Source organism: Brotonthovivens ammoniilytica (genome assembly GCF_025566885.1).
Taxonomy (GTDB): domain Bacteria; phylum Bacillota; class Clostridia; order Lachnospirales; family Lachnospiraceae; genus Brotonthovivens; species Brotonthovivens ammoniilytica.
Genome location: NZ_JAOQJQ010000002.1, coordinates 1 through 57,671, shown reverse-complemented (window position 1 = coordinate 57,671; position 57,671 = coordinate 1). Strand labels below are relative to the sequence as shown.

General features: G+C 41.6%; 53 protein-coding genes, 2 tRNA genes and 1 rRNA gene (1 of these 56 running past the window's edge). 12 read left to right on the top strand and 44 right to left on the bottom strand.

Annotated elements, in window-relative coordinates; translation table 11 throughout:
* The 34 genes from OCV88_RS04700 to OCV88_RS04535 form a co-directional block, all read right to left on the bottom strand.
* On the bottom strand, positions 1-288 hold the 5' end (the start) of the coding sequence (locus OCV88_RS04700) for a DNA-methyltransferase (protein WP_008816796.1). The gene continues 513 nt to the left of window position 1, outside the view; only the first 288 of its 801 coding nucleotides appear in the window; it begins with the start codon at positions 286-288; its stop codon lies off the left edge, out of view.
* A gap of 5 nt (positions 289-293) precedes the next feature.
* The gene (locus tag OCV88_RS04695) at positions 294-2,627 is read right to left on the bottom strand and encodes a VirB4-like conjugal transfer ATPase, CD1110 family (protein ID WP_008816797.1); all 2,334 of its coding nucleotides are present in this window, start codon (positions 2,625-2,627) and stop codon (positions 294-296) included.
* Positions 2,624-3,064 (bottom strand): PrgI family protein, encoded by a 441-nt coding sequence (locus OCV88_RS04690; protein ID WP_008816798.1) that lies wholly within the window; start codon positions 3,062-3,064, stop codon positions 2,624-2,626. Before OCV88_RS04690 ends, OCV88_RS04695 begins: the two co-directional genes overlap by 4 nt.
* A 13-nt stretch (positions 3,065-3,077) precedes the next feature.
* Positions 3,078-3,914, bottom strand: coding sequence for a VirB6/TrbL-like conjugal transfer protein, CD1112 family (locus OCV88_RS04685; protein ID WP_044947526.1), 837 nt, complete (start codon positions 3,912-3,914; stop codon positions 3,078-3,080).
* Positions 3,907-4,479: an MT-A70 family methyltransferase gene (locus OCV88_RS04680; protein ID WP_044947645.1), complete on the bottom strand. Its 573-nt coding sequence runs from the start codon at positions 4,477-4,479 to the stop codon at positions 3,907-3,909. Before OCV88_RS04680 ends, OCV88_RS04685 begins: the two co-directional genes overlap by 8 nt.
* A 100-nt stretch (positions 4,480-4,579) precedes the next feature.
* Positions 4,580-4,933, bottom strand: a complete 354-nt coding sequence (locus OCV88_RS04675) for a glutamyl-tRNA amidotransferase subunit A (protein WP_008816800.1) — start codon at positions 4,931-4,933, stop codon at positions 4,580-4,582.
* A 14-nt stretch (positions 4,934-4,947) separates the two neighbouring features.
* Positions 4,948-6,741: a VirD4-like conjugal transfer protein, CD1115 family gene (locus OCV88_RS04670; RefSeq protein ID WP_044947529.1), complete on the bottom strand. Its 1,794-nt coding sequence runs from the start codon at positions 6,739-6,741 to the stop codon at positions 4,948-4,950.
* Positions 6,728-6,925 carry a hypothetical protein gene (locus OCV88_RS04665; protein ID WP_008727088.1) on the bottom strand — a complete coding sequence of 66 codons (198 nt, stop codon included), beginning with the start codon at positions 6,923-6,925 and terminating at the stop codon, positions 6,728-6,730. Before OCV88_RS04665 ends, OCV88_RS04670 begins: the two co-directional genes overlap by 14 nt.
* Positions 6,926-6,940: 15 nt before the next feature.
* A complete protein-coding gene (locus tag OCV88_RS04660; protein WP_008816802.1) occupies positions 6,941-7,804 on the bottom strand; it encodes a hypothetical protein in 864 nt (287 codons plus the stop codon).
* 6 nt (positions 7,805-7,810) lie between these two features.
* On the bottom strand, positions 7,811-8,626 hold the full coding sequence (locus OCV88_RS04655) for a PcfB family protein (protein ID WP_158424444.1): 816 nt from the start codon (positions 8,624-8,626) through the stop codon (positions 7,811-7,813).
* Positions 8,568-9,977 carry a relaxase/mobilization nuclease domain-containing protein gene (locus OCV88_RS04650; protein ID WP_008816804.1) on the bottom strand — a complete coding sequence of 470 codons (1,410 nt, stop codon included), beginning with the start codon at positions 9,975-9,977 and terminating at the stop codon, positions 8,568-8,570. The genes OCV88_RS04655 and OCV88_RS04650 overlap by 59 nt, the downstream gene beginning before the upstream one ends.
* The gene (locus OCV88_RS04645) at positions 9,977-10,309 is read right to left on the bottom strand and encodes a plasmid mobilization protein (protein ID WP_008816805.1); all 333 of its coding nucleotides are present in this window, start codon (positions 10,307-10,309) and stop codon (positions 9,977-9,979) included. The genes OCV88_RS04650 and OCV88_RS04645 overlap by 1 nt, the downstream gene beginning before the upstream one ends.
* A complete protein-coding gene (locus OCV88_RS04640) occupies positions 10,269-10,409 on the bottom strand; it encodes a DUF3789 domain-containing protein (RefSeq protein ID WP_008816806.1) in 141 nt (46 codons plus the stop codon). Before OCV88_RS04640 ends, OCV88_RS04645 begins: the two co-directional genes overlap by 41 nt.
* Before the next feature lie 105 nt (positions 10,410-10,514).
* Complete coding sequence (locus OCV88_RS04635; protein WP_002607879.1) at positions 10,515-10,808, bottom strand: hypothetical protein; 294 nt, start codon at positions 10,806-10,808, stop codon at positions 10,515-10,517.
* A gap of 73 nt (positions 10,809-10,881) precedes the next feature.
* On the bottom strand, positions 10,882-11,865 hold the full coding sequence (locus OCV88_RS04630; RefSeq protein ID WP_008816807.1) for a DUF3991 and TOPRIM domain-containing protein: 984 nt from the start codon (positions 11,863-11,865) through the stop codon (positions 10,882-10,884).
* Positions 11,866-12,013: 148 nt separating this feature from the next.
* Positions 12,014-12,439 (bottom strand): hypothetical protein, encoded by a 426-nt coding sequence (locus OCV88_RS04625; protein ID WP_008816808.1) that lies wholly within the window; start codon positions 12,437-12,439, stop codon positions 12,014-12,016.
* A 112-nt stretch (positions 12,440-12,551) separates the two neighbouring features.
* On the bottom strand, positions 12,552-12,881 hold the full coding sequence (locus tag OCV88_RS04620; RefSeq protein WP_262359015.1) for a DUF6664 family protein: 330 nt from the start codon (positions 12,879-12,881) through the stop codon (positions 12,552-12,554).
* A gap of 80 nt (positions 12,882-12,961) precedes the next feature.
* The gene (locus tag OCV88_RS04615) at positions 12,962-19,108 is read right to left on the bottom strand and encodes an LPD25 domain-containing protein (protein WP_262590977.1); all 6,147 of its coding nucleotides are present in this window, start codon (positions 19,106-19,108) and stop codon (positions 12,962-12,964) included.
* 992 nt (positions 19,109-20,100) lie between these two features.
* Positions 20,101-20,454 carry a TnpV protein gene (locus OCV88_RS16065; RefSeq protein ID WP_262590728.1) on the bottom strand — a complete coding sequence of 118 codons (354 nt, stop codon included), beginning with the start codon at positions 20,452-20,454 and terminating at the stop codon, positions 20,101-20,103.
* Between the two features lie 853 nt (positions 20,455-21,307).
* A complete protein-coding gene (locus OCV88_RS04605) occupies positions 21,308-21,532 on the bottom strand; it encodes a hypothetical protein (protein WP_003433202.1) in 225 nt (74 codons plus the stop codon).
* A 12-nt stretch (positions 21,533-21,544) separates the two neighbouring features.
* A complete protein-coding gene (locus OCV88_RS04600; RefSeq protein WP_008816811.1) occupies positions 21,545-22,150 on the bottom strand; it encodes a hypothetical protein in 606 nt (201 codons plus the stop codon).
* A complete protein-coding gene (locus OCV88_RS04595) occupies positions 22,143-22,298 on the bottom strand; it encodes a hypothetical protein (RefSeq protein ID WP_176835240.1) in 156 nt (51 codons plus the stop codon). Before OCV88_RS04595 ends, OCV88_RS04600 begins: the two co-directional genes overlap by 8 nt.
* Positions 22,282-22,557: a hypothetical protein gene (locus OCV88_RS04590; protein ID WP_008816812.1), complete on the bottom strand. Its 276-nt coding sequence runs from the start codon at positions 22,555-22,557 to the stop codon at positions 22,282-22,284. The genes OCV88_RS04595 and OCV88_RS04590 overlap by 17 nt, the downstream gene beginning before the upstream one ends.
* 9 nt (positions 22,558-22,566) lie before the next feature.
* Positions 22,567-22,872 (bottom strand): hypothetical protein, encoded by a 306-nt coding sequence (locus OCV88_RS04585; RefSeq protein WP_008816813.1) that lies wholly within the window; start codon positions 22,870-22,872, stop codon positions 22,567-22,569.
* A 147-nt stretch (positions 22,873-23,019) separates the two neighbouring features.
* Positions 23,020-27,165: a SpaA isopeptide-forming pilin-related protein gene (locus OCV88_RS04580; RefSeq protein WP_008816815.1), complete on the bottom strand. Its 4,146-nt coding sequence runs from the start codon at positions 27,163-27,165 to the stop codon at positions 23,020-23,022.
* A gap of 181 nt (positions 27,166-27,346) precedes the next feature.
* Complete coding sequence (locus OCV88_RS04575) at positions 27,347-28,294, bottom strand: ParB/RepB/Spo0J family partition protein (protein WP_008816816.1); 948 nt, start codon at positions 28,292-28,294, stop codon at positions 27,347-27,349.
* Positions 28,248-29,075 carry a ParA family protein gene (locus tag OCV88_RS04570; RefSeq protein ID WP_008816817.1) on the bottom strand — a complete coding sequence of 276 codons (828 nt, stop codon included), beginning with the start codon at positions 29,073-29,075 and terminating at the stop codon, positions 28,248-28,250. The genes OCV88_RS04575 and OCV88_RS04570 overlap by 47 nt, the downstream gene beginning before the upstream one ends.
* A gap of 149 nt (positions 29,076-29,224) precedes the next feature.
* Complete coding sequence (locus OCV88_RS04565; RefSeq protein ID WP_008727165.1) at positions 29,225-29,644, bottom strand: nuclear transport factor 2 family protein; 420 nt, start codon at positions 29,642-29,644, stop codon at positions 29,225-29,227.
* A gap of 58 nt (positions 29,645-29,702) precedes the next feature.
* A complete protein-coding gene (locus OCV88_RS04560; protein WP_008727167.1) occupies positions 29,703-29,876 on the bottom strand; it encodes a hypothetical protein in 174 nt (57 codons plus the stop codon).
* Between the two features lie 371 nt (positions 29,877-30,247).
* Positions 30,248-30,324, bottom strand: a tRNA-Arg gene (locus OCV88_RS04555).
* A 225-nt stretch (positions 30,325-30,549) separates the two neighbouring features.
* Positions 30,550-31,434: a DUF3881 family protein gene (locus tag OCV88_RS04550; protein ID WP_317258595.1), complete on the bottom strand. Its 885-nt coding sequence runs from the start codon at positions 31,432-31,434 to the stop codon at positions 30,550-30,552.
* 92 nt (positions 31,435-31,526) lie between these two features.
* Entirely contained in the window at positions 31,527-32,036 is a 510-nt protein-coding gene (locus OCV88_RS04545; protein ID WP_158424443.1) for a DUF4446 family protein, read from the bottom strand.
* 30 nt (positions 32,037-32,066) lie between these two features.
* A complete protein-coding gene (locus OCV88_RS04540; RefSeq protein WP_158424442.1) occupies positions 32,067-32,969 on the bottom strand; it encodes a ParB/RepB/Spo0J family partition protein in 903 nt (300 codons plus the stop codon).
* A complete protein-coding gene (locus tag OCV88_RS04535; protein ID WP_158424441.1) occupies positions 32,970-33,740 on the bottom strand; it encodes a ParA family protein in 771 nt (256 codons plus the stop codon).
* Between the two features lie 502 nt (positions 33,741-34,242).
* Here OCV88_RS04535 and OCV88_RS04530 point away from each other — a divergent pair.
* Positions 34,243-35,193 carry an alpha/beta fold hydrolase gene (locus OCV88_RS04530; RefSeq protein ID WP_158424440.1) on the top strand — a complete coding sequence of 317 codons (951 nt, stop codon included), beginning with the start codon at positions 34,243-34,245 and terminating at the stop codon, positions 35,191-35,193.
* Between the two features lie 92 nt (positions 35,194-35,285).
* On the opposite strand, the gene ltrA is transcribed toward OCV88_RS04530, so the two are convergent.
* The 9 genes from ltrA to rpmH form a co-directional block, all read right to left on the bottom strand.
* Positions 35,286-36,569 carry a group II intron reverse transcriptase/maturase gene (ltrA, locus tag OCV88_RS04525; RefSeq protein ID WP_158424439.1) on the bottom strand — a complete coding sequence of 428 codons (1,284 nt, stop codon included), beginning with the start codon at positions 36,567-36,569 and terminating at the stop codon, positions 35,286-35,288.
* A 516-nt stretch (positions 36,570-37,085) separates the two neighbouring features.
* Complete coding sequence (gene rsmG / locus OCV88_RS04520; protein ID WP_158424438.1) at positions 37,086-37,811, bottom strand: 16S rRNA (guanine(527)-N(7))-methyltransferase RsmG; 726 nt, start codon at positions 37,809-37,811, stop codon at positions 37,086-37,088.
* A 3-nt stretch (positions 37,812-37,814) separates the two neighbouring features.
* On the bottom strand, positions 37,815-39,722 hold the full coding sequence (gene mnmG / locus OCV88_RS04515) for a tRNA uridine-5-carboxymethylaminomethyl(34) synthesis enzyme MnmG (protein WP_158424974.1): 1,908 nt from the start codon (positions 39,720-39,722) through the stop codon (positions 37,815-37,817).
* Positions 39,723-39,742: 20 nt separating this feature from the next.
* The gene (gene mnmE / locus OCV88_RS04510; protein ID WP_158424437.1) at positions 39,743-41,119 is read right to left on the bottom strand and encodes a tRNA uridine-5-carboxymethylaminomethyl(34) synthesis GTPase MnmE; all 1,377 of its coding nucleotides are present in this window, start codon (positions 41,117-41,119) and stop codon (positions 39,743-39,745) included.
* A gap of 98 nt (positions 41,120-41,217) precedes the next feature.
* On the bottom strand, positions 41,218-41,841 hold the full coding sequence (gene jag / locus OCV88_RS04505) for an RNA-binding cell elongation regulator Jag/EloR (RefSeq protein ID WP_158424436.1): 624 nt from the start codon (positions 41,839-41,841) through the stop codon (positions 41,218-41,220).
* A gap of 11 nt (positions 41,842-41,852) precedes the next feature.
* Complete coding sequence (locus OCV88_RS04500) at positions 41,853-43,166, bottom strand: membrane protein insertase YidC (RefSeq protein ID WP_262590723.1); 1,314 nt, start codon at positions 43,164-43,166, stop codon at positions 41,853-41,855.
* A gap of 17 nt (positions 43,167-43,183) precedes the next feature.
* Positions 43,184-43,393 carry a membrane protein insertion efficiency factor YidD gene (gene yidD / locus OCV88_RS04495; protein ID WP_158424435.1) on the bottom strand — a complete coding sequence of 70 codons (210 nt, stop codon included), beginning with the start codon at positions 43,391-43,393 and terminating at the stop codon, positions 43,184-43,186.
* The gene (gene rnpA, locus OCV88_RS04490; protein ID WP_158424434.1) at positions 43,394-43,762 is read right to left on the bottom strand and encodes a ribonuclease P protein component; all 369 of its coding nucleotides are present in this window, start codon (positions 43,760-43,762) and stop codon (positions 43,394-43,396) included.
* A 63-nt stretch (positions 43,763-43,825) separates the two neighbouring features.
* Positions 43,826-43,960 (bottom strand): 50S ribosomal protein L34, encoded by a 135-nt coding sequence (gene rpmH, locus OCV88_RS04485; RefSeq protein ID WP_158424433.1) that lies wholly within the window; start codon positions 43,958-43,960, stop codon positions 43,826-43,828.
* Positions 43,961-44,339: 379 nt separating this feature from the next.
* Here rpmH and dnaA point away from each other — a divergent pair, with 379 nt between their 5' ends.
* From dnaA to OCV88_RS04445, 8 genes are all read left to right on the top strand, one after another.
* Complete coding sequence (gene dnaA, locus OCV88_RS04480) at positions 44,340-45,689, top strand: chromosomal replication initiator protein DnaA (protein ID WP_158424432.1); 1,350 nt, start codon at positions 44,340-44,342, stop codon at positions 45,687-45,689.
* A 371-nt stretch (positions 45,690-46,060) separates the two neighbouring features.
* Entirely contained in the window at positions 46,061-47,173 is a 1,113-nt protein-coding gene (gene dnaN / locus OCV88_RS04475; RefSeq protein WP_158424431.1) for a DNA polymerase III subunit beta, read from the top strand.
* Between the two features lie 20 nt (positions 47,174-47,193).
* On the top strand, positions 47,194-47,400 hold the full coding sequence (locus OCV88_RS04470; RefSeq protein ID WP_158424430.1) for an RNA-binding S4 domain-containing protein: 207 nt from the start codon (positions 47,194-47,196) through the stop codon (positions 47,398-47,400).
* Positions 47,400-48,491: a DNA replication/repair protein RecF gene (gene recF, locus OCV88_RS04465; protein WP_158424429.1), complete on the top strand. Its 1,092-nt coding sequence runs from the start codon at positions 47,400-47,402 to the stop codon at positions 48,489-48,491. Before OCV88_RS04470 ends, recF begins: the two co-directional genes overlap by 1 nt.
* 26 nt (positions 48,492-48,517) lie before the next feature.
* Complete coding sequence (gene gyrB / locus OCV88_RS04460; RefSeq protein WP_158424428.1) at positions 48,518-50,434, top strand: DNA topoisomerase (ATP-hydrolyzing) subunit B; 1,917 nt, start codon at positions 48,518-48,520, stop codon at positions 50,432-50,434.
* A 15-nt stretch (positions 50,435-50,449) separates the two neighbouring features.
* Positions 50,450-52,963: a DNA gyrase subunit A gene (gene gyrA / locus OCV88_RS04455; protein ID WP_158424427.1), complete on the top strand. Its 2,514-nt coding sequence runs from the start codon at positions 50,450-50,452 to the stop codon at positions 52,961-52,963.
* A gap of 87 nt (positions 52,964-53,050) precedes the next feature.
* Entirely contained in the window at positions 53,051-53,896 is an 846-nt protein-coding gene (locus OCV88_RS04450) for a fumarate hydratase (protein WP_158424426.1), read from the top strand.
* 56 nt (positions 53,897-53,952) lie between these two features.
* Positions 53,953-54,504: a Fe-S-containing hydro-lyase gene (locus OCV88_RS04445; protein ID WP_158424425.1), complete on the top strand. Its 552-nt coding sequence runs from the start codon at positions 53,953-53,955 to the stop codon at positions 54,502-54,504.
* 88 nt (positions 54,505-54,592) lie between these two features.
* On the opposite strand, the gene OCV88_RS04440 is transcribed toward OCV88_RS04445, so the two are convergent.
* A complete protein-coding gene (locus tag OCV88_RS04440) occupies positions 54,593-55,474 on the bottom strand; it encodes a LysR family transcriptional regulator (protein ID WP_158424424.1) in 882 nt (293 codons plus the stop codon).
* Between the two features lie 133 nt (positions 55,475-55,607).
* Here OCV88_RS04440 and OCV88_RS04435 point away from each other — a divergent pair, with 133 nt between their 5' ends.
* From OCV88_RS04435 to OCV88_RS04425, 3 genes are all read left to right on the top strand, one after another.
* Entirely contained in the window at positions 55,608-56,312 is a 705-nt protein-coding gene (locus OCV88_RS04435) for a YczE/YyaS/YitT family protein (RefSeq protein ID WP_262590719.1), read from the top strand.
* Positions 56,313-56,827: 515 nt separating this feature from the next.
* Positions 56,828-56,915, top strand: a tRNA-Ser gene (locus OCV88_RS04430).
* A 661-nt stretch (positions 56,916-57,576) separates the two neighbouring features.
* Positions 57,577-57,671: ribosomal RNA gene (locus tag OCV88_RS04425) — 16S ribosomal RNA — on the top strand; the annotation flags it as partial.

The following is a 57,671-nucleotide window of genomic DNA, read 5'->3' as shown; positions in this document are numbered from 1 at the left end:
ACAGTCGTAATGAAAAGAATAGCAGTCAAACCGGGTAAAAAAATAAGCGTGGGAATTGTCCCGCAAAATGCGGTAACTTTCCCACGCAAAGCGTTCATAATCAATCCCGTGATCCCCATCCAATATTTCATGGGGCTGTCTGGCAAAATGGTTCTGGTATGCGATGCCATAGGGCGGATCGGTCAGGATCAGTGACACAAAGTTATCCGGGATATGCGCCATCAGCTCCATACAATCCATACAGTAAATTTGATTGCGCAGATCTAAACACTCTGTCTCCTCTCTCACTTTCCTTATACCTCTCCAAACTTGGTCGTCATCAGTTTATACAGTTCGGTGTTATGCGGGAATTTATTGACAAATGGCACAAGGGAACTGCCTACCTTCAAAAGTCCCTGTCCTGCACCGACATTGGTGATATAGCCCATCTGAAGGTCAGAGATGTTCAAAAGCTTGGCAAGCTCAATCCTGTCCGTAGACGCCTGATTGAGCATGATGATAAATTCAGAGTTGGCAAGCATTGTCCTTGCGGTATGGCTCTGCAAAAGGTCGTCTACATTCTGTGTGATACCGGTACAGTACGCACCATATTTACGCACACGCTTCCAAAGGGTAAAGAGGAAGTTTGCCGAGTATTCATGCTGGAACAGGAGATAGATTTCATCAATGAAAATGAACGTGTTCCTGCCCTTGGCTCTGTTCTGCGTAATGCGGTTTAAGATACTGTCAAGGACAACCAGCATACCAATCGGCTGTAACTGTTTGCCCAGATCCAGAATGTCATAACAGATCAGACGGCTGTGGGTATCCACATTGGTGTTCTTGGCAAAGGTGTTCAGGCTGCCATCGGTAAACAGCTCAATGGCAAGGGCGATTTCCTGCGCCTCCGGCTCATTCTGTTTGAGCAGTTCTTCACGGAAGTCCTGCAAAGTGGGCGGGACACCCTGATAATTACCCTGCTGATAGTGGCGGTAAACACTGGCCGTACAACGGTCAATAATGGATTTCTGTTTTGCTCCCAAACTTGTACCGCCAATGAGCTGTTCACAGAGAGACAAAATAAACTCCGATTTCAGAATGACCGGGTTTGCGCCGTCACCGTAATCGGAGTTCATATCCATTGCATTGATGTGGTTTTCACTGGTCGCAGAAATGTGGATGACTTCGCCCTGCATGGCCTTGACCAGCGGGGAATATTCCCGTTCAGGATCGATAATAATGACATCCGCATTGGGATCTGTGAGGATGATATTGGTCATTTCTTCTTTTGCCGTAAAGGATTTACCGGCACCAGACACACCGAGAATAAAGGAGTTGCCATTGAGCAGATGGCGGCGGTTGGCAATAATCATGTTCTTGCTGATCACATTCTGCCCGTAATATATACCGTCCTTGTGGTAAATCTCCTGTACCCGGAACGGAATAAATACGGCAAGGCTTTCCGTGGTCAGCGTGCGCAGGGCATCGATCTTACGCACACCAAACGGCAGCGCCGTGTTCAGTCCGTCCATCTGCTGATATTTCAGCACCGCAAACTGACACAAATGCTTTCTGGCTGTGGTCAGCAGGGCTTCCGTATCGCTGTCCAGCTGTTCTTTGGTTTCTGCGGTATGCACCAGTGTCAGCACCGCAAACATCATTCGCTGGTCACGGGTTGTCAGGTCGTCCAGAAATTCCTTGCTTTCCTTGCGCTGCTGCTCAAGGTCATAAGGGACAACTGCCGAGAAGTTATTGTTCTGATTCTGTTTTCTCTGCCAGTTCGTGATATTGGTTTCGACACCGAGCAGCCTGTTTTCCACTTCCCGCACCGCTTCATCTGTGGGAACCGGGACAACATCAATGGACAGCATCATGTTGCGGTTCAGCTCACAAAGCTCCGCTACCATGCTGTCTTTGATATAGGCAGCGTATTCTCTCAGGAAGATCACACGCCCGTATCGATCTCCCATACGGAAGCAGTCCTTTTCAAACTCAAAGGTGTCCGGGCAGATAAAGTCTTTGAAATCATGGCCTTTGCGCATACTCTGTACCATATCGAAGGTAAAAGCGGTTTCTTCGCCGGTACGGTAGAAGTCGTGGAAGATACGGAGTTTTTCTTCCGCTTCCAGTTCCACGCATCGTGCGCCCAGGCGGGAAAAATGAGTGACAAGGTCGGCACCCACACGGGCAAAATAGTTCCGTGCTTCTTCGATATTCTTTTTGCACACAGAAATAGTCACATATTTGTCCTGCACGATAGAGTTTGCTCCGGTTGCCTTATCCAGCAGCATCTTGTTGTACTCCTTACGGTACTTATCCAGACCGTCCTCCGCCATAGGGATCAGGATGGTCTGCTCAAAATCCACCCGGTTCAGACGGCGGTTATTGATGGTGAGCTTTGTGGTAGCGCCGCTGTCAAAAGCATTGAGCAGTTCAGAGTATTCCAGAAACATGGCTTCCTTGTCCTCACGGCTGGCCACGGCATAATTGATGTCCTCAAATTTAAAGGTCTTTGCGTATTTATTCCTGCCCACAAGGAAAATGCCATCTTCCCAGATGGTATAAATGGGAATGACATTCTGTACCGACTTTGGCACCACAAATTTTTCCTTATCCTGCTTGAACAGGGTTCTCAGTGTTTTAATCATGCTGCGCCTCCTTTATTCTTTTTCGTTTTCTTCTTATCCTGTTTTTTCTCCTTTCGCTCTTTTCGTCTCTGTTTCTTGGGAACGACAGGAAGTCCTTTTTCTCTTGCTTCGATGTTGGACTTCATGGCTTCGTAATAAAGATTGTCTGGCCGGAACATCAGTTTCTTTGGCATCAGAAATTCGGATTTAAACCATGCCCAGACAAACTGTTCTGCGGTCATGCCGTTATATTTGATAAAGCCCATGGCCGCAAAGGGGAAGGCCCCTAAAATACATACCCAGCTAAGGGTTTCCATGCCAAAGTATGGACGGAGAAGGAAATACAAGCCTACCGCAACACCGCAGGCAAGGACAGAAAAAATGAACTGCCTTAATGACAGTCCAAAAAACATGCTTTCCGTATAGTTACGGATTTCTTTATTGATCTTTACTTCCAAATGGATACCTCCTTTATAAGCCCATCATTTCCCGTACAACACGGTCAGCCATTTTGACCGCACCGACTAAGACGAGCATATTGAATACCAGTTCCCCGATGTAGCTCCATACCATAGATACCGCTGCCGCATCCGGGTTGACTGCCGGTGGAGCCGCTGCAAACAGGGAAAAGATGATGCAGGCAAGCACTATGATCGCACCTTCCAGGCAGACAGCGGCATAGCTTTTGATAAAGCTCTTGCCAACACTCTGACTCGGTTCCCCTGCAAAAGTGGAAAGAGGGATAGGCGCAATCGCCGTATAGAGATACAGTTTAAAAAATCTGCCATAGACAGACATAATCATAATGAACGACAGTATCGTAATAAACAGACCGCCGATCAATGTGACTGCCCAGAGGGGGATGCTCTCAAAAAAGCCACAGTCCTCAACGGCTGTGACGATTTCCTGCGGCAGTACCGTTTGTGTGGCAGAGCCAAATCCAGCGGCATTCATAATCGTGGAAACCACACCCTGAACGATGTTAAAGAGAGCCATCATCAGCTCTAAGCCATAGGTGACGACTCCTTTTGCAAGGGCGAAACGGATAAACAGCTTCAAAGCATGTTCCGGCTTTTTGACTTCTGCAAAATTGCCGCAGGTACGCATGACACCAACGACAAAGAACAGCACCAGCAGGGCAAGCCCGATTGCCTGCAGTGCGCCGTGGATATTCAGGATAACAGACCATATCGTACCGCCTTTGAACTGCTCCGGTGACTGGGTAATAAGCTGCCATATCTCGGCTAACTTTTCATTCCATGTGTTCAGGGCATTTTCAAGATTCTGTACGACCCAGTTATCAGACACATAAACCACCTCCTGTTTTCTCTGCATAACTGCTGATTTCAACATCACTTACAACCTCGTTGCCCCACACATCCCAACCATCTGTTTTTTGGCGGGCAAACAATTCCAATCGCGGCAGGTCGCCCATCAGCGCAACGATTTTCTCTCGGACTTCATCCGGTTTCTGACTATGCTCACGCAAAGGGCTGATAATAAACTGATGGATACGGTTTGATTGTCTGCGAGGTTTTCCTTTTGTGGCGAGCAGGCAGATTTCCGCATTTCCTCTTGTCCAAAATCCAAGACCGAAGAACCATCCTTTTCCACTTTTGTTCTGTTTTAGCCAAACAAATGCAACTGTTTTATATTGAAAGCCCCATGCTTTGATTACCTTTAAGGCTTCGGGTAATTGAGGAAATGTCGCCCATAAAAACAGGACACAATGTTGATCGGCTACTTCTGCCACTTTCAGCTTACAGATTTCTTCGATGCTCATGGTGCGGTAATGATGTTCTGCTGCTCCAGAAAGATTTTTTTGGTTGTAGTGCCACGGTGGATCGGCGTAAATGATGCCATATTTTTTTATATTCTCGATAGATTCAACCACCTTTCTTGTCATAAAACAGACAGTGGGAGCATTTCTGCCGCAGCAGATCTGCTCCCACTGCCTTGTTTCGCCCGTTATCTTAGCCTGTAATCAGGGTAAGGATCTCCTTTGCAAAGGTAATGACTACGCCGCCCGCAAGCGTCAGAAATCCATTCGCTCTCTGGGACGGATCATGGGATTTCAGGGAAAGACCGATCTGCACGATACCAAAGCCGAGCATGATCATACCCACAGCCCTTACCAGTCCGAAAATGAAGTCAGAGAGGTTGTTGACTACGGTAATGGGATCGTTGGCGGCAAATGCCGTCGTGGTAAAACAGGTCATACAAAGCACAGCCCCTGCATACGCCACCAAGGCTCTTTTGGTCTTTCTGCTCATCGGCAGTTTCACGGTTTCTTTCTTCTTAGTATCCTTCTTGCTAAAAAATTTCATAGATAAATCCTCCTTTAGATGTTAAACATTTCTTCCAAATCCTCATCGGACAGAAGTTCATAGGTTGTGTTGACAGATGCAATGCTTACGGCATTCTCTGGAATTTCACTGTCAAACACGAGCGTAGCGACAGCCTGTGTCGGCTCTCCGTGGATATACGGCGGCTGGCCGCCATCCACTGTCAGCTTCACATTCGGGTGCTTCAGGATGTCGTACTTCAGATCCATAACCGGACGTTCCCCACGGATAAACAGCAGTGCATAGCGGTTGTCCAGCATACGCACCTCATCCGGTGTCATCAGTTCACGTCCTGAAATCTGATAGTTGGTCGAATAGTTTCCGCTGCGCCCGGAGCTTTTTCCATAGGTGTTCGTATCAATGGTTTCCTTTCCTAAAAGCTCGGACACATATTTGTGGGTACTCTGTTCGTTGCCACCCAGATACAGAAATTCATCGCAGTTGCCCACAATGCTTTCCCACTGCTTTTCAAAGAGTGCTTTCAGCTGCGCCAGATTCTGGAGAATGATGCTGACGGATACGCCACGGGAGCGCATCACAGAAAGAATCTTGTCAAAATCATCCGGCAGACTCACGTTGGCAAACTCGTCCATGATGAAATGGCAGTGGACAGGCAGGCTGCCTCCGTACTTGTGGTCGGCAAGATAAAAGAGCTGCTGGAAAAGCTGCGTATAAAGGATACTGACAAGAAAGTTAAAACTCGTATCGTTGTCTGGTATCAGAGCGAACAAAGCAACTTTCTTTTCGCCTAAAGAGGGCAGATCAAGCTCATCCGTAGCTGTCAAACCGGCAAGGCTCTCCAGATTGAATTTTTCAAGCCTTGCGGCAAGGGTGATCTGGATGCTCTTTAAGGTCTTAGCCGAACCGGAGTGATAATCCCTGTAATACTTCAGGGCGATATGCTCCGGGTTATCCAATTCCAACCGGTCAAACAGTTCATCCAGAGGACTGACATAGCTATCATCATCCTCCCGAACTTCACCAGCCCGTAAAAGCTCCATGACCATTGGGAAGTTCTGTTCATCAGGCGGCGCTTCGTATTTCAGATAAAACACCAGTGCCAGAAGCAGCATACTGGCCGCTGTATCCCAGAAGGGATCTTGCGACTGTGCGCCTTTGGGCGTGGTTGCCTTAAAAAGATTGGTCACCAGCCTTTGCACATCGTTGTCATTCCTAAGATAAACAAAGGGATTGTAACAATGGCTTCGGTGCATATTGATCAGATCAAGGACTCGCACTTCATAGCCTTTCTTTTCAAGCAGACCGCCAATGTCACGGACAATTTCTCCTTTCGGATCGAGGATCACGAAAGAGGTATTGCACTGCATGGCATTGGGCTTACAGAAAAACCTTGTTTTTCCTGCGCCGGAACCGCCGCATACTAAAATGTTCAGATTTCTGCGGTGTTTTCTGCCATCCAGACCAATACGGACATTCTGCGTCAGCAGCTTATTTGCGGACGGATCTTTATCCCGGTACTTTTTATTCAAAGTCCCGGTGTTGCCCCATTTTGCCGAGCCATGCTCCTCCCGCCTGCGGTAGTTCCTGCGGGTAGAGAAATAAATGCCGATCCCCATTGCATAAGCGAGCAAAAAAAGAAGGACAGTTTTTAAGCTGTCCTCACACATCCTGATTGCAAAAGGGTGGCGCATCGCCACGGGTAATCCGTTGACGATCTCTACCATGCCTCCACTGACATAGGGCGCTGTCAGCAGGGCAAACCATACGACAGGAACAATCCCGCAGACAGAAAGGATAATGCTCGTTTTCTGGTCGTTATCGTTCCTCATGACACTTACAGGGAAGCACCCTGACTTTCTTTGTCGGGGCATTGGCTACCTTGTCGATCAGCTCATCCACAGGCTCGGTGGGGCGTTCCTCCTGTATCTGCCGTGTCCGCAAGGTATTTAAGGCATTGATCACGATATTCCTGTCGTACCTATCCAGTGCGATATGGTATCGTTCTTCTTTCATAGGCTCTACCTCCGATTAGCGTTCCTGCTCCTTATTCTTAGGCGGTCTGCTCTTTTCCAGGCTCTTAAACATGTCGCTCTGGATTTCTCCCAGAACATCACGCATGGAGTTAAGCTCGCCTTTGAACACCTGCGTATCCATTTCCGAAAATTCACCCGGAAGCCGGTCAAAACTGAACCCTCTGGTATCTACGCCATAGCGTTCACTGACCATATAGGCGACACAGAAGGATTTGAAATCGGAAACATCACGGCTTTCATTGTGTTTAAAGTCAAAGACCGCTGCAGAAACTTCCTTTGCCATGCTCACAAAAAGCTGTTCTTCGGAAAGACCGGTCTTAATAAAAATCGTCTGCTGCTTACTATCGTAGTAGGCAGGCATTTCCAGATCGTCAACCGGAACAAAGGGAACCGGGCTTGCATCAATCAGGGCGGAAACAAGCTCCCGCATGGTTTTCGTCTCCGGTGCCTGTACTTTTCCTGCCGCAGAGGTTTCAGAAATGTCATAGACAATCTTTGCATTATAGCCGACTGCCTTTGAGCCGTCCTCACGGATATATTCCTTACCCGGTTCAAGAATGACGATCTTGTGTGCATCCTTGTTGACATAGATCCGATTCTGCTTCCATGCGCTGTAATCTTTCAGCTGCACTGCATCGGGTTTCTGGGCAGATACCAAAATGGCATTGGCAACTGAATAACGGTCAAAACGGCTCTGCACATCCAGATACTGCTGGAAACAATTTCCGCTGGTCATCATTTTGGTACAGGTACTGTCGATCAGCTCATAAGCTTCCTTTCGCTGTTCCTGCTTCTGGGCAGCCCACTGTGCTTTATCAAACGGTTTACTGCCGCCGCTAAATACATCATAAATACTCATTATCGTTTACCTCGTTTCTTTGGATTTGGGTTTCTTTTTCCGCCTTGGCGGCTGTTTATGCTCTGTTTTTCCTGCTGGCGGTTTCTTGGCTCTGTCAGAAGCAGAGCTTCTGTCCAGGGAAGGGGAAGCCTCCGCTTCCTGCTCTTTACGGCTCTCTTTGATTTTCCGCAGTTCCTCTCTGACAGAAGGTTTTTCCTTAGTCATAGTAGCCCCCTCTGCGGACTTCTTTGGCTGCTCTAAGATAGGCTCGGACTGAGGGGATTTTTCGGTCTTTGCCACTGAGGGGTTTTCCGGGGCATGTTCCTCCTTCTGAACCGGCGCACCCATCAGAGCGTCAAGAAGTTTATCTTTCTCTGCCTTTTCCTGTACTCCGATGTCTGGCTCCGGCTGGCCGTCCTTCGTATCTTTGGACTTTTCTGTTTCCGTCACAATAGACGCCGTGCTTTCCGATGCCAGTTTGAAGCGCTCCGCAATACGGCTGATCTTAGACGCATCCTCCGCACGGGCGATCACATCCACCTCGGCATTGGGATCTTTGTTTTTTCGGTCAGCAAGCACACAGTAGAGGACACCGTATTTCTTGGCTTCCTGTGTGAACTTCTTTAAATCACCATTCTTGACGGTAAAGACTTTCAGTTCCTTTCCAGAGCGCAGCATGTTGGTGAGTCTTGCCTTGCCTTTGGTTTTCTTTTCTTCTTTGAGAATGGAATACAAGAGAATGGCAATGTTTTTCGCACCAGCACCGGTAATCCTGGCGGCGACTTCAAATCCCTCCAAGCTCATTCGGACGATCTGTTCTGCCGCTTCGCCGCTTGTGTTCATTCGTCATCAGCTCCTTTCTTTGCTGTTCTTCATCTGCCCGTATGGTTTTCAGCTTTTCCTTGAGGGTATCGTTACGGGCCTCGATCCCCTCGCACAGTTTCACCTCCTTTCGGATTTCTCGCAATCGTTTGGAAAGATCGGAAAGCTGTGACCGTATCGCTTCCTTTTCTTCACCGCCCATCTTGCGGGATTGGGAATAAAGTCCCTTGCGCTTTTGAAGCAGGTCAGCCATTTCCGTTTCCAAAGATTCCTTATAGGAACAAAGCTGCTCTACCGTATCAATGCGATTCCGGCAAAGCAGCCTTGTTTCCTGCGATATGGCTTCCATCTTCATCAGGTCATCCTTCAAAAGATAATGAAGCCTTGCATAATTTTGTTTTCTGTTTTTCGGAAGAATACCGAGCCTGTAGCAGTAATGCAGATACAGCCCCCGCAGCCCGCCGATTTTCCTTACTCCATTCAGAGTGCCTTTCAGGCGGTACACCGGGATTGGTTTTTGCGGCCCGGCAAACCGGGAAAACTTCACCGCATAGGAATTTTCCCGGATGCGCTCCATGATCCTCTCGTTGGTATAATCATCTCCCAGCTTGTAAAGCCGCTTGGGGCGCTTCCAGCCTTTGCCCATGATCGTCCAGTATTTCCGGTTCGGGTCAAATCGGACATGGTATCCCATTTCCGCCATCTGACGGTCAAAGTCTTTCAGGGTAAAGGACTTGCTGATCGCTTCATCCACTGCCTGCCTTGCCACGTTGTCCCGTGTGGGCATTCCATTCTTTTCCGCCTGATAAAGCGCATAGGGTTTCTTTCTGCCGCTTGGACGTTCTATGACCGAAAGGGCATATTCCCGACACAGCTCATCGGAGCGCTGGCGAAGCAATCGAAGATTGGCTTTGTTGTCGTGGTAATGTTTCCCGTCCATAAAAGAAACCGAGTTCACAACAAAGTGATTGTGCAGGCAGTCCGTATTCAGATGGGTAGCAACGATTACCTGAAACCTGTCGCCCCACATCCGCTGTGCAAGTCTGACGCCGATTTCGTGTGCCTGTTTGGGCGTGACCTCTCCAGATTTAAAACTCTGGAACCCGTGATAGCAGATGATCTCACTTTCATCGTTCCACTGTGCTTTAGCGATCATCATTTCCTCTCTGGCAGAGGCAGGGTCACAGTTGACACCCGTGACAAAAAAACGCTGCTCCGTCTTATCCTGATTGGTCGCATATTCCATCACATCCACCAAAGCCTGAAGGTCTGTTTCCGAGTAATTGGGATTGGCAGTCTTTTCCGGGTTTTCGGCATAGTCAATCGGGTGGTCAAGCCTGCCCCGTACATCCCAGATTTCACAGACTGCCATTATCCCGATGGCCTTTGGGGAAGCAGATATTTTTTTCGGACATCCACCTGAAACTCATGCCACTTCTTTGCTTCCTGTGCAAGCATGGGAGCGTCCACAAATCCAAGAGCGTTGGCTTTCGCAGCAAGCTGGTTGATACGGTTGCCGATGGCAGACAGTTCCCGCATGATCTTATAAAATTCAGGATCGGGCTTTTCACAAAGTCGGTAGCCCTTGACCATTTCCCGTAGGAACGCTTCTTTGGAGTGGCCCGATCTTTTTACAAGCTCATAGAGATGCTGTGCTTCTTCCTCATTCAGACGAAACAGGATCTGTACGCTTCGGTTTCTCATTTCCCACATCCTTTCTGGCGGAGAGCCGGTTGATCTGCAGGCAGCACATCAGTACAACACCGAAAATTCCGCCAAGGGTAAACGCAATAAATTCACTCATTCTTAAACTCCTTTTCTTCACTGGGGTATTAGGGGATGCCCCCTAACAAGCGAATTTGGCATCCAGAAGATTTCTGGATAACCAAATTCAGTGCTTGGTAAGACATCACTCCTCGCACTCGTCCTCATACACACATTCTCCGCAAACGGAACAGAAGTACGGGCAGCCCGAACAGCAGTCGTCCTCATCCGTTTCTTCTTCGACGGATTCTTCAAGACCGTCCTCCCGGTCTACGGTGACGACAGCTTCACCGCCAATGAAATCCTCATCAGAAAAGTCGATCAGGTCAGTGTCAAACAGGATGGTTTCTGTCTTTTCTTTTACCTGTTCCGGGGTTTCCGCATATACGGAAATGGTCTTTTGATAGTGTCCAGTCAGAGTAACCTTAAATTTTTTCAATGAATTTTCCTCACTTTCTTTGTTCAATTTAATTTCAATGCCGTGGTGTTTCCTTCTAAAAATCAGTGGACAATCAACGGGCATCCCTCCTTTCATGGTTCCGATTCGGCCTTGCAATTCCTAAATAGGACAATAAAAAATCGTTGAAATCCTTACCGACAGGCGGTGGATCATCAACGATCTGATAGTCTTTCTGCAACAATTCTTTTAAGGCGGCAGTACAGAGTCTGCCTGTTTTGTCATTGTCCAGATGCAGAAAAATGGTCTTTACTTGTGGATTTCCCTTCAAAAAGGTGGAAAGGGCAATGGGGATTTTGCTGTCCTTTATCTCTTTCTTTGGCTGATACACGCCCGAAAGAGAAAGCAGATTTTCTTTTTTGTAGTCCTTACCTTCACATTTAAGCAGGGTAGCATAGGAGAGTAAATCAATGGCGGCTTCAAACAGATGCACCGACTGGCATGGCTCTCTTGCCAGAAGGCGGAAGGAATACCGCTTGTCGCTTCCCGATGCATCGCCCTTAAAGGAGCTGGCCATCGTACCACGATAGGCAGCATACTTAGGGGTTCCGTTTTCATCCTTGCCGATAAAAACAACATTGTGATACCTGGCACTTTCATAAATCGTACCGTCTGCAATGCACTCCTGAATAATTTGAAAGTCAATGCCACGTCCGAAAAGATACTGGATCACCCGGTCACAGTCTTTATTTCTGGGTGGTAGAAGAAGCACCTTGGGTTCCTCTTTGGGTGCAGAAACAGGCGGCGGACTCCAACTTGCGGTAATACCTGCCAGAGCTTCCACAGCTTCTACAAAGCTGTATTCCTTGACTTTGATCAGATAGTCGAGAGCTGAAACACCGCCAAAACCTCTTGACCACCAGTACCATTTGCCATTGGAAATCTTCAGACTGTCGTGTTCTCTGGTACAGTAAACATTCCTCGCCACATGCTTCAGATTGTCTGGTTCATACCTCTGCAAGTAGGAAAGCAAGTCCATCTGCCGTGCCTGCTCAATCACGGCAGGGTCAAGCTGTACATAGGGTCTGTTACTTCTCATTCAATAAAATCACCTCCTGAAATAGAAAAAGCCGAGGGATTTTCGTAATGAAAACCTCTCGGCTATGTAAAATCATATTTAATTGTAACTACAAACTGAGATTTGTCTATTCCGTTTGGCTCCTCGACAGATGGAACTGTTATAAAGTTTAATCTTTATAGTAATTTAGTATATGTTCATAAATGTTTCTAGTTTGTTCTTCATCCCCCCATGATAGAGGATCATCAGCATAAGACAATGTCCAAAACGGTTCTATGTCTTGAATATTTCCAGGAAGGTTTTCCCATAAACTATACATCCGCTCTGCGAAATATTTTATATCCGAACATTTTACATAGACATCTTTTAATTTACTCATCAAAATTCTGCCAAACTGCTCAAGATCAAAATGATTGTAATTAATATGAGTTCGTATATAGATAATGGCTTTCTTTATATTTGTCTCGCCCTCTAAATAGAGCAAATCATCATTTTCGGGGGCGCTGAGAAACATTTCATCAAGTAGTTCATTGTACTCGGCTTCTGTTACTAATTCCTCGCAAAATAAAAGCGCATAGACTAACAATTCTTCCATGATAGCCTCCGTAAATTTCAAATTATGATATTATATCATAATTCTGCAATTTTTTCTATCCCACACCTATGTAAAAGCGGCATCAGCTTCACGCCAATGCCGCCTTTGTCGGTTATAAAATTCCTGCTTTTTTCAGATACCCAACGCCATCATAACAGCCACGGAAGTAAACCGTCTGCATTTCAATATCTGTCAGATTGTTTCTAAGCTCCATAACCTTGATCAGAGCCGCACATTCCTGCTGGGATAATTCCGTTGCAGTTTCGGTATCAACAGCCTCTAGCACTTTGGGATATTGTTGAAATATCGTTTCCATCTGTTCCTGAATGGCACGGTAGTCCTCATTGCTTTCCGGCAGTTTCGCAATCACGGAGCTTAGATATTCACGAAAGATATTGCTGTGGGCATCTACAAAGGTTTCAAATCTGAACTCGTCAGACACCGCTCTCACCTCCGATAGTTTCAATTCTACACTTATTATACTGCCCATATTTATGCAATACAAATGTGCAAAAAGGGAATTTATCTCTCCCGGCTTGCGCATTTTCTTTCGGGCGGTTCCTCACTTTGCTCCGGCTCTGCATCAAGCACAGCGGGATCTTTCTGATCTAAATTCAGCTCGATGTTGAGGGCATTGAGCCGTTCTGATTTCTCTTTCAGTTCATCTTCAAAGGCAAACGGCTTTTCCACCTCAATCTTAGCAGTTTCAAGCTGCTCCATCGTTTCTGCTTTTTTGGTTTTTGCGGCTTCCAGTTTTGCAGGAATTTTCGCAAGCTCATTTTCAATTCGGGTCAGATTACCCAGTGGATCAGTACCTAAATCTACCTTGTGCTTTGCCTTTCCGCAAAGATATAAACAGTAATGGGCATTGAAGGTATCATAGAAAACTTCCAGTTTGAACCCACGATAGCTTCCGATTTCCGCAGGCTCGGCCATCGGATATTCTTTACAGACCGCAAGAAGCATCTCGCCTGCGGCTGCTTTTTCCGTATAAGTGATTCCTTTTAAGGTCATCGGACAGAACTTTTCTTCGCCCTGCGGCTGATGCTGCCGGGCAAGGGAAGCATCGGCTTCATAGCAGACAATCCGCTGTTCACACTCCTTAATGGTCTGCGGGAAATATTTCAGTATCCTGTCCTCAAGGTCGTAATGCTCGGATAGATAGCTCTGTTTCAGCACTTTGAGCTTGGAAACCTGAATGTCTAAGTCCATTTTTTCCTTGAAACGCTCGTCTCCTGTGGCAAGCATTTTGACTTCTGCAAAGGAAAGGGCCACTTCATCCACATCTTCCGCAGAGCGGACAGGACTTTTGCTGGTCATGATCTGGGAGATAAATTTCTGCTTCGATTCCACCAGCTGATAGAGATAAGCATCAAAGGTCTGCTCCGTCACATAACGGTAAACCTGAACTTCCGGGAACCTGTTTCCCTGGCGCTCAATACGTCCCTGGCGCTGTTCCAGATCGGATGGACGCCACGGGCAATCCAGATTATGAATGGCAATGAGTCTGTCCTGTACGTTGGTACCTGCACCCATCTTAGGGGTTGAACCAAGCAGGACACGGACTTCGCCGCTTCGCACTTTTGCAAACAGTTCCTTTTTCTGTGCGTCACTGGTAGCTTCATGGATAAACCGTATCTGTTCGGCAGGGATACCACGGGCCATCAGCTTTTCCCGGATGTCATCATAGACATTAAAAGTCCCGTCATTTTTCGGGGTAGACAGGTCGCAGAACACCAGCTGGGTTGCTTTCGTATCCGCATATTCTTCCCAGATACGATACACGTTGTCCACACAGGCATTCACCTTGCTGTTGGGATCATCCGGCAGCATGGGGTCGATCATCCTCTGGTCAAGGGCAAGTTTTCGACCATCGTTGGTAATCTTGAGCATGTTGTCCACATTCGGCTCCACAAGCCTTGCACGGACTTTTTCTGCTCGTTTGGCAAGGGAAGCGACCAGTTCCGTCTGGATTTCACTTGGCCTGGTCTTGATGTTGTGGTACTTGACCGCCGGAACAGGGAGCTTCAGCATATCGGCGGTCTGAATATCCGCCACCTCCCGGAACATCAGCATCAGCTCCGGCAGGTTGAAAAACTTGGCAAAGCGGGTTTTCGCCCGGTAATTGGTTCCCTCCGGAGCCAGCTCCAGAGCGGTGACTGTCTCACCAAAGGTGGATGCCCAGCTGTCAAAATGCTGCAAACCATTCCGTAAAAGCGCATCATACTGCAAGTAGCGCTGTACCGAATACAGCTCGACCATGGAGTTGCTGATCGGGGTTCCCGTGGCAAAGATCGTTCCCCGGTTGCCTGTGATTTCATCCAGATAGCGGCACTTCATAAAAAGGTCGCTGGATTTCTGGGCTTCCGTCTGGGCGATCCCGCCTACATTTCGCATCTTGGTATAAAGATACAGGTTCTTATAAAAATGGCTCTCATCAATAAAGAGCCTGTCGATACCGAGCTGTTCAAAATCAATGACGGTATCCTTTCGCTTGGTGTCATTGAGCTTATCCAGTTTTGCCTGAATCGCCTTTCTGGTTTTCATCAGCTGCTTGACCGTGAACTGTTCGCCTTTGCTTGCCTTCACATCATCAATCCCACGCTCAATATCATCAATCTGACGTTGAAGCTGTTCTCTCTGACGCTCAATGCTCATTGGGATTTTCTCAAACTGGCTATGCCCGATAATGACCGCATCGTAATCGCCGGTGGCAATGCGGGAACAGAACTTTTTCCGGTTGCCCGTCTCAAAGTCCTGCCTGCGGGTTACAAGGATATTGGCACTTGGGTACAGCCTGAGATACTCGGAAGCCCATTGCCCCACAAGATGATTGGGAACAACGAACATCGACTTATTGCATAATCCAAGGCGCTTGCTTTCCTGTGCCGCAGCAACCATTTCAAAGGTCTTTCCTGCGCCCACCTTATGGGCAAGGAGTGTGTTGCCGCCGTACAGGATATGGGCAATAGCATTGACCTGGTGAGGTCGGAGAGTAATCTCTGGGCTGATACCGCCAAATACAATATGGCTTCCGTCATACTCACGAGGGCGGACGGAATTGAATGTGTCGTTGTAATACCGCACCAGTCGGCTCCTTCGTGCCGGATCTTTCCAGATCCAATCCTGAAATGCCTGTTTGATAGCTTCCTGCTTTGCCTGCGCTGCCGTGGTTTCTTTGGCATTGAATACGGCTCTTTTATTGCCGTTTTCATCATACACATAATCAAAAATACGGGTATCACGCAGGTTTAAGGTGTCCTCAATAATACGATAGGCGGAAGCCCTTTTTGTACCATAGGTGCTGTCCGCCTTGACATTTCCGAAATCGGAACTCTTATTTTCAATAAACCAGTCGCCATTCATTGGAGTATAGCGCACTCGGATTCTTCCTGCTGCATAGCTGGAAGGGGTAAGAAGCTCCATGACAAACCGCTGAATATCCTCCTGCGGTATCCAGGTGGTACCCAGACGGACGGAGATTTCTGCCGCTGACAAGTCTTTGGGGATCACCTGCTTTAAGGCTTCTACATTGATTTCATACGCCGGATCTTCCTTTGCCGCAGCCTGTGCGCTTAGAAGTTTTGTTCGCACATTGCCGGACAGATATTCGTCAGCAGTCACATATTTTGCCGGTTCCGAAGCGGGGATACGGAAGATCACGCCCTGCAATTCCTGTACCAGTTCCTCCTGGAGTTTGCCTGTAAGCTGTTCCATATAAGGCAGGTCAACAAGTGCTTTTTCCCCAATCGAAAGGGCAAGGGCTTCACTGGCCGTTTCCACAGAAGTAACTTCTCGGTGGGGCTTGATCGTCCGCTTCGTAAACATATCTGCTTTTCGTTTGAAATTACCCTCATCATCCAGCACTTCCAAAGAGCATAACAGGAAGTAGCTCTCATCCGATGCAAAGGCCAGATAGTTGCCACGGCTATTGATCAGCCCGTATTTTTGGGAAAACGCATCATACAGCCGGTTCAGGTTTTCCTGTTCGGTGCGTATCATTTCTTCTGGATAATCCTCCGTCTGATACTCGATGAGCTTTCTGACACAGTCACGGATCTGGATCAATCCCTTGATGCGGCTCTCTGCGGTCATAGATACTGTGGCCGGTGTCATGCGGTCATTTTCCCGGAAGTAGACTTTTCCATCCACCATGGTAAAGGAAAAATTGCGCACATTCGGGTCGGCAGGAACAGAAGCGTCCGGTTCATCCGAGATTTCATCGATCCCTTTTTCATACTCCGGGATTTCTCCCTGAATGTTCTGGACAGCTTTGCTTAACAGGTCTGCAAGTGGAATATCTTTGTATGCCTTGCAGACAGAGTCAAAACCAAAACGGGTACTTTCCATTTTCATTTCGCCCAGGATCATTTCCGGGTGCTGTACAAAATAGCTGTTCATGGTGATCCCGTTCTCATCGGTATCCAGGTGTACCCAATCCGGTTCCACATCTGCAATGCGGTCACGCTTTTGCAAAAAGAGGATGTCACTGGTGACCTCTGTCCCTGCATTGGCTCGGAACGTATTATCTGGCAGGCGGATGGCTCCTAAAAGTTCTGCCCTCTGTGCGATATATTTCCGCACCTCCGGGCTTGTTTTATCCATCGTTCCCTTGGAAGTGATAAAGGCCACTACGCCGCCGCTGCGGACTTTATCCAATGCTTTCGCAAAGAAATAATCGTGGATCAGGAATTTCTGGGCGTTGTAACGGCTGTCATTGACCTTAAAATCGCCAAACGGTACATTGCCGACAACGACGTCAAAATGGTCATCGGGAAGTTTTGTCTGCTCAAATCCCTCAATGGCAATGCTGGCTTTCTGGTAAAGCTGCTTTGCAATTCTTCCTGTAAGAGAGTCGATTTCTACACCGTGAAGCGTTGAGCCTGCCATACGATCCGGGAGCAGACCAAAGAAATTGCCGGTTCCGCAGGACGGCTCCAGAATCGTACCACCGGAAAATCCCATATGGTCAAGGGATTCGTACATGGCTTTGATGACAACCGGCGGGGTATAGAACGCTGTCAGAGTGGACTCCATGGCTGCCCGGTATTCTTCCGGGGAGAGGCTGGCGTTCAGCTCCTTAAATTCTTCTGCCCAGGCCGCATTGTTCTCGTCAAAGGCCATGGATAGACCGCCCCAGCCAACATAACGGGCAAGAACTTCCTGTTCTTCGGGTGTAGCAAGACGATGTTCCAATTCCAGCTCATGGAGCAGCTGGATGGCTGCCATGTTGTTTCTGAATTTTTCTTTTGCACCACCGACACCTAAAGTATCTTCTGTAATCCGATAATTGTGCCGGTCAGAAGAAGGAACAACTGCTTTTTCTGTCTTTTCTTCGGGCTGTGATTCAAGCGGTTTCAATCGTTCAACCTGATCTTCTGCCTTTGCTACTAAGTCTCCAAATTCCAGATCAGAAAGACAGCGTTCAATCATATCCGAAAGCCCGTTGAATCTTTCTCGATGAGCCAGGCTGCTGTCGATATAAATATCCAGTGTACAATCCACCAGATCCGCATTGATCTGAAGATCATGCTCCTCATTCTCGGAAGTAGTATAGGCAAGCCCTACGCTGTGCAAATCCTCATAATCTGCCCCTGATTCGCTGTCGTATTCTTCATGGATAAATTCATCGATCAGGGCTTTCGCCTGTTTCAGTAGTTCCTCCTGTGGCTGTTGCTGTTCCAAAAGCCTGCGGATATAACTGATCTTTTCCACACGATTGATCGGGAAACCAACATGGTTCTGGAATGTGATGTCACGCATAGACACATCACCGCTGATTTCTCCTACGCTTTCAATCCGGTATCTGCGGTTGTCGATCACAATTTCCTTACCGATCAGGTCGGAAGAATCCTGTGAAACTCCATCTTGTTCTTTTTCTTCCTGTCCGGCAGTGGGCTGCAATTCAGCAATAAGCTGTCTGCAGATCTCTTTTTGTTCTTCATCCTCCAATTCTTCCTGCCACTGCGTCAGCTGTTCCACATAACTTTGCACATGCGTCGGATCAGCTAAATCCGCCTCGATTTTCTGAATGGCATCCTCTTTGGTTTCTCCAACTTCCAAGGTATCCTGATACTCATATGGATCAACTTCCTCAATGAAGTCCACCAAACGCCCGGCAAGGCTTGTGTTCTTGTCCTCCGGGACACGGAACCAGTCATTTTCTGTTGCCATGATTTCCGCAAAGAGCTTCTCGTCCTCTGGCGTCAGCGTCTTATGCTGTTCCAGATAGGGAAGGAATACATCTCGTCCCCATTGCAGGCTCTCTAGTTTCTCACGATAGAAATCCTCGCCCTGTTTCTTCCATTCGGGAATAAATGGACAATTGGGGGAAAGGGAGTATTCATAGAAGTTTTTGATATGGGCAATCAGATCGCCCTCGCCATCTCCAATGTCAAAGCGTCCCTCATAGTGAAAATCCTCGCCGCCAATAGTAGCAGTAATCTCAAAATCGGTCTTGTGATACCATCCAACATGATTTTCTTCCGCCTGTCTTTCCCGGTGCTGCTTCTCGTCCAAAACACCCAGAAGATAATTGCCAAGGGCAAAGCTCAAATCGGTGTATCGATCCTTCAGTTCCCGGTCATAAAAGGCGGGGTGTTCTGAAAAGCCAATAGAAAATACCAGACGGTCAGGCTTTGTTTCGGCAGGTGTTTCCTTGTCCTGCATTTCTGTAATGATGACCTTCAGGTGGTCATTGGCAGGATTTTCACGGAGCTTTTCTTCAAAATCCGTCCGGCTCATTTCTTTCCCGAACAGGGGAAATTCAGGATTTTGAAGGGATACAGCAGTTTCATCAAAGGCAGATACTTCATATTTATCTGCTCCCAGATACACCGTATCTCCCTCATGATAGAGGTAGCGGACAGGGTGAAGTTCCAGAAGTTCCTGGGAAAAGCGCCATGCATTGCTCCGGCTGTAAACGCTGACGGTCTGCCTCTGCACTTTCGTCAGAAAATCAAGCAGCTGCTGGACAGTGGCAGGCTCTGAAAGAAGCTGCTCCATCTGTTCGGCAGGAACATCGGCAAGATCGGCACGATCCACCTCTTTGAGCAGATCCTTTTCGTAATGATCCAGATCACGGATAAAATCAGACAGCCGCAAAGAAAGGGTATCTCTCTTATCCGCAGGCGGAAGGTCACGGTGGGCATCAATAAAACGCTGCCTTGCCATTTTCCGCTGTGCATCAATTTCATACTGGGGAGCTTCCACACTTTCCAGAAATTCAGGATAGTGGTCTTTTTCCTTGGCATTAAAATAGCGGTCATTTTGAATCAGTTCCCTGATCCGTTTTTCTACTTTTGACCACGAAAGTACAAGGTCGGGCTTTGTATAGGAACCATGCTTTTCAATTCCGATCCCTTTACTGTCATGCCATGTCCCGCCCTGTGTCCCATCGGGATAACTGTGCGTACCGCCGCCGGTGCCGTACTCATTTTTAAGAAAGGTAATGTTGGCTTTCTTATCCTCATGCTTCTGAAATTGACGGTAGATACGGTACTTGCCATTTTCAAAGCCGCTTCCTCTTACCAGGACAGAGTCAATATCTTCCTGTGAAACAGAAAAAGCAGAGGATTTTTCGTCCTCTGCTTCTGCAATCTGTTCGATTTGTTCCTCTACGGTAGGAAGATTGGCTGTGACTTCTTCTTCATTGGCTGTGCTTAACGGTAGATCAGTTCGTTCAGGATCAGTTCCTCCGCCTGGCTGCGAATGTTGTTCATCATTCCCACCCACTGCATCGGTGCTTTCTCTTTCAGTTCCTCCGTCACGCCCTGCTCGGCTGACAGCTGCTTCGTCAGAAGTTCCAGCCTCTGGATCGCTGTCTGTTCCGTCTGGTACAGATGCTCGTTCAGCCTGCCCTGTGTCAGAAGGTTGAGATAGGTCACTCTCTTGTGCTGCTCCAGATAATCCCGGTGCATCAATGCGTATCTGCCAAGCGGAAGTTCTGGCTCTGTCGGTAATGTCAGGTCGGGAATAAGATAATCCCCCTGACGGGTATATGTGATGTTCTCCATGATTATCGCTCCTTTCGGGTTGTTTTCTGCTTCTATCATACGAAGATTGTGTTTCCTGCGCAAAGGTGCGGGACTGTGTTTTTTCTGCCACCTGCACATCCCGGATCGTTTGTGAGATTTCCCGGAGTGCCATTTCCGCAATGTCACTTGTTGCAATGCCAAGGGCGTTAATAGTGGCAGGGGTATTAAAGTTCACAATGTCCTGAAAATCCTCACGTTCAAAGTATTCGCTCGTATCCAGACCACAGCGGCTGACCAGCATAAATGCCACACTGTTTACGGCCAGCCTCTGGTACATGACCTCAATATTCAAATCGTCCAGTTCTTCTAAGAAACTGTCCGCTGTCATATCTTTGAGCTGTGAAAGATAGTCCTGCAGATGATCTTCCACGGCATTTTTCGCTGTTTCCATCAGGGCAGAGGCAAGATCGGTACCTTCCAGTTCTCCAAACCTGTCAGAAAGCCGTTCCATCACAGGCTGCTCGTATCGGGTTTCCATCTGCCATATCGGAACAGGACGGCTGCCGTAATAACCTTCGTGTGTGTCTGACACATCAAAGTAATATTTCAGGGTATTCCTGCGGCCTTTGGGGTCAAATACCGCAATCCCTTTGCTGTCTTTATTTACCCAGCGCCGGAACTGTTTGTTCCAGGTTTCAAGTTGTGCCACGGCAACCGCATCCGGGCGCTGGGCAAAGATTAAGAGCTGTTCGTCAAAGCGGCATTTGTAATTCCGGCAGGCAGCGGCAAGAAAGTTCTGCCATGTCTGCGGGTTCTTGGCTACCGCAATTTCTGTGCGCCGATACAGCTCGGTAATCAGCTGATACTTTGCAGCCATTTCATTTCCACCTCCTTATTGATTTTCAGGATTATTCCTTGTCCTCTCCGTCAAAAAGGAAATCACCCTGTTTGCTTTTATGCTTTTCTGCAATTCATTGATGAGCGCAATATCCGCCACGGTAATGCCCTGGATAGAGAGAATATCATCCATCGTCATGGCGGAGATTGCTTTTTCATCGGTAAAACCAGCGTCCAGAATCTTATTGATGACTTTGACCGCTTTCTGGTTGATCGCCATTATCTATCCTCCTTATCGTTCCATTTCTTTCTGTTTTGCAGCTTTTACAGGCTGCGCTTTCTGAATGGTTTTCAAGGCATCCTTGGCCCATTGGGGCATACGCTCCGGCTTGATCTCACCAAGGACATCATACCGTTCCCAGCGGCTATGCTCGCCAGTAGCAAGGCAGGTACCAAAGACTGCCTGACCTCTGCCGCCGGTGGCACCGTTTCCGCCTTCCGCAAGTACAAGCTGGTAAGCAGCGTGCTGATATTCATATCGCTTCGGTTCTGCATTGATCACAACCACCTTGCCTACAATGCTTTTATTCCTCATGTCAGGGATACAGTCAGCGACTGTAAAGGGGGTAGGGTCAAACTTGAATTTTTCCTGTTCGGCTCGTGTCTGTTCGATCTGTGTCTGCACACGATCACAAAAAAGCTGCATAGCTTCCAGATAATCCTCTGTGCCTACGGCTTCTGTTGGCCATGGTGCAGAAAACGGATTATTGTAATCGCAGTAGCAGACTACATAGGGATGTTCCGCCCGTTTATCGACACAGAAAACAACTTCTTTCTTTCCGATGTGGATACTCTGTTCCACAGCATAGTTGCCGATCATCCTTTTCTCGTCATTCATCAGCATCATCCTTTCTTTGTTTTTTCCAGTTCTGCTCGTCTAAGATTTTTCGGATACAGACATCGCAGAAAATCATTGACCTGTCCTTATATCGGGGATAGGGGCAGGTCGTACAGTCATATTTCTTCTTTTTACCGTTCACGGTCATCACTGCTTTTCTGCTTTGGGGAAGAAGGGTTGTTGTAAGGCAGACGGCATTCCGTCTGATATCGCTCATTCAGTTTCTCCCTCGCCGCAGAAAGTTCATTGACATAGCAGCCCCAGAAATAATCCGTTCCGTTTTTGCAATACCAGCAGACATAAGGGTTCGGGGCTTTCGGGTTATGACCGATCACCAATTCCGTACTCCCGATAGTACAGCTTTCTATAATCTCATAACCGGCATTGATGCGCTTTTCTTCATTCATAGGCAGACCTCACGATTCTTTCGCATAGTTGCGATAGTCTTTTTCTCCTTTGGCCCGGACACGGCGCACATGGCTGTTGCCCGCAAGCTCCGGGTTCTTTGCCTGAAGTTTTCTCCGTATCCTGCATACGCTCTCAAAACTGGGTAAGCCAAGATATTTGTACTGGGTCATGACCTCAGCCAGAGGCATTGCCCCGGCACCTTTCAGATAGGCATTGCAAACCTTCAGGTAGAGCAGCATATCATCATCCCTGGTTTCCTCGTCTTTTTTCAGAATGGCTTTGATCTTGCCCTCGATGGTTTTCAGATTTTCCATTGAATACCTCCATAAAGGAAAGGGGCGGCATGTTTTGCCGCCCCTCCACGATCACTTCTTATTTCTGTGGCGGATGTTCAGCCAGATGGTTCCGCCTGCAATGAACACAACAAGTGCGATTGCAAGGATTGTTTTTACATCCATGCTTTAATCCTCCTTTTTCTTTTTATTCTTGAAGCCAACAAAACCTAAGACACCGGCACCAAGTACGGAAACCGCCGCCAGCCCGATCCAAAGAGCAGGATTGAAGTCATCGCCTGTTTTCGGTGTTTCTCTCAGTTCGTTGTGCATTTCTACGGTAGCTGTTTCATCCACCTTGATGGTTACCTGCTTGTCGGCAGGCAGGATATATCCAGAAGAAACACTGTCGCTGACCTCAGATACCGTGTATTCGCCAATTCGCAAACCTTCGATAAAGATCTCACCGTTTTTATCGGTCTTAAAAGTCTGGTCATATCCGTTTGTTCCTGTCACACGGAAAGAGAAGCCCTCTACCTTTTTGTCAGAAGAAGTTTTTACGATCTTCAGAGAGCCTTTCTGCGCTGCATTGATAAATCCAACACCCGCTTCATTTTCAACCGTATAGACCTTTCCATCTTCCTCAATGGACACCGGATAAACATTCTCATCAAGCAGGAATCCTTCGGGCGCTGTCTTTTCACGGACAAGATATTTTCCATAGCGAAGATCGTTCATCTGGTAAACACCATCGCCCAGTTCGCCCATTTCTCCCAGCAGTTCATCGCCGTCATCCAGTTTTCCGTCACCGTTTTTATCTGCAAAGACTTCAAAAACAGCACCGGTCAGCTTATTGTCAGGATAATCTTCATCCACCTTTGTCAGCTCGATGCTGCCGGTAATAAACTCATTGACCAGTTCAATTTCCACAACCTCGTCTACCTTGCTGATGGTTACAGGAATTTCTTCATCGGAGAGTACATAACCCGTCGGGCTTTCAATCTCACGGATGATCCAGTTTCCATATGGCACTTTAGCAAAAGAAAAACTACCGTCATCTTCCGATGTGGTAGTTGCAATCGCTGTTTCGGTTGTAAATTCCTCTGTACCGGTCTTAAAGATACCGATAAGCGCACCACCTAAAGCATTTCCATCCTCATCGGATTTCTTTCCACTGACAGCTCCATAGATCAGATCATTTTCAATGGCTTCGCCCTCATTGGCAGTAATGGAAACGACAGCGGTTTCCTGACCGGCGTACTCAAAGACAACCGGGTATTTGGTTTCATTTTTCAGATAGGCCGCATTGTTACTGATTTCCTGCACATAATAGCTGCCCATCGGCAGGTCGCTGACTGCCTTACCGTGTCCATTCTCATCAAGGGTAATCACCTCGATCAGACCGTCAGCCGGAATGGTCGTTCCATCAGCGGCGGTCAGTTCCTCGGCTGCATAAAGCCCAAAGGAAACATCAAAGATCTCGCCGTTGTTTCCAACTCCATAATCCTCATCGACTTCAAGGCTCTTGGTCAGGTCAATTTCAACTTTCTGCCTTTCGTTGTAGAAGCTGGTGGAAGTTTCTGTCACCGCTACTTCCTGACCGGCATAGACAAGCTCAACCGAGTGAATTTCTTCATTGAGAACCATGCCATACGGAGCCGTGATTTCCTTTACTTCATAGCTGCCCAGATACAGTTCCTTGCTGGTTGCCGTCCCGTCTGCACCTGTGGTAATGGTATCCACAACCTCGCCCTTAGAAGCCCGAAGGGTACCATCCAGCGTATAGATGTCCTCGGCTGCGGTGATCTCATATACCGCACCTTCCAGGCTGCCGACTGCAAAAACAGGCTGATACATTCCTCCGGCTTCCGTAACAGAGCTGAACATTTCGCCGGACTTGGAAACGGTAATGGTTCCTTTCTGGGCTACGTTTTCCCTTACCACCTCAATGACGGTAATGCCGCTTTCCTCAGAAGAATCCTCCTGTACCACATCGAAATAGACGGGTTCAGAGTTCAGAACATAGCCGTATGGAGCCTGTACTTCAACCAGGGAATATCCAGTTCCATACTCCAGTGTCTGCGGGGTGATCAGTTCGCCGTCTGCCGTAGTATAGAACGTGTCAATGGTTGTGACTTCCGGGTAAGTGAAAGTCATCGTTACCAGCTCGCCGTTCGGGTCATAGATCTGGAAACCGGCACCGGCATACGGGATGGTGTTGCCTGTTTCAGCGTCTTTCTTCACGATCTTGATATAACTTTCAAAGTTGGCATTGTTAATGAGATAGCGGTAAGTCTGTCCATCCGAATTGATAAACACATCAAACGGTTTCATCAGCTCACGGCCTTCCCAGCCGGATGTCTGTTTGACCGTATAGATCCCGTAGGGCAGGTCTTTTGTCTGAGCAAAACCATTCTCGTCACAAGTCAGAAGATCACGCTCACTGTCTTTGGCGTCGGCATAACTGTTTGCCGATTTCAAATAGACTTCAAATACTGCGCCTTCTTCGGGTGTTTCAATCTGGGTTTCTCCGTCATCGGTGTGTTTGATGATCGCAATCTTTCCCTTGATTACCTGTTCATTCACATCGTTGGCGGTGCTGTTCAGCTCTACGGTATAAAGCTCCGGCTCTGCCCCTACATGATGGATGGTTTCATCGAGCAGATAGCCTTCCGATGGGCTGATCTCACGGATACTCCAGTCATTGCCGCACACATAATAGTCTGTGGTAAACTGTCCGTTTCCGTCTGTGGTGTAAGTGTCAATCAGTTCCTCGCCCTTATAGATGCCATAAACTGCACCGGCAAGGGAAGCATCCCCCTGGGGTGTCCCGGTTTCAGCGTCTGTCTTTGTGACAGTTACATTGAATTTTTTGAGGATGTTGGTAAAGCTGCGCTCTGTGACCTTATTCCATTCCACCGGAGCGGTCTGGCTTGCCGGAACCACATAGCGGATGGCGGTATCTACTTCCTCAAGGACATACGGGGTATTGCCGCTGATCAGGATATTTTCAAACTTTGCCACACCCTCGGCATCGGTCACAGCATACTCATCTACCGGTAAGCCGCTTAATGATGTTCCGTAGAGGTGGAATGTCACGCCCTCAACCAGACTGTCCTCAGAAGTTTTTACAACCTCAAGGCTTCCTCTTTTCAGCGTATTGTTGAAGTTGACTGTGGTGGTCTTGCCGCCGATCAGCGTGATGGTCTGGGTTTCCTGCGGCTCATACTTATCAATGGACTGTTCCGTAATGGTGTAAGTGCCGGGGAACAATCCCTCCACAGTCAGATTACCGTTTTCGTCTGTGGTAACGGTTTTGTTGAAGTTCTCGCCCTTGATCGTAAAGGAAATCCCTGCAACGACGCCGTCCTCAGAAGTCTTTTTCAGTGCGATTGTACCGGTAGGTGTCTCCACATTCAGATATGCCTTTACTGCATCTGCATTTTCCACACCGGTCACAACATCCTGCAAACTGGGATCACCATAGGCGATCAGTTTTGCGCTGCTGCTGACCGTTGGCACATTGCTTCTTGTGGCAGTGATCCTTACAGAACCGTCAAAGGCTGTTTCGGATGTGATCGTCAGCTTGTTGCCGGATTTGGACACACTCACTTTACTGTCGGATGTGGCAAAGGAATAGTCAGCAAGGACACCATTGTTATCCGTCAGTGTCATGGTGTATTTCCCGTCCTGATAGGAAAGTTCCTTTGTGATGTCATCCGCACCACCCGACATAAAACTCGGAATGGTATTGTGTTTGGACAGCAGAGAAACGATCTGGTTATACACCTCGGCAGCACCGCTGTTTGGATAATTGGAACCAAAGTGCAGGCTGTACGCTTTCTGGCTTGTCTGCTGGTAAGCCCCTGTGGACTCACGGCATCCCGTCACAAATTCCCAGACAAGGGTCTGTGTGGCAAGCCATTTCTCATCATCACTTCCCGAAAGATGACTGCGGTTTCCCTGATAGCCATAGAGCAGGGCAAGTCCTACTGCTTTTTTCTGGCTGGAAGAAAGGGCATTCCATGTCTGGGAAGAATTTTTCTTGAGGGTATTGCCTGTTTTCAGCGGTACACCCGGCTGAATACAGAATGCATTATCACCGTCTACATACATACGGTACTTGTAACTGCCTGTTCCGCCTGCGGTATAACCGTCAAACACTGCACTGGAGTTATAGCGCATGGCATTTCCATTCCTGTCATAAGTGAAGTCAAAGGAAATCGTGCCAATATCTCCCGCAGCAAATGCTGTTGTCGCTGGCAGCACAGAGAAGGTTGTGACCGCAGCCATGACAAGGGCCGCAGCCTTTTTGAATAATTTGGGGAATTTCATACATTACCTCCTACTTTTTGTTTGTGAGTTTCTTTACTAACCGAAAAAAGCAGTCTATAACGACTGCCAATTTTTTTCTTTCGGATAGTTTTGGTAGTAATTAGGGGGTGAGGTGTGGAGAGGGGGAAAGCGAAAATATGGCTATCCACACCAACGGACAGACCTCGCCCTCGATGTGTGGCTATCGTTCCCGGTCTTTGTTTCGCTGCAGGTAGCGGTTGTAAAATTCCAGCGCCTTGACAACAAAATCCGATTCCCTGCCTCTGGGAACGCTCTTGGGAATGAGCTTGGTGATCCGTTCATCACGGAAAGCAGGTTTTTCCCTCTGGTTTGGCTTTTCTTCCTGCATGATCGACTGGATAACCTCATCTGTGAGTTTCCCGTCCTGCATGAACTTTTTCATTTTGATAGCCTGTGCAAGTGACGGGGTCGCATCGTTATACTGCATGGCTTCCAGAAGGGAATACTGCTGTTCATCGGACAGATAAGAGATTTCTACCGCCGGGCGAAAAGCAATCTGCCGTTCATCTACCATCTGCAAAATTTCAGGAACAAGCTCGGTCAAGCGGATATAGCGGAAAATCTGATTTTTACTTTCCCCAACCTTTTCGGCAAGTTCATCAGATGAAGTGGCAAACTCTAAATTATTTCCCACTGGGGAATAATTATCTTTTGTCGGTCTGCCTGCCTGACGCTTCATTGCTTCCAGACGCATTTTATAAGCAAAGGCTTTCTCACTTGGTAAGATCGTTGATCTTTGCAGATTGGACTCCACCATCACAATAATGGCTTCGTCACGGGTCAGCTCCTTCACCTCGCATTTCAGAGTTTCAAGCCCGGCAATCTCACATGCCTTTTTGCGCCTGTGGCCGCTGATAAGCTCATACCGCCCATCCTCTTTCAGCCGAACCGTTGCCGGGGTCATCACTCCATTTCTCTTGATGCTCTCAACAAGCTGTTCCATATCCTCATCCAGTAAAACTTTGAACGGATGATCTGGAAACTCGTCAATTTCCGCAATCGGAATGTCCCGTATCTTGCTCAGTTTTGCTTCCGCACGGCTTTCATCCGTCTGGAAAAGGTCATCGTATGCGGTCAGCTCGATTTTGTGTCCGTTGCTTCTCGCCAATTTCTGCCACCTCCTTTCCTAATTGTTCATAGGCAGCGGCTACCTTTCCGCTTTTGTCATAAGCAAAAATGCTCTTTCCCTCTGCGGTAGCTTCTACTGCACGAATAGAATGGGGGATTTCGGTATCAAAAACCTTGATCCTTTGCCCGTATGCACTTTTCACCGAAGCGGTTATTTCTTTTGAAATGTTGGTGCGGGGCATTACCATTGTCATCAGGATACCGTCTATCCGCAGTTTAGGATTGATCTGCCGCTTGACCATAGAAACTGAGCGAAGCAACAGCTCCAGACCTTTCGCAGAAAGATAGTGGGGCTGTGTTGGGATAACCACACTGTCAGCTGCCGCCAAAGCATTGATGGTAATCATGCCAAGAGAGGGCATACAGTCAATCAGTACATAGTCGTAATTCCTTTTGACCTCATTCACATAGGTTTTCAAAACACGCTCACGGCTCATGGCATTGATCAGCCTGACTTCAAAGCCAGACAGCTCAATATTGGACGGAAGCAGATCCACGCCCTCATTGTGATGCAGGATGCCTTGTGAAACATCAAAGGCTTTATCGTCGATAATACTTTGCATCACCGTGGAGAGGGTTATGGGAATGTCATCTGGTCTGCTGTACCCCAGAGCCATGGTTAAGTTGGCCTGTGCATCTGCATCAATCAGCAGGACTTTTTTTCCCTGCTTTGCCAGACTGACACCCAGGTTGACTGCTGTGGTTGTTTTGCCCACACCACCTTTTTGATTGGTCAGAGCAATCACTTTGCAATTTGACATAGGTGCGTCCTCCTTTCTTTTAGATTTAGCCGCTTTGTCAGGGCGGCTATGTAAAGTTCCCCAGAACGCAAAAAAGCCGACTGGCTTTTATACCAATCGGCTATGTAAACAATATTTAATTTTTAAGGTTTAACTTATATTTGCAAGGCTCAAAACCAATTCACTTTCTCATCTCTAAATTGGGGAATATCGCTTTCTTCGTATGGATTATAGTTATTTAGATTACATCCAAATTCTTTTAGTTCTTTTATTTTGTTGTCTTTTGTCCATACAACTAAAGAAATCCCATCAAACTCTTCAAAATTTCCAGTATTCATTTTATTTTTGAAATACCATTCCACAATGGTTTGGTTGTCCTTATGGAAAAATTGTTTAATATCCCATATAAGAACTTTTCCACGAGTATTCCATTCATTGAACCAGTGCTTTAACAGTTCTCTATTTTCGTATTTAGGCCCCCAGCTTTCAATATAGATGAGATCGTCTGTAAAGATATCATCAATTCCTAAATCTTGTTGATTAAGCCACATATCAAACCATAATCGAATAATCTTTTCTCTTTCATCCATATGATAGGAACCTCCAAATAAATATTCACTTCTTATTATATAACTTTTAGGAGTGCTTTCAACTGATTTTTAGCTTCTTAACTGGTGCATTGATTACCTTGAAAATTAGTTCATCCACGCAGTCCGTATATCTGCCTTGTTGGATCAACAGATTTTTCAATTCTACAAGACTTTGAAGCAAAAGGCTTCTATCATGGCTATCCACATAAACATGAAATGTTTTTTCTCTCATACGATGCACCTCCTTACAGCATCATTATACGAGAAGCGGTGTACCCCCTCAAATATGCCAGCAAAAGGACGGAATAAACTTCAAAAAAATGCCTTTTACTCGGTAACATTCGCCCATCCAATTAGCAAGGTTTTTTGCATGATTTTTCGGCAAATTAGCAGGAGAGGCAGTTTGATTAGCAAAAATCGAAAATTTTCTGCTAATCATTAGCAAGCTAATCGGTGACAAAAATCAATCGTTCGAGTTCACCATGGTCACTTCCGATTAGCAAAAATGCTTCCTGCTAATCGCTGTTTGTTATGTGTTCGATTTTTCTTGGGAAAAAGAAAACGCCGAAAACCTTGAAAAATCAACGTTTTCGGCGGAGTTTTTGGCGTCGCTAAGAGGATTTGAACCTCCGACCTACCGCTTAGGAGGCGGTCGCTCTATCCAGCTGAGCTATAGCGACATTTAGAAAATCTATATTTAATTTTACTTGTTACCTTTTTCCTTTTCCTCCGGGGTGTATGTTTCAACACTTTCTTAGGAGGGGCTTGTTATATCCATTTAACTATATGGGCATTTTTAAATCTATATCTATTATTTACTTATGAACTTTTCCTTTTACATTAAGAAAATATAATAATGTGCAGCTTATAAATTGTTTAATTATTAGTATGATTCAGAATTTTATTTAATAGGAATAGTTGATACATCCCTGCATCCATACTCTTCCCTTAAACCTGCGGCCAGCCTCCGGCTCTCCTAACAGATCTTTTTCATTGACACATATATCAAATATCATGTCATTACAATTTAATGTCATAATCCAAATGACCTCACCGGTATTATGATTCTGACTTTTCATGCAGTCTAGGATTTCTCCAATAATCATGTACTGATCGCTTTCAATCCCAAAAGGCATAAAACTTGTTTCAACAATGCTAAGTATATCTTCTTTAATAATGCGTCTGGACAAAGAAGTGTACATATCCATATCATGGAGTGTCAGATTCTCCATAGCTGCCTGGTTTCCTTCCCGGGCTTTAGAAATCAGATGTATTCTGTTTTCTGTGGATTTTTTTTTCTGTTCCTTAGAAGCTTCCGTTTTTTCTACAGGCAGTAATATTCGTCCTGTATAGGCCAGCCCCGCCAATGTCGCATTAATTCCGTTTTTATATTTACCAAATATCTGCTGTTCCTTCAATACCTCGGCAATATTCTGAACATAAAATATCAATGTGACACCTAACTTCATCTCATCACAGATTCCTGCATAAGATTCTTTTTCCGCATGCCGCTCTATCTCAATTTCTTCTTCTGTAGTAATTCCGGTTCCAATTAGATATGGATAGTAATGTTCCATACGAAACTCGTGATTATCTATAAAATCACCGCATACTGCAATTCCAAAATCTTCTCCAAATTCTTTTTTACACTCAATAAAACTGTTACCATTCTGATCCTTTTCCACTGACTGAGTATCAGGATGATTAATAACATCTTCTAGAATCTGGTATAAATCGGATTTCTTTTTTAAATTTCGAAATCCAATGGAACGTAAAAAACTGTGCACCATATATTTTTCCTTTTATTCTTCTTTGCAACTATTTTATTATATATAAATTACTTCTATTTGTAAACTGCCAATCTTACATATATTTTAAAAGATTATTCTTCGGAAGGATTCAGAGCCATTTCAAGTGCCTCTTTTTCTTCATCAGATAGTAAAATTACAGAATTTCCACTGATAATCTCTTTAATATATGTATAACATCCTTCTCTGCTGTGCATTGCGTTTATAATAAAACCATCATTTTTTCTATCTAATAAAGCCAGTGAGAAACTTAATTTTCCTCCCATTTCATTAAATGCATCATATTTTACCAAACCAACTTTTTGATAAGTGTTATCTAGGTGGTCTAGAACCATCTGGATATTTCTCTTATTTTCCTGATCTGAAATAAGGAGGTCCTCCATTTTTTCAAAAGTTTTATTTAATGATTCTTCTAAAGAAGCACCGTCTTTCCCTTCCATAAATGTTTTATAACTTTTTTTCAGTCTTTTCATTTTTATACCATTTGCAATATTGATAATAATTAAAATAAGCACCAGCGCTGCAAGCGCGATTACAAATATGTCGAGACTGATTCCTGTTAGCTCCTGTAAATCAAATAACATTTAGATTTCCTTTCTTCGAACGTATGTTTACTAATTTCTGTGAATTTCCTGCATCATATCCAATAAACGATCCAATTCATCCTGTGAATAATATTCTATTTCAATTTTTCCTTTATGATTTTTCTTAGGATGTATACTTACTTTTGTTCCCCAGATCTGTTTCATCTGTTCTTCAAGATTTTCGTATAAAAATTTTAAATTATTGTCTGGCTGTACTATTTCGGGATTTTCCTTTTCTCTTTGAAGTTTCTTTAACAGTCTTTCCGTTTCACGTACATTTAATCGCTCATCAAAAATTTTCTGTGCAATTGCATACTGTTCATCGGCATCCTCGATACTAATCAGTGGTCTTACGTGCCCCATGGTTAACTGTTCATCTATTATCATCTGCTGTACTCTATCACATAATTTCAAAAGTCTCATAGAATTTGTAATAGCAGATCTGCTTTTTGAAACTTTTTCTGCCACTTCATCCTGTTTTAAATTGAACTCTGTCAGCAGCCTTTTATAGGCCTGCGCTTCTTCAATTGGATTTAGATCTTCCCTCTGAATATTTTCTATGAGAGAAATTTCCATGATTTCCTGGTCTGATAAATCCTTTATAATAACAGGTACTTCTTTTAAACCTGCTAACTTTGCTGCTCTCCAACGTCTTTCACCTGCAATAATTTCATAATAATCCTCTCTTCTCTGGACAAGCAGGGGCTGAAGTACTCCATATTGTTTTAACGATTCTGCAAGTTCTAGCAATGCATCTTCATCAAATTTTTTTCTCGGCTGTTCTCTGTTAGGTTCTACTTTCGAAATTTTCACCATAAAATCAGGCTCTTTTTCTGTATTACTTTCATTATTTTCCGGTGAAGATTTAGGAGTTACCTTATTTGAAATCAAAGAATCCAGTCCTTTTCCAAGTCCGCTTTTTCTTGTAGCCATTTATTTAAAATCCTTTCTCGCAATTACTTCCTGTGCTAGTCCTCTGTAACTTTCAGCTCCGGCTGATTTGCTATCATAAAGATTAATAGGTAATCCATGACTGGGGGCCTCTGCAAGTCTTATATTTCTTGGAATAATTGTTTTATATATAGTAGTATCTAAATTGTTTTTTACATTTTCTACTACTTGTAAAGAAAGATTTGTTCTGGCATCATACATAGTAAATACGACACCTTCCATATTAAGATCTGGATTTAATCTTTGCTGCACAAGATCAATGGTATGCATCAGCTGGCTTAATCCTTCCAGGGCATAGTATTCACATTGAATTGGCACCAATACTGTATTTGCAGTTGTCATAGCATTTACTGTCAGCATACTTAATGAGGGAGGGCAATCTATAATTATATAATCATAATCATCCTGCACATAATCAATTTCATTTTTTAATATATATTCCTTCTCATTTATATCTAATAGTTCTATTTCAGCTCCAGCTAAATTTACATTTGAAGCAATTATATACAAATTTTCTATTTCAGACTTTGTAATACTTTCATTTACTGTACACTCTCCCAACATTAATTCATATACAGTATTATTCAATTCATTTTTATCCAGACCAAGACCACTAGTAGTATTTCCCTGTGGATCCATATCAATGGTTAATACCTTTTTTCCGGCCTCGGCCAGGCAGGCTGACAAATTAATAGCTGTAGTAGTTTTTCCAACACCACCTTTTTGATTTGCAACTGCAATAATTCTTCCCATATTATATTTCCTTTCTTAATCACTTCCTTTATTATATCACTAAGTAATTTTTCAATCTACCCAAAAATGTTTCACGTGAAACATTTTTTTTGATAGATTTACCTATTGTCATATTTAATATAGTTAATAATAAACTTATTATTTTAAAATTAATTTTTTATTATCTTATTTTTTTTATAACTTTTAATATGTATTTAATCTAATAAACAGATTAGTATGATTATAAAATAAAACCTTTTTAATCCTATCTACCCAAAAATGTTTCACGTGAAACATTAGTAATAAAAAAGTTCTAATATAAATAAAGTTTCTATATTACAAAATACATAATGCTGTTATAAAAAAACTCAAAAGATTTTTCCATAGCAAAGTAAAGAACACATGTTCTTATTTGGTTCCAAAATATTACTCTATATACTAATATTGAATATAGAATCATAAAAAATTTATTTGTATATCAATATAAGTTCGACTATAATATATAAGTGAAAGGGGTTTTTTTATGAAAAAGAAAATTAAAAATTTTTCCTTACTATTAATTATCAGTACTATACTAATTTTTCTTATTAATAAACTAATTAATTTTTTAGCCAATATGAAAGATCATTTGCCGTTAGGAAACGGTAAATTTTTTAGCTGGAGATACGGTAATATCTATTATATAAAAAAAGGAAAAGGATCACCAATATTATTAATCCACGATATGCTTCCCTCTTCTTCTAGTTATGAATGGAACAAAATCATACATCATCTGGCCCGTACAAATACAGTCTACGCAATTGACTTACTTGGATGCGGACGCTCAGACAAACCTAATCTTACATATACAAATTATATGTATGTTCAACTGGTAAGTGATTTTATCAGAGATATTATTGGTGAAAAAACAGACGTGGCAGCTACAGGATCTTCTCTTTCCTTTGTTATAATGGCATGTCAGATTGATTCAAGATATTTTAATAAACTAATAGGCATCAGTCCTTCAGATTTGTATGATCTTGCCAAATCACCAAGCAAGCATAGCGGAATAATTAAATCATTAATTGAACTGCCAATATTAGGAACTTTTATTTATAATATAGTAATGTCCAAAAATGCTGTACTTGATATGCTAATGAACGAGTGCTATTTTAAAGATTATCTCATTTCAAACCAAACTGTAAACAGTTATTACCATTCGGCACATATCCATAATGGCCAGGGGAAATATTTACTTGCAAGCATTAACAGTCATTATACAAATATTAATATTGTACCTGCTTTGAAAAAGATTAATAACAGTATCTGCCTGATTGGAGGTAAAGAACACGAATATATGAGCGATATTATTGATGAATATATTTCATATAATTCTGCCATTGAATCAGCTTATATTTCCAGTGCAAAATATCTTCCACAGTTAGAGACACCAGAAAAATTTGTAGAATTGATTCGTATTATTATAAATTCTTAAATGATCGAGTAGGAGGAAATTTCTCTAAATAAGAAATTTCCGACCTCTCACACCACCGTGCGTACCGTTCGGTACACGGCGGTTCAATCAACTTAACAAGTAACACACCTATCGGTGTAGTAATCTAACATTGAGACTAATCCAAATGAGGTTAGTCTCTTATTACTTATTGCCTTTTGTACCCATCCATTATGAGCAAGCCTTGCATATCTGTCTCCACAATAGGCTATTTTAAATGCCGCCCATCTTGGTACATCAAGTTTCATTAAGTTCTTTGCTCTGTTTTGTGGAGTTTTCCAATGCTTCCAGATACACATGCGTAACCGATAGCGGATTTGCGAATCCATTTCCTTGCAGAGTGTTTTCATGCTGCCTATCTTGAAGTAGTTTATCCACCCTCTGATTAGTTCATTGAGTTTCTTCACCTTGTATGAGTTGCTTATTCCCCAGCTTCGACAGGTAAGTTGTCTCATTTTTGCCTTGAACTTCACTACAGATCTTGCATGCGGTTTCGCCTTGAACTGACGTGCCCTACTATCAAAGTAAAATCCAAAACCGAGGTATTTAAGACCCCTTGGTCTGTCAACTTTACTCTTTGTCATATTTACTTTGAGACCTAGTTTCTCTTCAATAAACTTCGCCAGATTTCGCATCACTCGCCTTGCCGACATTTCACTTCCGACCATAATAATACTGTCGTCTGCATATCTGACAAAGTTCAGTCCTCTCTGCTCCATCTCCTTATCCAGTTCATTCAGCATGACATTTGCAAGGAGTGGCGACAGATTTCCTCCTTGTGGTGTTCCTATCACTGAATCCTTGTATTCATCATCTACCATGATTCCACTTACCAGGAACTTTCGTATGATTGAGATTACATCTCCGTCTTTAATTGTTCTGCCGATAAGTGTCATTAACTTATCATGATTTACTGTGTCAAAGAACTTTTCAAGGTCGATATCAACAATCCAGTCATAGCCGTCATTCATCATTTCAAGTGCTTTGATGACTGCCTGCTGTGCACATCGATTTGGTCTGAATCCATAACTATGGTCATGGAACTGTTCCTCATAGATTGGGGTTAATACCTGTGCTGTGGCTTGTTGTATAAATCGGTCTGTCACTGTCGGTACTCCCAGGTTTCTGACACCACCATCTGGCTTTGGTATCTCCACTCTGCGTACTGGTTGAGGTTTATATTTTCTTGTCCTCAACTGTTCCCTGATGATTTCGCCGTTCTTTTCAAGATGTTCTTTGAGTTCTGTGTACGTCATTCCGTCCACTCCCTCTGCACCTTTGTTTCGTACGACTTGCAGATATGCTGTATTGAGATTATCTTTACTTAATATCTGCTCCATTAGACTACTTGTGTCCATGCGTTCTTTCCTTTCTGTCTCGCTTAAATCGACCACCCTTTACCCTATTGGATACGGCAGATGTTGTCTTTTCTGCAATCGAGACTCTACTTGAACTTATTGATTGTTCGCCCCTTTGCTCCATTTCCATTACAGAAACTTCCTCACTACTATGGGCTCGGCTGACTTCTCACGGTTCGTTGTTACTAGGCTAATGGTACCTCTGTGAGACCTCCACGCTTAAGGTGCACGCTCTTTCCTCTCATCTATCCGCCACATCTACTCGTACTTCCAGCAACTTTTGGACTTCATCTTTTTTAGCAGACTTATCCGTACTTCCGAGCCTTATATGTGATTTCTGTCCGTCGGACCAAGAGTTTGCCTACAGCTTCCTTCAGATTCCATCTCTCGATGGACACCCTTGCTGTTCAGCTATACACTTCCTCGTTGCCTAGGCGTGTTCAGGACTTTTACCTGTTAGAGCGCGCCCATGGCGCGCAAACTAAAAAAAGAATCCTGCCGTGACAGGATTCTTTTTTATTTCAAAGGTATTTTAGCAGGAGTTCCCGGTTTTCTTGGATACGCCCTCCCTGTATTCTTTTCTTTCTTAATACATACCAGTGAACGTCCCATGTCAGATTCCGGAATCTGATATTTTTCCACATGACTGATTTTTCCACCCAGCAAAAATACAGCATGTTTAGCAGCAGTAATTTCTTCATCTGCATCTGCAGACTTATAAGACACGAAAATCCCATTCTTTTTTACAAAGGGGATACAGTATTCTGACAAAGAAGACAGGTTTGCTACTGCTCTGGAAACACATAGATCAAATTGTTCTCTATAATCTTTCTTTCGGGCAAGCTCTTCTGCTCTTCCATGTATAGCAGTAATTCCTTTTAGATCAAGAGATGCAATTACTTCGTTCAAAAACCTTATTCTTTTATTTAAAGAATCCAGCAGAACAATTTCAAGTTCCGGGAATGCAATTTTTAAAGGAATCCCTGGAAATCCCGCTCCCGTCCCAAGGTCCAGTAATGTCAAATTCTTTGTAATCTCTACAGCCTTCACCAAACAAAGACTATCCAGAAAATGTTTTTGAATTACTTCCTCAAATTCAGTAATACCGGTAAGATTCATAACCTTATTCCATTCAACAAGCAAATCATAATATTTCAAAAATTGCTGTATCTGCTCATCCGTTAATGTAATATTCAGCTCATTTAACCCGGCTTTAAAAAGACTTAAATCATATTCTGCCATTTTCTATCCCTTTATCTCTTTCTCATGTTTCTGACGATAATACATTTGTTCTAGATATACAAGCAATACAGAAATATCTGCTGGAGAAACACCTGAAATTCTAGAAGCCTGTCCAATGGAAACAGGCTGATATAAATTCAGCTTCTGCTGTGCTTCCATTCTCAGTCCGCTTACCTGTTTATAGTCAAAATGCTCAGGCAGCTTTTTATTTTCCAGTTTTTGGAACTGACTTACCTGTTTTATCTGCCGTTTAATATAGCCATCATATTTAATATTGATATTTACCTGCTCTTTTACATCTTCAGTCAACAGAGGACGTTCCGGATCAATAGGAGCCAATAATTCATAATTTAATTCCGGACGGCGGATCAGCTCTGTAAGACGGGTACCTGTATTCAATGGCTGACTGCCGCATTCTTCCATTAATTTTTGAACTGTCGGATTTGCTCCAATATGTACCTGCTCTACACGTTCAATTTCTTTTTGTATTAAATCTTCCTTTTTAACCACATAATCGTAACGATCTCTGGAAATAAGTCCTACCTGATATCCTTTTTTACTTAAACGAAGATCAGCATTATCCTGACGGAGCAAAAGACGGTATTCAGCTCGGGATGTCATCATGCGGTAAGGCTCTTTATTTTCTTTTGTTACCAAATCATCAATCAAGACACCTATATAAGATTCAGAACGATCAAGAATCAAAGGATCCTGTCCTTTTATCATCATAGCTGCATTAATACCGGCTACAAGCCCCTGGCCGGCAGCCTCTTCGTATCCGGAACTTCCATTAAATTGTCCGCCGCTGAAAAGGCCTTTTATCTCCTTAAACTCAAGCGTCGGATATAACTGTCTTGGATTAATGCAATCATACTCAATGGCATAAGCATTTCTCACAATTTTTGCATTCTCAAGTCCGGGAACGGTTCTGTACATAGCGTATTGAACATCCTCAGGAAGCGAGCTGGACATGCCCCCTACATACATTTCGTTTGTATCTGCACCTTCCGGTTCTATAAACACCTGATGGCGGTCTTTATCCGCAAATTTAACAACTTTATCCTCAATAGAAGGGCAGTATCGTGGTCCTGTACCCTCTATCATTCCGGAAAATAGAGGAGAACGTTCAAGATTTTCTTTTATAATTTTATGAGTTTCTGGATTTGTATATGTAAGCCAGCAGCTTATCTGATCAATCTGAATATCCTTCGGATTTGTAGTAAAAGAAAATGGAACAATTTTTTCATCACCCAGCTGTTCTGACATTTTAGAAAAATCTATGGTTCTCTTATCCATGCGGGCCGGTGTTCCTGTTTTAAAACGAAACATCTCAATTCCATTTTCCTTTAAAGAATCTGTCAGATCATTCGCCGCCTGGAGTCCATTGGGCCCTGTATGATTTACAACATCACCATATAGACATCTTGCCCTTAAATAAGTTCCCGTGCAGAGTACAACTGCTTTGCTATTATATACAGCTCCTGAATGTGTTTTCACACCCCTAATTACTTTATTTTCTACAATCAGTTCAGAAACTTCTGCCTGACGAATCGTTAAATGGTCTGTTTTTTCCAGAGTTTTTCTCATTTCCATACTGTAAGCTGCTTTATCAGCCTGAGCACGAAGAGAATGAACCGCCGGTCCTTTGGACTTATTCAGCATCTTTGACTGAATAAAAGTCTTATCAATGTTGATACCCATCTGTCCTCCCAGAGCATCAATTTCTCTTACCAGATGCCCTTTTGAACTGCCTCCGATATTAGGGTTGCATGGCATCATTGCAATACTTTCAATACTTACTGTAAATATAATTGTTTCCAGTCCAAGTCTGGCACATGCCAATGCAGCTTCACATCCGGCGTGACCTGCACCAACTACTACTACATCATATGATTCCACTACAGTCGGCATATCGTATTTCACATTCCTTTCTATTTACCCATACAGAATTTGCTGAAAATTTCATTCACAAGATCTTCTCCAACCGATTCACCGATAATAGATCCCAGCTCCTCATAGGCATTCATTAAATCTATAGAATAAAAATCTTCCGGCATACAGTTTTCAATACTATTTAATACCATTTCAAGACTATTTTTCGTTTCCAGCAATGCATTTTTATGACGTATATTTGTAATGTATACTTCGTCATTAAAAGATACCTCGCCCTGAAGAAACATATCTTTAATTGTATTTTCAAGCTCCCTGATACCTGTATTCTCTTTTGCTGAAATAACAATTACTTTCTTATCCAATTTTTCTTCCAGCACACTGCTTTCTGTTACCATTGTAAGATCAGACTTATTTAACAGAACAATGGCTTTCTTGTTTTTAATGGCTTCTATAATCTGCTCATCATTTTCATCCAGACTGGTTGAAGAATCTGCCACATAAATAACCAGATCCGCCATTTCCAGATATTCTTTTGATTTTGCGACTCCTATTTTTTCCACAATATCGTCTGTATCTCTGATGCCGGCCGTATCTATCATATTGAGACTAATTCCATTCAGCTGTATCTGTTCTTCCAGAATATCTCTGGTAGTTCCTGCAATATCGGTAACAATCGCCCGCTCCTGACCTGCCAGCAGATTTAACAGTGATGATTTTCCTGCATTGGGTTTTCCTACTATAACGGTATTAATGCCTTCTTTTAAAACTTTTCCATTATCTGAAGATTTCAACAAAGCATTTACATCTGCCAGCAGATTATCCACAATTTCTTTTAATTCTTCAGGATAACCAGCAATGTCAATGTGTTCTGGATCATCCAATGCAGATTCAATAAATGCAATTTGATGAATAACAATTCCCCGAAGATCTTTTATTTTATTCAAAACTGCACCCTGCAGCTGACTGACAGAACTTTTCAGTGCAAAATCATTCTTTGCATTTATAACATCTATTACAGATTCTGCCTGTGAAAGATCAATCCTGCCATTTAAAAAAGCTCTCTTTGTAAATTCTCCTGGTTCTGCCGGTCTTGCTCCATATTTTAAAACCGTCTCCAGTAATTTCTTCATTACCAGAACACCGCCGTGACAATCTATTTCTACAGTATCCTCCCTGGTATAGCTGTTAGGAGCTTTCATAATTAAAAGCATTACCTCATCTATCACCTCATCACCATCCTTTACAAAACCATAATGAATGGTATGAGTATCCATATCAGATACCTTCTTATTTCCTTTTCTTGGTTCAAAAATTCGATCAGCAACCTGCAATGCCTCATCACCGCTGATTCTTACAATGCCAATTCCTGAATTGGACATAGCTGTGGCAATTGCCGCTATCGTATCTGTCTTCATAAATATTCCCTCATACTTTTTTACAAATACAAAAGCTTTTTCAAGTACAGCTATCATAAGCCATACCTGAAAAAGCTAATACATGTAAACCTGAAAAACTATTTTTTCAATGTAACAACCACATGTCTGAAAGGTTCCTCACCCTCACTGTGTGTTGCCACATAACGATCATTCTGAAGCGCTGAGTGGATCACTCTTCTTTCAAAAGGATTCATTGGCTCAAGAGCAACTGTTCTCTTTGTTCTTTTTACTTTATAAGCAATATTCTTTGCAAGATTTTCAAGTGTATCTTTTCTTCTCTTGCGGTAATTCTCCGTATCCAGTTTTACTTTAACATAATTATCTGAATGTCTGTTAATAGAAAGGTTTGTTAAATACTGCAGGGAATCCAGAGTTTGTCCTCTTTTTCCAATTAAAACTCCCATATCATCCCCTTTTAACTCAACATTTAAAACATTTTCTTCTTCTGAATCTGTGATAATGATTTCTACCTTCATATCCATCGCTTCAAATACATTTTGAAGAAATGTTTTTACATTGTCTTTTACAGTGAATTTTCTGCGAACCTTAATTTTAGCAGGTTTGCTGTTAAATCCAAGAAATCCGCTGCTTCCTTTTTCTATTACTTCATATTCTATCTGATCACTGGTAGTACCCAGAGTAACCAGCGCTTCTGTAATTGCGTCATCAACTGTTTTAGCAGTTACCTCGATGAAGTCCATCACAAAACCTCCTATTTTCTTGTATTCTTTTCATTAAATTCTCTAACAAGATTTGCTTTGGATGCAAGACTGCCTTCTTTGTACTTTTTATTTGAAGTATCTTTTGTTTCTGCTTTATTTACAGATGCAGCTTTGGATGCCATTGTATTCTTGCGAGGTTCTGAATTTGAATTAATATTTCTTGTACTGATTTTTGCGGCATCTGTAATTTTATTACCCTGAACACCTTTTTTCTCAATACGTTTCTTATCCTTCTCTTTTGCTTTTTCCTGATTTTTCTTAATCATCGCATCCAGATCAATCCGGTCAAGATGCTTATTAATAATAAACTGCTGTACACATCTTACAACAGAACTGGTGATCCAGTAAATACCTACACCAACAGGGAGGAAAAATACCAGTACAAAAGAATAAATAGGCATCAGATAATTCATAATCTTCATCTGACTTGCCATTCCATTTCCCTGAGCGGATGCTGACATCTGAGGCATCAAGCGGATATTTAAAAACTGAGAAGCCAGTGACAACAGTGGAATTACAATTGCCAGAGCAATTAAAACATAATTTCCATCATGAAATGATGTTGAAATTATATTTTTTGGTGAATAAACAATGTTTATTCCAAGGAAATTGTTAACGTGTTCAATGTTTGCCTGAGTAGCACCCAGAGTATCCCCGATGCTGCTGAAAGTATGTTTTAAAGTCTCCCAGTTTGTGCTTGTACAACGATACATAACATCAATAATGGAGTTAGCAACTGTATCATGTCCACCTGTAAAGTTTACAGAAATCTGTTTCATGACATAATTTCCTTCACGAACAGTTTCATAAAACTTCTGCATAGTATCTGCAAAACCTGGAGTATTCATAATACCACTGACAGATTCAGTAAATGTATCTTTAATAGTACTAATATAACCAGGTACATTGTAGATAACCCGGTAAAGCGGGAATAAAATCAAAAGCTGAATAACCATCTGTACACAGCTTCCGGAAGGAGAAACGCCATATTTTTTATATACTTCACGGGTTTCTTCATTCATCCGCATTACAGATTCATTATCTCTTTTGTTTTTATATTTTTTCTGAATCGCCTGAAGCTCAGGGTTCATAATCTGCGACATCTTTGAGAACTTCTGCTGTTTTATAGTCAGCGGAAGCAAACAAAGGTAAATTACAACTGTAAAAATTATAATGGTTATAGCAACATTCTGAATATTGATTTTATCCAGTAAGATATAGATGCCATTCATAATAAAACCAAGTAATTTTGCAATTGGTCCTAAAATTTTGCCTGCATTCTGACTTAAAATAAAAGCGGCCAACGTGATATACCTCCTACTTATGGAACCGGATCATATCCACCTTTCGAAAAAGGATTGCATCGAATCACTCTCCAGGCAGCTAAAAGCCCGCCCTTCCATGGACCATATTTCGAAACTGCTTCCAAACCATAACAGGAACAGGTCGGATAATACGGACATTTTGTCCGTTTCATGGGAGAGATATATTTTCTATATAATTTAATAATAAAAATTAATGCCTTTTTCAATTATTCCATCTTCTTTTCGAATTCATATTTAGTAGTACTAGTGATTTTATGAAGATTTCCCAAGTGGAGCAATGCTTTTTCAATTTCGTGGTATGTTGCTTCTTTCGCTCCTGCCCTTGCGATGACTACAATATCCAAACCACTATTGAACATTTCTTCGTGTAGTCTGTAGCTTTCTCTTAATAATCTGGTAACATGGTGTCTCACCACACTATTACCAACTTTTTTACTTACCGAAATTCCAAATCTGTTCTTTTTCAATCCATTTTTCAAAACATACATAACCAGAAGTCTGTTTGCATATGATTTACCAGTGCGATATACTTTCTGGAAATCCCGGTTCTTTTTTAAAGATTCTGAAAAATGCATCCCAATTGATCCTCTGAATAAAATTTCAATGATAATAGAAGAAAAGACCACAATTTCTGTGGCCTAAGCTGATAATCTTTTTCTTCCTTTTAATCTTCTTGCAGCCAATACTTTTCTTCCGCCTGCTGAGCTCATTCTTGCTCTGAAACCATGAACTTTAGATCTCTGTCTTTTTTTCGGTTGATATGTCATCTTCATCTGTATCCACCTCCTCTATAATGAAAAAACATCATTTCAATTATAACAAAAAAACCTCTCAAGTCAAGCAAATTCAATACTTTTTTGGCTTTTTAGAAATTCAGACACCTTGTACTACTATATATATAAGGAAGATAAAAAAAGAAACTATATATTGTATTAGACGATTTTTTCATATTTCTTAAAAATCTTTTTTAGTTACTCCTATGAATAGATACTCATAAATTAAATGTCATAAAATCCAATTTAAGCCAATTTATGCTCCTGCTGAATCCCCTGCACGTCCATGAAACTTTAAATTGCAAATAAGCCGTTTTTGAGTTATTATAAACTTTAGGAGATTAGCGTCTTTTACTATTTTATACTCATGGAGACAAATATGGAACTAGTAGAACAAAAATGGAAAGATATTTTACAAACTGTTAAGGATGAATATGAATTAACTGATATTTCTTTTAATACATGGATTAAACCACTTGAAATCTATGCGATTCAGGATAAGAAAATATATATTCTCGTTCCCACAGAACAAATGGGATTATCATATATTACAAAAAAATATTATCTTCCTATTAAAGTAGCAATTGCAGAAATAACAGGAACTGAGTATGAAATTGAACTGGTACTTCCAGAACAGGCCAAAGCAATACGTCCTGTTAAACCCAAAAAAACTGCTGCTGCAGATTCAGCAGAAAAATCTAATTTAAATCCAAACTATACTTTTGAAACATTTGTTGTGGGTAATAACAATCGTTTTGCACATTCAGCTTCTCTTGCGGTGGCAGAATCACCAGGAGATGTTTATAATCCTCTATTTTTATATGGAGGAGTTGGACTTGGAAAGACACATCTGATGCATTCCATTGCTCACTTTATTCAGAATGAAAATCCTGAATTGAAAGTTCTATATGTTTCATCCGAAACTTTTACAAATGAACTGATTGAATCTATTCGTAACGGAAATAACACTGCTATTACAAAATTCAGGGACAAATACCGAAATATAGATGTATTATTAATCGACGACATACAATTTATAATTGGTAAAGAAAGTACACAGGAAGAATTTTTCCATACATTTAACAAATTACATATTGCAAAAAAACAGATTATCATATCCAGCGATAAGCCCCCAAAAGAAATGGAAACTCTAGAAGAAAGAATACGTTCCAGATTTGAATGGGGTCTGCAGGCAGATATCGGCTCTCCTGATTATGAGACCAGAATGGCAATTCTCCGGAAAAAAGTTGAAATGGATGAATTTGATATAGACGACGACATCCTTCATTATATTGCAGTAAATATCAAATCCAATATCCGTGAACTAGAAGGAGCTCTAAATAAATTAATTGCTTTCTCAAATCTAGAACGGACAGATATTACAATGGAGATCGCAATAAAAGAACTTCAGAATATTATTTCACCGGACAAGCCTCATGAAATCACCCCTCAGCTGATTGTAGAGGTCGTTTCAGAACACTTTAATATTACAGTAGACCAGATTATGTCCAAGACCAGGAGCAATGATATTGCAAAACCAAGACAAATTGCCATGTATTTGTGCAAAAATCTTACAAATCAGCCTTTAGACTCTATCGGTCAGCTTCTTGGAGGACGGGATCATTCAACAATAATTCATGGTATAAAAAAAATTACCGACGAATACAACACCAATGAAACTCTGAAAAATATTGTAGATACTATCAAGAAAAAAATTAATCCTAATTAAAGTTATCAACATCTGTGGATAACTTTTGTGGATATTATGTTATTTTACTGTTTAAACGTTGTGCATTAATGTTAATAAATTAATATTTCACTCAAAATTAACTTTACATAAAATATTTAACCTTTTTAATTTCCATTAACATAAAATAATATCCACAATTTATCCAAAGCCTGTCCTCATCAAATTAACAGTATATTTTGAATAACTTTTTAACTTAAAGCATTGTAAATGGCGGGCTTACAGAGTTATTAACTTATAAACAGCCTATATTAAGACTACTTTTAAAATCAATAATATATACAAGGATAAAGCTTACGCTTTGATTAACCGGTAAAGAAAAAATTCTATCCTGAAAGGAGTTTACTTACATTATGAAATTAATTTGTTCAAAATCTAATCTTTTAAAAGGTGTCAATATTGTATCAAAAGCTGTTCCATCTAGAACTACAATGGCTATTTTGGAATGTATTCTCATTGATGCATCTACAGATGAGATAAAACTGACAGCTAATGATATGGAACTTGGCATAGAAACAAAAATAGAAGGCAATATTGTGGAAAGAGGCATTATTGCTTTGGATGCAAAAATATTTTCTGAAATCGTAAGAAAACTCCCGGATAATGACGTCGTTATCCAAACCGATTCAACATTTAAAACAACCATTACCTGTGAAAAAGCCAAATTTAATATTGTTGGTAAATCCGGTGAAGATTTTTCTTATCTTCCATTTATTGAAAGAACAGAAAAAGTATCAATTTCACAGTTCACGTTAAAAGAAGTTATCAAGCAGACAATATTTTCTATTGCGGATAATGACAATAATAAACTTATGACAGGAGAATTGTTTGAAATTAATGAAAATAAGTTAAAAGTTGTATCCTTGGACGGACATCGTATTTCTATCAGAAATATAGAATTAAAGGATAGTTACGATTATAAGAAAGTTATTGTTCCAGGAAAAACTCTTCAGGAAATCAGCAAGATTCTGCCGGGGGAAGCAGAGGAGATGGTAAATATTTATATTACCAGTAATCATATTCTCTTTGAGTTTGACCAGACAATTGTTTTATCCAGATTAATTGAGGGAGAGTATTTTAAAATTGATCAGATGCTCTCTTCAGATTATGAAACAAAAATCAAGATCAATAAAAAGATTTTATTAAGCTGTATTGACAGAGCAACTCTTCTTGTCAAAGAAGGGGACAAAAAGCCAATTATCATTAATGTCACAGATGATATGATTGAATTGAAAATTAATTCTTTTATTGGTTCTATGAATGAAGAAATTGATATTGAAAAAGAAGGAAAAGATATTTTAATAGGGTTTAATCCCAAATTTTTTATAGATGCCCTTCGTGTTATTGACGAAGAAGAGGTTACATTATACATGGTGAATCCAAAAGCGCCATGTTATATCAAGGATGAAGAAGAATCATTTATTTATCTGATTCTTCCGGTCAATTTTAACGCGTCAGCTAATTAAAGTGTTTAAAGAGGAAAAAAATGGAAATAATTCATATCAGAGATGAATACATAAAGCTTGGCCAGGCTATGAAACTGGCAGGAATGGTTGGATCCGGTGTAGATGCGAAGATTGTAATCCAGGATGGACTTGTAAAAGTAAATGGAGTTACACAAATGCAGCGGGGGAAAAAAATAAAGAGCGGTGATATTATTACCTACAATGGTGAAAGTGTGCAGATTGGATAATGATAATTAAATCTGTATCATTAAATAATTTCCGAAATTACGAACATCTAGATCTAAATTTCGACACCGGTACCAATATTTTGTTTGGAGATAATGCTCAGGGCAAAACTAACATCCTGGAATCTTTATATGTCAGCGGAACCACAAAATCCCACAAGGGCAGTAAAGATAAAGAGATGATACGTTTTGAAGAGGATGAGGCGCATATTCAGACCGTTGTAGAAAAAAAGGGAATTGAATATCAGCTGGATCTTCATCTTAAAAAAAACCGTTCCAAAGGAATTGCCATTAATAAGATTCCCATAAAAAAAGCCAGTGAGCTATTTGGTATTTTGAATATTGTATTTTTTTCTCCGGAAGATTTGAGTATTATAAAAAACGGACCCTCTGAAAGAAGAAGATTTCTGGATTTTGAGCTTTGTCAGCTGGACAAGATTTATTTATACAACCTTACAAAATATAATAAAGTTCTAATGCAGAGAAACAGGCTTTTGAAAGAGATATCATTTCGGCCGGATTTAAAGAGTACTCTGCCTGTATGGAATGAACAGCTGATTCAGTATGGAGAAAAAATTATCAGCAGAAGAAAGCTGTTTTCTGAGGAACTCAATGAAATTATTTATGAAATTCACAAAGAAATAACTGGTAATAAAGAGGAACTGATATTAACTTATGAACCGGATACGGATGAGAGTACATTTAAAGATGCACTGGATGCTGCCTGTGTGCGGGATATGAAACTGTGTTCAACTTCTGTAGGTCCCCACAGAGATGATCTTTTATTTCAGATTAACGGGACGGACATTAGAAAATATGGTTCCCAGGGTCAGCAGAGGACTTGTGCATTGTCTTTGAAGTTATCAGAAATAGAGTTAGTAAAAAAAACAATTCACGATACGCCTGTATTACTGTTGGATGATGTTTTGTCGGAGCTAGACAGCAGCCGTCAAAATTATCTTTTAAATGGAATTCATAGTATACAGACTATTATAACATGTACAGGTCTGGATGAATTTGTAAAGAACAGATTTGAAATCAATAAAGTCTTTCAGGTTAAAGAAGGAATTGTAACAGTAAAAAGTGATATATAAAAATAATCCGTGAATAGGAGGGTATTATGAGCACTGAGTACGGAGGAGATCAAATTCAAATACTGGAAGGACTGGAAGCAGTTCGGAAACGTCCGGGTATGTACATTGGAAGCACTTCATCCAGAGGTCTGCATCATCTGGTTTATGAAATTGTGGATAATGCAGTAGATGAAGCGCTGGCCGGATATTGTTCAGAGATTGAAATTGTAATTAATAAAGATAATTCTATAACAGTAACAGACAACGGAAGAGGAATACCTGTTGATATTAATCATAAAGCGGGAAAACCAGCAGTAGAAGTTGTATTTACAGTACTTCACGCCGGAGGAAAATTTGGCGGAGGAGGATACAAAGTATCCGGAGGTCTCCACGGAGTGGGGGCATCTGTTGTAAATGCCCTTTCCAATTGGCTGGAGGTTCAGGTTTACAGAGACGGAAAAATTTATCAGCAGAGATATGAACGCGGAAAGACCATGTATGAATTAAAGGTCGTAGGAGAATGTCCGGAAGGACAGACAGGATCGAAAGTTACATTTTCTCCGGATGGGAGTATTTTTGAGGAAACTATTTATGATTATCAGGTGCTTCGCCAGCGTCTCAGGGAAATGGCATTCCTCACAAAGGGATTACGGATTACACTGATAGATGACAGAGAAGATCCGAAACTCAGTGAGACGTTTCACTATGAAGGTGGAATTAAAGAATTTGTAGAGTATCTGAATAAAAGCAGAGAAGTATTATATCCGGAAGTAATTTACTGCGAAGGAAGTAAAGATAATGTGCAGGTAGAAGTAGCGCTTCAGCATAATGATTCTTATAATGAATCTACATTCAGTTTCGTAAATAATATTACGACTCCTGAAGGAGGAACTCACCTGGCAGGTTTTAGAAATGCCCTTACAAAGACATTTAATGCTTATGCAAAGAATAATAAAATTATCAAAGAAAATGAGGCAAGTCTTTCCGGTGACGATATCCGTGAGGGACTCACAGCGATTATTAGTGTTAAGCTTGAAGAGCCGCAGTTTGAAGGACAGACAAAACAGAAACTTGGAAACAGCGAAGCTAGAGGAGCAGTGGACAGTATTGTAAGTGAACAGTTAACATATTTTCTGGAACAAAATCCTGCCATTGCAAAATTAATCTGTGAAAAATCACTGCTTGCTCAGAGGGCAAGGGAGGCAGCCAGAAAAGCAAGAGATCTTACAAGAAGAAAAACTGCTCTGGAAGGAACATCTCTTCCTGGTAAACTTGCTGATTGTTCTGATAAAGACCCCAGAAACTGTGAAATTTACATTGTTGAGGGTGATTCTGCCGGCGGTTCTGCAAAAACGGCCAGAAGCCGTGCTACTCAGGCGATTCTTCCGCTGAGAGGAAAAATTTTAAATGTAGAGAAGGCAAGACTGGATAAGATCTATGGCAATGCAGAAATTAAGGCCATGATTACCGCATTTGGAACAGGGATTCATGAAGATTTTGATATATCCAAACTGAGATATCATAAAATTATTATTATGACAGATGCCGATGTAGACGGAGCTCATATCAGTACGCTGCTTTTGACCTTTTTATACAGGTTTATGCCGGAATTAATTAAACAGGGATATGTGTATCTGGCACAGCCGCCATTATATAAGATTGAAAAGAATAAAAAGGTCTGGTATGCATACAGTGACGAGGAACTAAATGGTATTCTTGTTGAAATCGGCCGTGATAATAATAATAAAATACAGCGTTATAAAGGTCTTGGTGAGATGGATGCAGAACAGCTCTGGGAAACAACTATGGATCCGGAAAAGAGAATTCTGCGCAGAGTGACAATGGATGAAGAAGCTTCTTCAGAAATTGATCTGACTTTTACAACCTTGATGGGGGATAAAGTTGAACCCCGGAGAGATTTTATTGAAGCCAATGCAAAATATGTACAGAATCTGGATGTGTAAACGGGAGGTAATGAAATGGACGACAAGATATTTGATCAGATTCATGACGTCGATCTGAAAAAAACCATGGAAACATCTTATATAGATTACGCCATGAGTGTTATTGCATCCCGTGCTCTGCCGGATGTAAGAGATGGTTTAAAGCCGGTGCAGCGCCGTGTTCTATATTCCATGATAGAACTGAATAACGGACCGGATAAACCCCACAGAAAATGCGCCCGTATTGTTGGTGATACCATGGGTAAATATCACCCTCATGGTGACAGCTCTATTTATGGAGCTTTAGTTAACATGGCTCAGGAATGGTCCACAAGATATCCGTTGGTAGATGGTCACGGAAACTTTGGATCTGTGGATGGTGACGGTGCGGCAGCTATGCGTTATACGGAAGCACGTCTCAGCAAAATTTCCATGGAAATGCTGGCTGATATTAATAAAAATACTGTTGACTTTATGCCTAACTTTGATGAGACAGAAAAAGAACCGGTTGTTCTTCCTTCAAGGTATCCGAATCTGCTTGTAAATGGCACCACCGGTATTGCAGTAGGTATGGCGACCAATATTCCGCCTCATAATCTAAGAGAAGTGATTGGTGCGGTTGTTAAAATTATTGATAATAAGGTAGAAGAAGACAGGGATACAGATATTGATGAGCTTCTTCAGATTGTGAAAGGGCCGGATTTTCCAACGGGAGGTATGATCCTTGGTACTTCAGGAATAGAGGAAGCTTACCGGACAGGCCGTGGAAAAATCAGAGTGCGTGCAGTTACAGATATTGAACCAATGCAGAATGGTAAAAACAGGATTGTGGTATCTGAACTTCCGTATATGGTAAATAAGGCACGGTTAATAGAAAAAATTGCGGAGCTGGTAAGAGACAAACGTATTGATGGTATTACAGATTTAAGAGATGAGTCAGACCGTCAGGGAATGCGTGTGTGCATCGAGCTGCGGCGTGACGTAAATCCAAATGTTATTTTAAATCAGCTGTATAAACATACACAGCTGCAGGATACTTTTGGAGTTATTATGCTGGCGCTTGTAAATAACGAACCGAAAGTATTAAATCTTCATGAGATGCTGAAGCATTATCTGAAGCATCAGGAAGATGTTGTAACAAGACGTACAAAATACGAATTGAACAAAGCAGAAGAGCGGGCTCATATTTTACAGGGTCTGCTGATTGCTCTGGATAATATTGATGAAGTAATTTCAATTATCCGCGGAAGCCGTACTACTCAGGAAGCAAAAGAAAAATTAACGGAACGTTTTGGTCTTACTGATGTTCAGGCACAGGCAATTGTAGATATGAGGCTTCGGGCTCTTACCGGACTGGAAAGAGAAAAACTTGAGGCAGAATATCAGGAATTAATGGAAAAAATTGCGGAGTTGAAAGCTATTTTGGCAGACGAAAAATTACTGCTGGGAGTTATCCGCAAAGAGATTATGGTAATCTCCGATAAATACGGCGATGAAAGAAGAAGTTCTATTGGTTTTGACGAATATGACATTTCCATGGAAGATCTGATTCCGGTTACTAATACTGTCATTACTATGACAAAGCTTGGATATATTAAACGCATGAGCTCTGATAACTTCCGCGCTCAGCACCGTGGCGGTAAAGGAATCAAAGGTATGGAAACTATTGATGATGATTATATTGAAGAGTTGTTTATGACAACTTCTCATCATTATCTGATGTTCTTTACAAATACCGGAAAAGTATATCGTATGAAAGCTTACGAGATACCGGAAGCAAGCCGTACTGCCCGGGGAACAGCTATTATAAATCTGCTTCAGCTGGCGCCAGGTGAGAAGATTACAGCAGTGATTCCCCTAAAAGAATATGATGAGGGTAAATATCTGTTTATGGCTACCCAGAATGGAATTGTCAAAAAAACTCCTATCAGGGATTATGCAAACGTAAGAAAGACAGGGCTTGCTGCAATTACTCTGAGAGAAGATGATCAGTTGATAGAAGTAAAGATCACTGATAATGACAGAGATATTTTCCTTGTGACAAAATACGGACAGTGTATCCGCTTCCATGAGTCTGATGTAAGGAGCACCGGAAGAACTTCTATGGGCGTTATTGGTATGAATCTGTCAGATGGTGATGAAGTAATCGGAATGCAGCTGGACAGCCAGGGTGATGCGTTGTTGATTGTTTCTGAAAAAGGTCTTGGAAAACGGACACTTATGGAGGAGTTTACAAGCCAGAACAGAGGCGGTAAAGGTGTAAAATGTTATAAGATTACTGAAAAAACTGGTAATATCATCGGAATGAAGGCTGTGAATGATGAAAATGAGATTATGATTATAACCATTGGCGGCATTATCATACGTATGAAAGTTGATGATATTTCTAAATTAGGAAGAGTAACATCCGGTGTAAAACTAATTGATATGGATGATGATATTACAGTTGCAAGTATCGCTAAAGTTCGTGAAGACCAGTCTCTCATGGAATCGGAAGAAGATATAGAAGAAATTCAGGATGAGGAAGGGATTTCAGGAAACGAAGAATAAGTACATGGCTGTAGAATTTTTCTGCAGCCTTTTCTTCTTTTTATAAAGCTGGTGATATATATTCAGAGAACAGAAAGGAAAATAAAAGTGATCAGAGAAGTTCATGTAGATACGATTATAGAAAATTTAAAAGAAATGTGTATTCAGGCCAATCATTATCTGTCTTCGGATATGGATCAGGCAATGAAGACGGCGGTCAATACAGAAGAGTCAGAGCTTGGAAAAAAAATATTGGTTCAGCTGCAGGAAAATTTAAAAATTGCAGACGAAGAAATGATTCCTATTTGTCAGGATACAGGGATGGCTGTTATTTTTCTTGAAGTGGGACAGGATGTTCATATTACAGGGGGAAATCTTAATGATGCTGTAAATGAAGGTGTCCGCAGAGGGTATACAGAAGGATATTTAAGAAAGTCAGTTGTGAAGGATCCATTGATTCGAGAAAATACGAAAGATAATACACCGGCAGTTATCCATACAGAGATTGTTTCTGGTGATCAGATAAAAATAACACTGGCTCCCAAAGGATTTGGAAGTGAAAATATGAGCCGTGTATTTATGTTAAAGCCAGCTGACGGAATAGAAGGAGTTAAAAATGCGATTATAACTGCAGTAAAAGATGCAGGACCAAACGCATGTCCGCCCATGGTTGTGGGAGTTGGAATTGGCGGAACATTTGAAAAATGTGCGCTTCTTGCAAAAAAGGCTCTGACGAGAAATGTAGATCAGCATTCAGAAATTCCATATGTCTGTGATCTTGAAAAAGAAATGTTGGAAACGATAAATAAGCTTGGAATTGGCCCTGGTGGTTTAGGAGGAACTACAACAGCTTTAGCAGTCAATATTAATACATATCCAACACATATAGCAGGACTGCCTGTAGCAATTAATATCTGCTGTCATGTGAACCGGCATGCAGTCAGAGTAATATAAGATTTTTAGGAAGAAGCTATAATACAAAAGTTATCCGATACAGAAAGGAAAACCATATGGATAAGCATATTACGACACCAATTACAAGTGAAATTACAAAAGATTTAAAATCTGGTGATTATGTATATATAACAGGAACAATTTATGTGGCAAGAGATGCAGCTCATAAAAGAATGATTGAAGCATTGGATGAAGGAAAAGAACTTCCCATTGATATCAAAAATTCCACTATTTATTATATGGGCCCATCTCCTGCAAGAGAAGGACGTCCCATTGGTTCAGCAGGCCCCACTACTGCAAGCAGAATGGATAAATATGCTCCAAGATTGTTAGATCTTGGTGAAAAGGCAATGATAGGAAAAGGTAAAAGAACCAAGGAAGTAATAGATGCTATTATTCGTAATCAGGCAGTTTATTTTGCAGCTGTGGGCGGAGCCGGTGCATTATTATCTAAATGTATTACCAATTCAGAGGTAGTTTGCTATGATGATCTTGGAGCCGAGGCAATCCGTAAAATAGAAGTAAAAGATTTTCCTGTTATCGTTGTTATTGATAAAGATGGAAATAATCTTTATGAGACGGCGATGAAAGAGTATTGTAGAATATAATATTAGTTATAAGGCAAATAAAAGGATTCAGAAAGGATAAGCTTCTGAATCCTTTTATTTGCCTTGCTATATGTATTACACTTATAGTTTATACTTCATTTTTAAAAAGAGATATTAATGGATTTATTTCTGAATTTTTTGTTATTACACTTATAGTTTCCTGATACCCTTGGGTATCCAGAGGAATATAAGTCAAATTTAGATTTATCTGAGGAGACCGGACATTATATTCTGGTAAAATTGAGATGCCAATACCGGCAGCAACCATAATTAAGATAGATTCAATATCATTTTCTTTTTTTATAATATTATTACTAAAGTCATATTGTTTAAATTCTTCCGGAATAATTTCAGAGTCTTCCTTTAGATGTCGTTGTATATTATGAATAATTAATTTTTCATAAGCCAGATCTTTTTGAAGAATAAGATCTTTATGAGCCAATGGATGATCCGGATGCATAACAATATAAAAAGGATAGGTACCAATGGTTTGTTGTTCATATTTAGAATAATCAAAAAGTCTGTGATTAATATTAAAAATAATATCATATTTTCCATTTATAAAATCATCATAAAGCTGAATAGGATCATCTCTGGTAAGTGTAAGACGTATACTTGGATATTTTTGATGAAAATTTTGAATTGTTTTTGGAAATTTGGTCATTTCCATACTTTTTAAATACCCAATTGATAAATTACCTGTAATTCCATTTTGTACAGCCTGTACCTTTTCTACAGAATCCCTGATCTTTTCCAATATAGATTCAGCTTCCCTGAGAAAAAGTTCTCCTGCGTTTGTTAACGTAACATTTCTGTTTTTTCTATAAAAAAGCTTTATTTTTAATTCTCTCTCTAAATTTTTAATCTGTTGTGTAATTGCTGATTGTGAAATAAAAAAGGATTCTGCAGTTTTCGTAAAATTAAGGCTTCTGGCAACTGCAATAAAATATTCTAGTTGTTGTATCGTCATAATTGAAACTCCTTATATAAGATAAAACTAATATTAAACTCTTATTTTTGAATTAGCAAGCAAAGAATATTGACATTATAATAAGTAATAGCTTATATGACGTCTATAAGACTATGATTTAGGAGGATAGATTGTGTTAAAACAAGAACTGTTTAAGAAATATTTGATATTTTTATTTGGACTCTTTATCAATTCCTTAGGAGTTGCATTTATAACAAAAGCAGATTTGGGGACTTCCCCTATTTCAAGTATTCCTTATACATTAAGTCTAGGATTTAAGCCTACTATTGGTCAATATACAATTATTTTTAGTCTGTTTTTAATTGTTATTCAAATTATTTTATTAAAAAAAGAGTTTGGTTATATACAATTTTTGCAGATACCAGTTTCAATTTTATTTGGATATTTCATAGATTTTTCTATGAATCGAATATTGTTCTGGATGGAGCCTGAGAATTATGGTTTAAAATTTTTATTTTTGATTTTGGGATGTTTGATTCTTGGAGCTGGTGTATTTATGGAAGTAATGGCTAATGTTATTATGCTGCCCGGAGAGGGTGTAGTGCGTGCAATTAACTTTCATCTTAATAAAGAATTTGGACTAATCAAAATATGTGTGGATTTAAGTATGTGTATAATTGCAGTAATATTAGCATTATTTCTTTTTCATGAAATAAGAGGTGTTGGTCCTGGAACCATTATTGCAGCTTTACTAGTGGGCTATATTTCTAGGATGTATTCCAAACTATTTGAAAAGCTATCTCAAAGAAATAAGATTTCAAATAAAAATAAAGAAGAATCCATTGAACATCTAATAACTACAATCGCTGGTGAATAAAAAAATTTCAAAATTCTATTTAATCCAAATTACTTGAATAAATAAAAAAAATATGAGGAAACTAAAATGAACAATAAAAATAGTAATAAATGTAAATTGATCGCCGTATATCAATCAATTATAATTTTGGCAGCATCTATTATATTAGCAGGATTTCCATCTTTATTAATATGGAAATTTAAAATTATGTCTCTATCTGATTCAAATGTTCTTTTTGAATTAACATGTTGTTATATATTGGCATGTATTTTGGCTGTAATAGCTATTCGATTTTTGGTATTAGCCCAAAAAAGGAGAATATAAAATAATTTAACAGTACTTACCGGAAAAACTGATCCGGTAAGTACTATGTATTAACTAAGTTTTGGTTTCAATTTTAATGTATGTATGCATTTATATAATATAAATTCAAAAAGTTGAAAAAAATAAAAAAACTAATTGACAAATACTGGTTATTCAGATATGATAATTAGGCGTCAACACGCAAAAGACAATATTATAAAGAAAATTATTATGGAGAAATACTCAAGAGGCTGAAGAGGCGCCCCTGCTAAGGGTGTAGGTCGTTCGCGCGGCGCGAGGGTTCAAATCCCTCTTTCTCCGCTTTCATTTTCTGAAAAAGTATTGTTCTTTTTTTTCGCTAAAATGTGAAAAAAGTTCTTGCATATTAAAAATGAATATGGTAGTATATGCAAGCTGACTTTTGGAAACAAAATAGATGCGGAAAAAAGTCAAAAAGAAAATAAAAAAAGTTGTTGACAAAGCACTTTATAAATGATAAAATATAAAAGTTGCTGAACAACAGCGAAACAAAGAACCTTGATAACTGAACAGTGAAATATCCTTGAAAGATTCAAAGAGATTTTTGTCAGCGAAGTGCGAATGCACAGCCGGGCAGAAGGATGCTGCAATAGCTTGCTTTTGGCAGCAGACTGGTGCGCGGATGTATATGAGGCTTGCCTCAAACGAGAGGAAGCGAAAGCGGAATCAAGTAAGGCGCACAAGCGGCAGATCATTCAAGAACAAAGCATAAAAATATGCAACCTAAAACAGTAAAACGTTTTAAAGAATTAGCCAAGCTAGTTCTGAAACGGGATACAAACGATTGAAATTATGCCTGCGCATACTGACAGCTCGGAAACAGAAGTTTCCTCGCGAAACGTCATTATGCCAATACATCTTATTTTCAATAAAGCAGTTCTGGAAAGCAGGCTTTCCGAACCCTTTCCTGAAAATAATCTGTGCAGGCAGAATTTAAAACACTTCATTTGAGAGTTTGATCCTGGCTCAGGATGAACGCTGGCGGCGTGCTTAACACATGCAAGTCGAACGAAGCACTTTTGCCGATTTTCTTCGGAA

What these genes read in the sequence shown, in the direction of transcription:
- OCV88_RS04695 (WP_008816797.1), bottom strand. Translation starts at nt 2,627, where the DNA reads ATGATTAAAACACTGAGAACCCTGTTCAAGCAGGATAAGGAAAAATTT.
- OCV88_RS04675 (WP_008816800.1), bottom strand. Translation starts at nt 4,933, where the DNA reads ATGAAATTTTTTAGCAAGAAGGATACTAAGAAGAAAGAAACCGTGAAA.
- OCV88_RS04670 (WP_044947529.1), bottom strand. Translation starts at nt 6,741, where the DNA reads ATGAGGAACGATAACGACCAGAAAACGAGCATTATCCTTTCTGTCTGC.
- OCV88_RS04665 (WP_008727088.1), bottom strand. Translation starts at nt 6,925, where the DNA reads ATGAAAGAAGAACGATACCATATCGCACTGGATAGGTACGACAGGAAT.
- OCV88_RS04660 (WP_008816802.1), bottom strand. Translation starts at nt 7,804, where the DNA reads ATGAGTATTTATGATGTATTTAGCGGCGGCAGTAAACCGTTTGATAAA.
- OCV88_RS04655 (WP_158424444.1), bottom strand. Translation starts at nt 8,626, where the DNA reads ATGAACACAAGCGGCGAAGCGGCAGAACAGATCGTCCGAATGAGCTTG.
- OCV88_RS04650 (WP_008816804.1), bottom strand. Translation starts at nt 9,977, where the DNA reads ATGGCAGTCTGTGAAATCTGGGATGTACGGGGCAGGCTTGACCACCCG.
- OCV88_RS04645 (WP_008816805.1), bottom strand. Translation starts at nt 10,309, where the DNA reads ATGAGAAACCGAAGCGTACAGATCCTGTTTCGTCTGAATGAGGAAGAA.
- OCV88_RS04640 (WP_008816806.1), bottom strand. Translation starts at nt 10,409, where the DNA reads ATGAGTGAATTTATTGCGTTTACCCTTGGCGGAATTTTCGGTGTTGTA.
- OCV88_RS04630 (WP_008816807.1), bottom strand. Translation starts at nt 11,865, where the DNA reads ATGAGAAGTAACAGACCCTATGTACAGCTTGACCCTGCCGTGATTGAG.
- OCV88_RS04625 (WP_008816808.1), bottom strand. Translation starts at nt 12,439, where the DNA reads ATGGAAGAATTGTTAGTCTATGCGCTTTTATTTTGCGAGGAATTAGTA.
- OCV88_RS04615 (WP_262590977.1), bottom strand. Translation starts at nt 19,108, where the DNA reads ATGCAGGACAAGGAAACACCTGCCGAAACAAAGCCTGACCGTCTGGTA.
- OCV88_RS16065 (WP_262590728.1), bottom strand. Translation starts at nt 20,454, where the DNA reads ATGGAGAACATCACATATACCCGTCAGGGGGATTATCTTATTCCCGAC.
- OCV88_RS04605 (WP_003433202.1), bottom strand. Translation starts at nt 21,532, where the DNA reads ATGGCGATCAACCAGAAAGCGGTCAAAGTCATCAATAAGATTCTGGAC.
- OCV88_RS04600 (WP_008816811.1), bottom strand. Translation starts at nt 22,150, where the DNA reads ATGAATGACGAGAAAAGGATGATCGGCAACTATGCTGTGGAACAGAGT.
- OCV88_RS04595 (WP_176835240.1), bottom strand. Translation starts at nt 22,298, where the DNA reads ATGACCGTGAACGGTAAAAAGAAGAAATATGACTGTACGACCTGCCCC.
- OCV88_RS04590 (WP_008816812.1), bottom strand. Translation starts at nt 22,557, where the DNA reads ATGAATGAAGAAAAGCGCATCAATGCCGGTTATGAGATTATAGAAAGC.
- OCV88_RS04585 (WP_008816813.1), bottom strand. Translation starts at nt 22,872, where the DNA reads ATGGAAAATCTGAAAACCATCGAGGGCAAGATCAAAGCCATTCTGAAA.
- OCV88_RS04580 (WP_008816815.1), bottom strand. Translation starts at nt 27,165, where the DNA reads ATGAAATTCCCCAAATTATTCAAAAAGGCTGCGGCCCTTGTCATGGCT.
- OCV88_RS04570 (WP_008816817.1), bottom strand. Translation starts at nt 29,075, where the DNA reads ATGTCAAATTGCAAAGTGATTGCTCTGACCAATCAAAAAGGTGGTGTG.
- OCV88_RS04565 (WP_008727165.1), bottom strand. Translation starts at nt 29,644, where the DNA reads ATGGATGAAAGAGAAAAGATTATTCGATTATGGTTTGATATGTGGCTT.
- OCV88_RS04560 (WP_008727167.1), bottom strand. Translation starts at nt 29,876, where the DNA reads ATGAGAGAAAAAACATTTCATGTTTATGTGGATAGCCATGATAGAAGC.
- OCV88_RS04550 (WP_317258595.1), bottom strand. Translation starts at nt 31,434, where the DNA reads ATGGTGCACAGTTTTTTACGTTCCATTGGATTTCGAAATTTAAAAAAG.
- OCV88_RS04545 (WP_158424443.1), bottom strand. Translation starts at nt 32,036, where the DNA reads ATGTTATTTGATTTACAGGAGCTAACAGGAATCAGTCTCGACATATTT.
- OCV88_RS04540 (WP_158424442.1), bottom strand. Translation starts at nt 32,969, where the DNA reads ATGGCTACAAGAAAAAGCGGACTTGGAAAAGGACTGGATTCTTTGATT.
- OCV88_RS04535 (WP_158424441.1), bottom strand. Translation starts at nt 33,740, where the DNA reads ATGGGAAGAATTATTGCAGTTGCAAATCAAAAAGGTGGTGTTGGAAAA.
- OCV88_RS04530 (WP_158424440.1), top strand. Translation starts at nt 34,243, where the DNA reads ATGAAAAAGAAAATTAAAAATTTTTCCTTACTATTAATTATCAGTACT.
- ltrA (WP_158424439.1), bottom strand. Translation starts at nt 36,569, where the DNA reads ATGGACACAAGTAGTCTAATGGAGCAGATATTAAGTAAAGATAATCTC.
- rsmG (WP_158424438.1), bottom strand. Translation starts at nt 37,811, where the DNA reads ATGGCAGAATATGATTTAAGTCTTTTTAAAGCCGGGTTAAATGAGCTG.
- mnmG (WP_158424974.1), bottom strand. Translation starts at nt 39,722, where the DNA reads ATGCCGACTGTAGTGGAATCATATGATGTAGTAGTAGTTGGTGCAGGT.
- mnmE (WP_158424437.1), bottom strand. Translation starts at nt 41,119, where the DNA reads ATGAAGACAGATACGATAGCGGCAATTGCCACAGCTATGTCCAATTCA.
- jag (WP_158424436.1), bottom strand. Translation starts at nt 41,841, where the DNA reads ATGGACTTCATCGAGGTAACTGCTAAAACAGTTGATGACGCAATTACA.
- rnpA (WP_158424434.1), bottom strand. Translation starts at nt 43,762, where the DNA reads ATGCATTTTTCAGAATCTTTAAAAAAGAACCGGGATTTCCAGAAAGTA.
- rpmH (WP_158424433.1), bottom strand. Translation starts at nt 43,960, where the DNA reads ATGAAGATGACATATCAACCGAAAAAAAGACAGAGATCTAAAGTTCAT.
- dnaA (WP_158424432.1), top strand. Translation starts at nt 44,340, where the DNA reads ATGGAACTAGTAGAACAAAAATGGAAAGATATTTTACAAACTGTTAAG.
- dnaN (WP_158424431.1), top strand. Translation starts at nt 46,061, where the DNA reads ATGAAATTAATTTGTTCAAAATCTAATCTTTTAAAAGGTGTCAATATT.
- OCV88_RS04470 (WP_158424430.1), top strand. Translation starts at nt 47,194, where the DNA reads ATGGAAATAATTCATATCAGAGATGAATACATAAAGCTTGGCCAGGCT.
- recF (WP_158424429.1), top strand. Translation starts at nt 47,400, where the DNA reads ATGATAATTAAATCTGTATCATTAAATAATTTCCGAAATTACGAACAT.
- gyrB (WP_158424428.1), top strand. Translation starts at nt 48,518, where the DNA reads ATGAGCACTGAGTACGGAGGAGATCAAATTCAAATACTGGAAGGACTG.
- gyrA (WP_158424427.1), top strand. Translation starts at nt 50,450, where the DNA reads ATGGACGACAAGATATTTGATCAGATTCATGACGTCGATCTGAAAAAA.
- OCV88_RS04445 (WP_158424425.1), top strand. Translation starts at nt 53,953, where the DNA reads ATGGATAAGCATATTACGACACCAATTACAAGTGAAATTACAAAAGAT.
- OCV88_RS04440 (WP_158424424.1), bottom strand. Translation starts at nt 55,474, where the DNA reads ATGACGATACAACAACTAGAATATTTTATTGCAGTTGCCAGAAGCCTT.